At 71.1% G+C, this 57671-nt stretch carries 48 protein-coding genes (2 of these 48 cut by a window edge); 36 read left to right on the top strand and 12 right to left on the bottom strand.

All coding sequences use genetic code 11. From position 1 onward, the window contains the following. The 9 genes from ACFYWM_RS36095 to ACFYWM_RS36055 form a co-directional block, all read left to right on the top strand. Positions 1-976 carry the 3' portion of an alpha-hydroxy acid oxidase gene (locus ACFYWM_RS36095; RefSeq protein WP_389923465.1) on the top strand. It extends 191 nt beyond the left edge of the window, so 976 of the gene's 1167 nt are visible here — the last part of the coding sequence; its start codon lies off the left edge, out of view; its stop codon occupies positions 974-976. Next, positions 967-2442, top strand: coding sequence for a cytochrome P450 (locus tag ACFYWM_RS36090; RefSeq protein WP_389923462.1), 1476 nt, complete (start codon positions 967-969; stop codon positions 2440-2442). Before ACFYWM_RS36095 ends, ACFYWM_RS36090 begins: the two co-directional genes overlap by 10 nt. A 29-nt stretch (positions 2443-2471) precedes the next feature. Further along, entirely contained in the window at positions 2472-3812 is a 1341-nt protein-coding gene (locus ACFYWM_RS36085) for a cation:proton antiporter (protein ID WP_389923459.1), read from the top strand. A 141-nt stretch (positions 3813-3953) separates the two neighbouring features. Then, on the top strand, positions 3954-4643 hold the full coding sequence (locus tag ACFYWM_RS36080; RefSeq protein WP_389923456.1) for a response regulator transcription factor: 690 nt from the start codon (positions 3954-3956) through the stop codon (positions 4641-4643). Next, positions 4640-6052, top strand: a complete 1413-nt coding sequence (locus ACFYWM_RS36075) for a sensor histidine kinase (protein WP_389923455.1) — start codon at positions 4640-4642, stop codon at positions 6050-6052. Before ACFYWM_RS36080 ends, ACFYWM_RS36075 begins: the two co-directional genes overlap by 4 nt. Positions 6053-6156: 104 nt before the next feature. After that, positions 6157-6900 (top strand): sulfite exporter TauE/SafE family protein, encoded by a 744-nt coding sequence (locus ACFYWM_RS36070; protein ID WP_389923452.1) that lies wholly within the window; start codon positions 6157-6159, stop codon positions 6898-6900. A gap of 151 nt (positions 6901-7051) precedes the next feature. After that, positions 7052-7399, top strand: a complete 348-nt coding sequence (locus tag ACFYWM_RS36065) for a bifunctional 3-phenylpropionate/cinnamic acid dioxygenase ferredoxin subunit (RefSeq protein WP_389923449.1) — start codon at positions 7052-7054, stop codon at positions 7397-7399. Positions 7400-7560: 161 nt separating this feature from the next. Continuing rightward, positions 7561-8691 carry an aromatic ring-hydroxylating dioxygenase subunit alpha gene (locus tag ACFYWM_RS36060; RefSeq protein ID WP_389923447.1) on the top strand — a complete coding sequence of 377 codons (1131 nt, stop codon included), beginning with the start codon at positions 7561-7563 and terminating at the stop codon, positions 8689-8691. Positions 8692-8741: 50 nt separating this feature from the next. Further along, on the top strand, positions 8742-11051 hold the full coding sequence (locus ACFYWM_RS36055) for an FdhF/YdeP family oxidoreductase (protein WP_389923445.1): 2310 nt from the start codon (positions 8742-8744) through the stop codon (positions 11049-11051). A gap of 158 nt (positions 11052-11209) precedes the next feature. Here the strand turns inward: ACFYWM_RS36055 and ACFYWM_RS36050 are convergent, their stop codons facing one another. Then, complete coding sequence (locus ACFYWM_RS36050) at positions 11210-11722, bottom strand: RrF2 family transcriptional regulator (RefSeq protein ID WP_389923479.1); 513 nt, start codon at positions 11720-11722, stop codon at positions 11210-11212. Positions 11723-12570: 848 nt separating this feature from the next. Between ACFYWM_RS36050 and ACFYWM_RS36045 the strand changes: the two genes are divergently transcribed. Continuing rightward, entirely contained in the window at positions 12571-13254 is a 684-nt protein-coding gene (locus ACFYWM_RS36045) for a hemerythrin domain-containing protein (RefSeq protein ID WP_389923442.1), read from the top strand. A gap of 165 nt (positions 13255-13419) precedes the next feature. Here the strand turns inward: ACFYWM_RS36045 and sigJ (ACFYWM_RS36040) are convergent, their stop codons facing one another. Further along, positions 13420-14322, bottom strand: a complete 903-nt coding sequence (sigJ, locus tag ACFYWM_RS36040; RefSeq protein WP_389923439.1) for an RNA polymerase sigma factor SigJ — start codon at positions 14320-14322, stop codon at positions 13420-13422. An 86-nt stretch (positions 14323-14408) separates the two neighbouring features. Then, positions 14409-16862, bottom strand: coding sequence for a pyruvate dehydrogenase (acetyl-transferring), homodimeric type (aceE, locus tag ACFYWM_RS36035; protein ID WP_389923436.1), 2454 nt, complete (start codon positions 16860-16862; stop codon positions 14409-14411). A gap of 59 nt (positions 16863-16921) precedes the next feature. Between aceE and ACFYWM_RS36030 the strand changes: the two genes are divergently transcribed. Continuing rightward, entirely contained in the window at positions 16922-17533 is a 612-nt protein-coding gene (locus ACFYWM_RS36030) for a GntR family transcriptional regulator (protein ID WP_389923433.1), read from the top strand. Between the two features lie 94 nt (positions 17534-17627). Here the strand turns inward: ACFYWM_RS36030 and ACFYWM_RS36025 are convergent, their stop codons facing one another. Both ACFYWM_RS36025 and ACFYWM_RS36020 read right to left on the bottom strand, forming a co-directional pair. Continuing rightward, the gene (locus ACFYWM_RS36025) at positions 17628-18677 is read right to left on the bottom strand and encodes an NAD(P)/FAD-dependent oxidoreductase (protein ID WP_389923430.1); all 1050 of its coding nucleotides are present in this window, start codon (positions 18675-18677) and stop codon (positions 17628-17630) included. Positions 18678-18791: 114 nt separating this feature from the next. Beyond that, positions 18792-19520, bottom strand: coding sequence for a sigma factor (locus tag ACFYWM_RS36020; RefSeq protein WP_389923427.1), 729 nt, complete (start codon positions 19518-19520; stop codon positions 18792-18794). Between ACFYWM_RS36020 and ACFYWM_RS36015 the strand changes: the two genes are divergently transcribed. The 7 genes from ACFYWM_RS36015 to ACFYWM_RS35985 all read left to right on the top strand — a co-directional run bounded on the left by ACFYWM_RS36015 (position 19519) and on the right by ACFYWM_RS35985 (position 28912). Continuing rightward, positions 19519-19749 (top strand): hypothetical protein, encoded by a 231-nt coding sequence (locus tag ACFYWM_RS36015; protein ID WP_389923425.1) that lies wholly within the window; start codon positions 19519-19521, stop codon positions 19747-19749. The two genes, ACFYWM_RS36020 and ACFYWM_RS36015, sit on opposite strands and share 2 nt — an antisense overlap. 776 nt (positions 19750-20525) lie before the next feature. After that, the gene (locus tag ACFYWM_RS36010) at positions 20526-21740 is read left to right on the top strand and encodes an alpha/beta hydrolase family protein (protein ID WP_389923422.1); all 1215 of its coding nucleotides are present in this window, start codon (positions 20526-20528) and stop codon (positions 21738-21740) included. 37 nt (positions 21741-21777) lie between these two features. Continuing rightward, a complete protein-coding gene (locus ACFYWM_RS36005) occupies positions 21778-22983 on the top strand; it encodes a cytochrome P450 (RefSeq protein ID WP_389923420.1) in 1206 nt (401 codons plus the stop codon). Positions 22984-23574: 591 nt separating this feature from the next. Then, entirely contained in the window at positions 23575-24024 is a 450-nt protein-coding gene (locus tag ACFYWM_RS36000; RefSeq protein WP_389923418.1) for a hypothetical protein, read from the top strand. Continuing rightward, positions 24014-24964 carry an RNA polymerase sigma factor SigJ gene (gene sigJ, locus ACFYWM_RS35995; protein WP_389923415.1) on the top strand — a complete coding sequence of 317 codons (951 nt, stop codon included), beginning with the start codon at positions 24014-24016 and terminating at the stop codon, positions 24962-24964. Before ACFYWM_RS36000 ends, sigJ (ACFYWM_RS35995) begins: the two co-directional genes overlap by 11 nt. A gap of 585 nt (positions 24965-25549) precedes the next feature. Continuing rightward, the gene (locus tag ACFYWM_RS35990; protein WP_389923412.1) at positions 25550-27445 is read left to right on the top strand and encodes a ricin-type beta-trefoil lectin domain protein; all 1896 of its coding nucleotides are present in this window, start codon (positions 25550-25552) and stop codon (positions 27443-27445) included. Between the two features lie 228 nt (positions 27446-27673). After that, positions 27674-28912 carry a glycosyltransferase 87 family protein gene (locus tag ACFYWM_RS35985; RefSeq protein ID WP_389923410.1) on the top strand — a complete coding sequence of 413 codons (1239 nt, stop codon included), beginning with the start codon at positions 27674-27676 and terminating at the stop codon, positions 28910-28912. A gap of 29 nt (positions 28913-28941) precedes the next feature. Here ACFYWM_RS35985 and ACFYWM_RS35980 read toward each other — a convergent pair whose 3' ends face one another. Both ACFYWM_RS35980 and ACFYWM_RS35975 read right to left on the bottom strand, forming a co-directional pair. Beyond that, positions 28942-29157 carry a DUF397 domain-containing protein gene (locus ACFYWM_RS35980; RefSeq protein WP_389923408.1) on the bottom strand — a complete coding sequence of 72 codons (216 nt, stop codon included), beginning with the start codon at positions 29155-29157 and terminating at the stop codon, positions 28942-28944. Continuing rightward, on the bottom strand, positions 29148-29951 hold the full coding sequence (locus ACFYWM_RS35975; RefSeq protein WP_389923406.1) for a helix-turn-helix domain-containing protein: 804 nt from the start codon (positions 29949-29951) through the stop codon (positions 29148-29150). Before ACFYWM_RS35975 ends, ACFYWM_RS35980 begins: the two co-directional genes overlap by 10 nt. A 108-nt stretch (positions 29952-30059) precedes the next feature. Here ACFYWM_RS35975 and ACFYWM_RS35970 point away from each other — a divergent pair, with 108 nt between their 5' ends. Both ACFYWM_RS35970 and nadE read left to right on the top strand, forming a co-directional pair. Further along, complete coding sequence (locus tag ACFYWM_RS35970; RefSeq protein ID WP_389923403.1) at positions 30060-30521, top strand: ATP-binding protein; 462 nt, start codon at positions 30060-30062, stop codon at positions 30519-30521. Positions 30522-30560: 39 nt separating this feature from the next. Beyond that, positions 30561-31403: an ammonia-dependent NAD(+) synthetase gene (gene nadE / locus ACFYWM_RS35965; protein WP_389923400.1), complete on the top strand. Its 843-nt coding sequence runs from the start codon at positions 30561-30563 to the stop codon at positions 31401-31403. A gap of 110 nt (positions 31404-31513) precedes the next feature. Here the strand turns inward: nadE and ACFYWM_RS35960 are convergent, their stop codons facing one another. Then, a complete protein-coding gene (locus ACFYWM_RS35960) occupies positions 31514-32230 on the bottom strand; it encodes an SDR family NAD(P)-dependent oxidoreductase (protein WP_389923397.1) in 717 nt (238 codons plus the stop codon). Between the two features lie 287 nt (positions 32231-32517). Here ACFYWM_RS35960 and ACFYWM_RS35955 point away from each other — a divergent pair, with 287 nt between their 5' ends. The 5 genes from ACFYWM_RS35955 (at position 32518) to ACFYWM_RS35935 (ending at position 38427) form a co-directional block, all read left to right on the top strand. Then, on the top strand, positions 32518-32913 hold the full coding sequence (locus ACFYWM_RS35955) for a winged helix-turn-helix transcriptional regulator (RefSeq protein ID WP_389923394.1): 396 nt from the start codon (positions 32518-32520) through the stop codon (positions 32911-32913). A gap of 35 nt (positions 32914-32948) precedes the next feature. Beyond that, a complete protein-coding gene (locus tag ACFYWM_RS35950) occupies positions 32949-33350 on the top strand; it encodes a hypothetical protein (protein WP_389923392.1) in 402 nt (133 codons plus the stop codon). A 401-nt stretch (positions 33351-33751) separates the two neighbouring features. Then, complete coding sequence (locus ACFYWM_RS35945) at positions 33752-35314, top strand: polysaccharide lyase family 1 protein (protein ID WP_389923390.1); 1563 nt, start codon at positions 33752-33754, stop codon at positions 35312-35314. 186 nt (positions 35315-35500) lie between these two features. Then, the gene (locus ACFYWM_RS35940) at positions 35501-36004 is read left to right on the top strand and encodes a hypothetical protein (RefSeq protein ID WP_389923387.1); all 504 of its coding nucleotides are present in this window, start codon (positions 35501-35503) and stop codon (positions 36002-36004) included. A 26-nt stretch (positions 36005-36030) separates the two neighbouring features. Then, positions 36031-38427, top strand: a complete 2397-nt coding sequence (locus tag ACFYWM_RS35935) for a hypothetical protein (RefSeq protein ID WP_389923384.1) — start codon at positions 36031-36033, stop codon at positions 38425-38427. A 54-nt stretch (positions 38428-38481) separates the two neighbouring features. On the opposite strand, the gene ACFYWM_RS35930 is transcribed toward ACFYWM_RS35935, so the two are convergent. Beyond that, positions 38482-41352 carry a BTAD domain-containing putative transcriptional regulator gene (locus tag ACFYWM_RS35930; protein ID WP_389923382.1) on the bottom strand — a complete coding sequence of 957 codons (2871 nt, stop codon included), beginning with the start codon at positions 41350-41352 and terminating at the stop codon, positions 38482-38484. A 200-nt stretch (positions 41353-41552) separates the two neighbouring features. On the opposite strand from ACFYWM_RS35930, the gene ACFYWM_RS35925 reads away from it, so the two are divergent. The 5 genes from ACFYWM_RS35925 (at position 41553) to ACFYWM_RS35905 (ending at position 46044) form a co-directional block, all read left to right on the top strand. After that, positions 41553-41717, top strand: a complete 165-nt coding sequence (locus ACFYWM_RS35925; protein WP_389923379.1) for a hypothetical protein — start codon at positions 41553-41555, stop codon at positions 41715-41717. Between the two features lie 285 nt (positions 41718-42002). Then, on the top strand, positions 42003-42671 hold the full coding sequence (locus ACFYWM_RS35920; protein WP_389923377.1) for a hypothetical protein: 669 nt from the start codon (positions 42003-42005) through the stop codon (positions 42669-42671). Further along, positions 42668-44500 carry an ABC transporter ATP-binding protein gene (locus tag ACFYWM_RS35915; RefSeq protein ID WP_389923374.1) on the top strand — a complete coding sequence of 611 codons (1833 nt, stop codon included), beginning with the start codon at positions 42668-42670 and terminating at the stop codon, positions 44498-44500. The genes ACFYWM_RS35920 and ACFYWM_RS35915 overlap by 4 nt, the downstream gene beginning before the upstream one ends. Then, positions 44497-45003, top strand: a complete 507-nt coding sequence (locus ACFYWM_RS35910) for a S26 family signal peptidase (RefSeq protein WP_389923371.1) — start codon at positions 44497-44499, stop codon at positions 45001-45003. Before ACFYWM_RS35915 ends, ACFYWM_RS35910 begins: the two co-directional genes overlap by 4 nt. Before the next feature lie 294 nt (positions 45004-45297). Beyond that, entirely contained in the window at positions 45298-46044 is a 747-nt protein-coding gene (locus tag ACFYWM_RS35905; protein WP_389923369.1) for a glyoxalase, read from the top strand. Positions 46045-46082: 38 nt separating this feature from the next. Here the strand turns inward: ACFYWM_RS35905 and ACFYWM_RS35900 are convergent, their stop codons facing one another. Beyond that, entirely contained in the window at positions 46083-47561 is a 1479-nt protein-coding gene (locus ACFYWM_RS35900; RefSeq protein ID WP_389923366.1) for a sensor histidine kinase, read from the bottom strand. 287 nt (positions 47562-47848) lie between these two features. Further along, a complete protein-coding gene (locus tag ACFYWM_RS35895) occupies positions 47849-48649 on the bottom strand; it encodes an IclR family transcriptional regulator (RefSeq protein WP_389923364.1) in 801 nt (266 codons plus the stop codon). Positions 48650-48798: 149 nt separating this feature from the next. On the opposite strand from ACFYWM_RS35895, the gene betA reads away from it, so the two are divergent. The 6 genes from betA to ACFYWM_RS35865 all read left to right on the top strand — a co-directional run bounded on the left by betA (position 48799) and on the right by ACFYWM_RS35865 (position 57312). Next, a complete protein-coding gene (betA, locus tag ACFYWM_RS35890) occupies positions 48799-50439 on the top strand; it encodes a choline dehydrogenase (RefSeq protein WP_389923361.1) in 1641 nt (546 codons plus the stop codon). Positions 50440-50553: 114 nt separating this feature from the next. Next, entirely contained in the window at positions 50554-51357 is an 804-nt protein-coding gene (locus tag ACFYWM_RS35885; protein WP_389923358.1) for an IclR family transcriptional regulator, read from the top strand. Between the two features lie 85 nt (positions 51358-51442). After that, positions 51443-52900: an aldehyde dehydrogenase family protein gene (locus ACFYWM_RS35880; RefSeq protein ID WP_389923355.1), complete on the top strand. Its 1458-nt coding sequence runs from the start codon at positions 51443-51445 to the stop codon at positions 52898-52900. 40 nt (positions 52901-52940) lie between these two features. Continuing rightward, entirely contained in the window at positions 52941-54272 is a 1332-nt protein-coding gene (locus ACFYWM_RS35875) for a glycine betaine/L-proline ABC transporter ATP-binding protein (protein WP_389923352.1), read from the top strand. Then, entirely contained in the window at positions 54269-56266 is a 1998-nt protein-coding gene (locus tag ACFYWM_RS35870; protein ID WP_389923349.1) for an ABC transporter permease, read from the top strand. Before ACFYWM_RS35875 ends, ACFYWM_RS35870 begins: the two co-directional genes overlap by 4 nt. Positions 56267-56316: 50 nt before the next feature. Next, on the top strand, positions 56317-57312 hold the full coding sequence (locus ACFYWM_RS35865; RefSeq protein WP_389923346.1) for an ABC transporter substrate-binding protein: 996 nt from the start codon (positions 56317-56319) through the stop codon (positions 57310-57312). 301 nt (positions 57313-57613) lie between these two features. On the opposite strand, the gene ACFYWM_RS35860 is transcribed toward ACFYWM_RS35865, so the two are convergent. Continuing rightward, positions 57614-57671, bottom strand: partial view of a cellulose binding domain-containing protein gene (locus tag ACFYWM_RS35860; RefSeq protein ID WP_389923343.1) — the 3' portion only. It continues 743 nt past the right edge of the window; 58 of the gene's 801 nt are visible here — the last part of the coding sequence; the start codon falls outside the window, past its right edge; its stop codon occupies positions 57614-57616.

The following is a 57671-nucleotide window of genomic DNA, read 5'->3' as shown; positions in this document are numbered from 1 at the left end:
CTTCGCGGGCGGGGCCGGGGACGAGGTCACCGTACGGGCCAACGAGGCCGCGTTCGGGAGGCTCTCCCTGCTGCCGAGGGTGCTGCGCGGCGCGGGGAGACCCCGGACGGACGTCACCCTGTTCGGTGACCGGGCGGCCATGCCCGTGCTCGTGGCGCCGACCGCGTTCCACCGGCTCGCCGACCCCGAGGGGGAGCGGGCCACCGCGCGGGCGGCGGCCGCCACCGGGACGATCATGATCGTGAGCATGGCCTCCACCGTCGCCGTCGGGGACGTGGCCGCGGTGGCGCCCGGGGCCACCCTGTGGTTCCAGCTCTACGTCCAGCCGGACATGGCCTTCACCGAGACGCTCGTGCGGCGCGCCGAGGCGGCCGGGTGCCGGGCGCTGGTCGTCACGGTGGACTCACCGGCCCGCGGCCTGCGGGACCGGGAGCGCCACCACGGCTTCCACGACCTGCCCGAGGGGATGGCCTGCGAGAACCTGCGCGACGGCGGGCGGGTACGGCCGATCGTCATGTCGCCGGAGATCTCCTGGGAGCACATCGGCCTGCTCAGGGAGATGACGGCGCTCCCGATCGTCCTCAAGGGCGTCGCGCATCCCGGCGACGCGCGCCTGGCGCTCGACCACGGTGTCTCGGGGCTGCTGGTCTCCAACCACGGCGGTCGCCAGCTCGACACGGTCCCGGCCGCCGTCGACCTGCTGCCGGAGATCGTGGCCGCCGTCGGCGGGGCCGTCCCGGTGCTGATGGACGGAGGCGTCCGGTGCGGCACCGACGTCCTGAAGGCGGTGGCGCTGGGCGCCCGCGCGGTCGCGGTCGGCCGCCCGGTGATCTGGGGCCTGGCCGCGGACGGCGAGCGCGGCGTGACCCGCGTGCTCGACCTGCTCCGCTCGGAGGTCGAGCACGCGCTCACCCTGTGCGGCTGCGCGTCGGTCCACGACCTCGACCCGGGCATGGTGCGACGGTCATGCCGGTGACCGCGCCCGTCAGGGCGGTGGCGGTCGCGGTCGCCGCCGCCACCGTGCTGAGCCTGCCTCGATGGCTCCCCGCCAGGGTCGTGGCGTTGCGGTCGCGGGTCTTCGCCCGGGTCAACGGGGAGGAGGGGATCACCGTCCCCGGGGACCTGGTCGGCGTCGAGAGGTTCAGGGAGATCTACTCCCACCCGGCGGCCGGAGGGCGGAGCAGGGGGGCCGCGCTGTCGGACCTGTTCTGGTACTGGCTGTCGCCGGGTCCCGAGATGCACCAGGAACACATCGAGGCGGGGGAGCGGTACGACGCGGTCGCCCGCGCCACGCGCGGCTTCCTCTCCGTGCCGCGCGTGGAGGCCGAGGAGCTCGCCCGCCGCTGCGTCGCCCGCGCGCTGCGGGACGCGGGGGGACTGGTCCGGCTGCGCGACCTGATGATGCCGGTCTGGGCGGAGTTCTACTACGAGCTCGTCTTCGGCGAGCCGTGCCCGCCGACGGCGCGTGACCTGATCGTGGGCAACGCGGACGACGTCGTCACCGCGCTCAAGTGCTGCGGGCTGCGGCACATGGACCGGCGCGACCGGCTGACCCGGCACCTCGTCGGCCTGCTGCCCAAGGTACGGGACCGGCTCCCGGCGGGACTGTCCGACCGGGAGCAGGCCCTCTACCTGCAGGGAGCCTTCTTCAACACCGCGGTCGTCCAGATGTCGGAGGCCATGGCCCACCTGCTGATGGTCCTCGCCCAGCACCCGGACGCCCAGGCCGGGGTCCTCGCGGACGACGAACGGGGCGACGACCGCCACCTCGACCGCGTCATCTCCGAGACGTTGCGGCTCTACCCGCTCTTCGGGGTGGCCCACCGCGTCACCACCGGCGACATCCCCCTCGACGGGCGCACGACGATCCCGGCCGGCTCGGTGCTGTGCTTCGACTACCCCGCCTTCCACCGCGAGGGCTTCACCGACCCCGACCGCTTCGATCCCGGCCGTTTCGGCACGGACCGCTCGCACTCGAACTACGCGCACCTGGACCGTTCGGGCCAGGCCCGCCCGGAGCCGGACCGTTCGGGCCAGGCCTGCCCAGGGCCGGACCGTTCGCCCAAGGTCAGGGAGCTCAACCACATCCCGTTCGGCGTAGCCGCCAACCGTCCCTGCCCCGCCTGGCGGCTGGCGCCGATCACCATGCGGGTCGCGGCGCGGGAGGTCCTGCGCGCGTACACCCTCCACTCCTCCGCCTCCCACACCCGGTCGATGCCCAACCGGGGACCGTGCCTGCTCGTCCCGCGGGGCGTCCCCGAGGGGGCGGCCCATCGGGCGACGCTGCGGTTCGTGCGGTTCCGCGACCGCTGGGAGGACGTCTGGCGCAGCCTCGTACAGCTCGTCCTCGGCACCTACATGGTCTGGGACGCGCGCAGGCAGCGGCTGTGCGAGCACCACTTCGCGGAGGCCGACCGTCCGGCCGCCGCGGAGAGCAGATGATCGTCCGGACCACGAGCGGAGAAACGGTTATGCCCACCCTGGCACAGGTCACCGCCGGTGACCCGAACCTCGAACTGATCCTCAAGGTCTTTCCGGCCCTGGCCGTCATCCTGCTGGCCGCGGCGATATGCGGCCGGTTGGCGATCATGCTGATGCAACCGCGCGTCCTCGGCGAGATGGTCGCCGGCGTCCTCCTCGGCCCGACGCTGTTCGGGCAGCTGTTCCCCGAGGCCCAGGCGGCCGTGTTCCCCGCCGAGGTCAGGCCGGTCCTGTACGTGCTGAGCACCATCGGGCTGACGCTGTACATGTTCCTGGTCGGCGCCGGGCTGGACCACGGCACGTCGCCGCCCGGCGAGGGCCGCAGGGCGGCGACGCTGGCGATCTCCGGTATCGTCCCCGCCCTGGTCCTCGGCTCCTGCGCCGGCCTGCTCCTGTGGGACATGCTGTCGCGCCCCGACGTCAGCCGGTGGGAGTTCGCCCTGTTCGTCGGGGGAGCGCTGTCGCTGACCGCGTTCCCCATGCTGGCCAGGATCCTGTACGAGCGGGGCCTGGAGAACTCCCCCCTCGGGAAGCTGACCCTGGTGGCGGCCGGGGTCGACGACGCCATCGCCTGGTGCCTCCTCGCCGTGCTGTCGGCGATGCACCTCGACGCGGGCCCCGGCGACGCGGTGCGCACCATCGCCCTGACGGCGTTGTTCGCGGTGGTGATGCTGAAGGTGGGCGCGCCGCTGCTGCGGCCCCTGGGCGAGAGGGTCGCGCGGACCGGCCGGATCGGCGCCGACGCCATGTACGTCGTCGTCCTCGTCCCCCTCGTGGCGGGCTGGCTCACCGACTGGATCGGGGTCTACGCGGTCTTCGGCGGTTTCATCGCCGGACTGGCGATGCCCCGCGACCCGGTGTTCCGCAAGGCGCTGCACGGCCGCATGATGGACGTCGTCTCGACGCTCCTGCTGCCGGTCTTCTTCACCTTCTCGGGACTGAACACCCATCTCGACGGCATCGCCGGCGGTCCCATGCTCCTGGCGTTCGTCGCGATCCTGGCCGCGGGTTTCTGCGGGAAGTACTTCGGCTGCTCGCTGTCGATGAGGGCCCTGGGATTCGGCTGGCGCGAGTCCTACGCGGTGGGGGCGCTCATGAACGCGCGGGGGCTGATGATCCTCATCTTCATCAACATCGGCCTGGCGCAGGGCATGATAACGCAGGAGCTCTTCGGCATCCTCGTGCTCGTGGCCATCATCACCACCGCGGGAGCCCTGCCGCTGTACAAGCTGGCGCTGCCGGAGCGTCTCGAACGTGCCCACGAATCCGGCCCCGCCGACCCGGATCCGCGCTCCCTGGAGGAACAGGGCGAGAAGTCCCATTCCTCCTGATCGCCCGAATATGTGGAATGCTCCGAACGCAGCATGTATATCGCTTCGTGATTACCCGAATACGCTGCGAGCATTACCGTGTAATTTTCAATTATCATGAGAACTCTGGTAATTCGGCGGGAGGAATGCCACGGTTCTTTTGTGGCTGTGACATCGGGGACATCCGGCCCGTCCGCTCGACGGCTGCTCCTCGTCGAGGACGACCGCGAGCTCGGGCACATGCTGGTCGGGTTGTTCACCGAGCAGGGATACACGGTCGACCTGGCCCTGGAGGGGCAGCGCGGCCTGCACCTGGGCCTGAGCCGCCCGTACGACGCGATGATCGTCGACCGGGGCCTCCCGGCGGTCGACGGCATCGAGCTGCTGACGCGGTTGCGCCGCCGGGCCGTCACCGTGCCGGTGCTCGTGCTGACCGCGTTCGGCACGGTCGCCGACCGGGTCACCGGGCTCGACGCGGGCGCCGAGGACTACCTGGTCAAGCCGTTCGAGATCGACGAGCTGCTGGCCAGGGTACGGGCGCTGCTGCGCAGGAATCTCGACCACGCCGGCCTGCTGCCGCTCGGCGCGGGCTGGCTGGACTCCGACTCCCAGGTCGTGGGGCTGCCGACCGGGGAGCAGGTGACGCTCTCGGGCCAGGAGTGCCGGCTGCTGCGCGCGCTGGCGATCCGTCCGAGGCAGGTGCACACGCGCGCCTCGCTGCGCCAGCGCGTCTTCGACGGCGCCCGGACGGAGTCGATCGTGGACACCTACGTCTACTACCTGCGCAACAAGCTGGGGGCGGACGTCGTACGCACCGTGCGAGGCGTGGGATACCGCCTGGGCGGGCTGTGAGGAGGTCTCCTTCCCACGAGCCGGAGCGTCACCTGCTGGTCCGGGCCCGCCGCCGGATCACCGCGCAGGTGGCGGGCGCGATCTCCGTGATGCTCGCGCTCGTCGGGGTGATGGTCTACTGCGTCATCGCCGGCGACCAGGACGCCTCCGCGCGGCGCGACCTGGCCGTCGCGGCCCAGCGCGCGCTCCTGTCGCGGCCCCCGCCCTGCGTCTGGCTGTTCGAACTGCGGGGCGGCACCGTGACGGGCTCCCCCGGCGCACCGGCGGCGCTGCCGGTGCGCGCCGCGCTGCACGAGGCCGCGGCCGGACGCGAGCCCAGGGTCGGCCAGGTCGAGATCGCCGGGCAGTCCTATCTCGTACGCACCCAGTGGCGGGGCGGCGTGGTGGTCCAGGTGGCGATGGACCTGCGCCACCAGGCCGCGGAGCGGCACCGGCTGCTGCGCACGCTCGCCGCCGCGGAGATCACCGGCCTGATGGCCGCGCTGATGATCGGCCAGATCGTCGCCCGAGGGGCGATCGCGCCGCTGGGCGAGGCCCTGGTGCGTCAGCGCCGGTTCGCCGCGGACGTCAGCCACGAGCTGCGCACCCCGCTGACCCGCCTGCACGTCCGCGCCCAGATCGTCGCCCGCGGGGTGCGGCGGGGGACCGACCCGCTTCTCGTCGCCGCCGAGGTCGACCGGCTGGTGAACGGCACCCGGCAGCTGGGCGACGTGGTCGAGGATCTGCTGCTGTCGGCCCAGTTCGGCCAGCTGCGCAGGCCGTTCGGCCCGGTCGACCTCGCCGCGCTGGCCGAGGAGCTCGCCCTGGCCGAGGCGGACCGCGCCGAGGCGCACGGCGTGACGATCGAGGTACGGCGCCTGGGGCCGGGCGGCCACGTCGTGCGCGGGGCGCAGTCCGCGCTGCGCAGGGTGATCTCCGCGCTCCTCGACAACGCGCTCGCCCACACCGCCGCGGGCGGCCACATCCGGGTGGTTCTCTTCGGCGGCCCGGAGACGGTACGGCTCGACGTCCGCGACGACGGCGTGGGCTTCGACCCCCGCGACGCCGAACGTCTCTTCACCCGGTTCGTCGGCGGGTCCCACAACGGGGGTCCGGGCCTGGGCCTCGGTCTCGCCCTCGTCCGCGAGGTGGTGGACGCCCACGGCGGGACCGTCACCGCGGACGGGCGCCCGGGAGCCGGGGCGGTGTTCACCGTCCGGCTCCCCGCGGACCCCGCCGGGACGGCGCGGTCCCCCTACCACCCCCAGGAGGCCGCGGACTCCAGCGGCATGGCGCGGCCCCCGTGCCTCCCGAAGCCCGCGGGCCGCCCGGTCACGCCGCCGGGGGACCTGGACGGCGGACTCCGTCCGGAGGGGCGGGGGGTGCCCGGCCTGCCGGGGGCCCGCTCCGGTCCCGGGCCGGGGCCGTGACCCCGTAGCGGCGCGCCGACCGGCGTCCTGCAAGGTTTGCGGGCCTCGGTCGGAGGCGGGGGCCGGGGAACGTCGTCCGGGGGCGTGTGGTTGGCTATGACCCCGTGGACGTCGCTCAAGTGCTGGGACTGCTCGGGGCCGGGACGCTGGCCGGGGTGGTCGGCACGGTGGTGAGCCTGGCGTCGATCGTCTCCTACCCGGCACTGCTCGCCTTCGGCCTGCCGCCGCTGGCCGCGAACGTGACGAACACGGTGGCGCTGACCTTCCACGGCGTGGGCGCGGCGCTCGGGTCGCGGCCCGAGCTCACCGGGCAGGGCGGCAGGGTCCTGCGGCTGAGCGTGATGACCGTGATCGGCGGGGCGGTGGGGTCGGCGCTGCTGCTGATGACCCCCTCCGACACGTTCGAGGCGATAGCGCCGTGGCTGATCGTGATCGCCTCGCTGCTGCTGGTCCGCCCGCCCAGGGCCGAGGCGAGCTTCGGCGGCGAGGACGGGTGGGCGGCGCGCGCCGCGCTGTTCGGCGTCGCCGTCTACATCGGCTACTTCGGGGCCGCGGGCGGGATCCTCATGTTCGCGGTGCTCTCGGCCGTCCTCGACCAGGCGCCGGTCAGGGTCAACGCGATCAAGTCCGTCGTGTCCTCGATGGCGAACGGCGTGGCGATGATCGGCTTCGCGCTCTTCGGGCCGGTGCAGTGGTCGGCGGTGGTGCCGCTCTCGCTGGGGTTCTTCCTGGGCGGCCTGCTCGGGCCGCCGATCGCCCGCCGCCTGCCCGGCCGCGCGCTCCGGCTCGGCGCCGCCGCCTGCGGCCTGCTCGTCGCGATCAAACTCGGTTTCGACGCCTACGCGTGAGCCCCCCGCGGGAACGTCCCGTCGTGGAGACCACACCCCGCGTGACCATGGGATAGGCGCCGGTGCCGACCCTTGACATCGGGATTCCCCGGGGTCACGCTGTTGCGTATAGCGCGGCTCGTTCCGTCTTACGAAACCGGGGTTTGTTGCGATGATCCCTGTCTGTCCCCTCGTGGCCCTACCGCCGGGTGAGGCCCACCGGCTCGACGCCGACCCGCCCATCGCCGTCTTCCACACCGAGGACGGCGAGATCTACGCCGTCGACGACACCTGCACCCATCAGGACGCCTCCCTCTCCGACGGGTGGCTGGAGGGCTGCGAGATCGAGTGCCCGCTGCACTCGTCGAGTTTCGACCTGCGGACGGGACGGCCGAGCTCTCCTCCCGCCAAACTGCCGCTGCGCACCCACCGGGTGGTGGTCGAGGACGGCACCGTCTACGTCGTCCCCTCCGAGGAGCCCCCGAACCTGCCTCCCGGCGTCCGCGCGAGGACGGCCTGAGGATCACGAGCACCGCGTGAACGAGTACGGCGCGAACGAGTACGGCGCGAACAAGTACGGCGTGAACAAGTACGGCGCGAACGAGTACGGCGTGAACGAGTACGGCGCGAAGAACACGAGCACGGCACGCAAATGCGAGCACCGCGTGAAGAGGAGCGATCGTGACCGCGAGAAGCCTGCCCCCCAGCGTGATCGCCACCCTGCCCGGCGGCTACTACACCGACGAGAACGTCTTCGCCCTGGAGCAGGCCCGCGTCTTCGAGGCGATGTGGTTCTGCGTCGCCCGCGCGTCCGACCTCGGCAGACCGGGGGCCTTCAGGACCGTCCAGGTGGGCCGCGAGAGTGTCCTCGTCACCCGGGCCAGGGACGGCTCGATCCGGGCCTTCCTCAACGTGTGCCGCCACCGGGGCGCCCGGATACGCACCGAGGAGTCAGGCGAGGTCAAGCGGTCCTTCCAGTGCCCGTACCACGCGTGGACCTACGACCTTGAGGGCAGGCTGATCGCCGCCCCGAACCTCACCAGGATGCCCGACCTCGACCGGGTGGAGTACGGGCTGGTCAACGTGCACGTGCGCGAGTGGATCGGGTACGTGTGGGTGTGCCTGGCCGACGAGCCGCCGTCGTTCGAGGCGGACGTGATCGCCGAGGCGACGCACCGGCTGGGCGACGAGAGGTCCATCGAGAACTACGACATCGCCAACCTCCGGGTGGGCCGCAGGATCGTCTACGACGTGAAGGCCAACTGGAAGCTCATCGTCGAGAACTTCATGGAGTGCTACCACTGCGCCACGATCCACCCCGAGCTCACCGAGGTGCTGCCGGAGTTCGCCGACGGGTACGCCGCGCAGTCCTTCGTCGGGCACGGCGCCGAGTTCGGCGAGGAGATCCGGGGGTTCACCGTCGACGGCTCCGAGGGGGTGGACCGCATCCCGGGGGTCGGCGAGGACCAGGACCGCCGCTACTACGCGATCACCATCAAGCCGCAGGTCTTCGTCAACCTGGTGCCCGACCACGTGATCCTGCACCGGATGTTCCCGCTGGCGGCCGACCGGACGATCGTGGAGTGCGACTGGCTCTTCCTCGGCGACGTCGTCGACTCGGGCAGGGACCTCGGCCCGTCCGTCGAGCTCTTCCACCGCGTCAACGTCCAGGACTTCGAGGCCTGCGAGCGCTGCCAGCCCGCGATGAACTCGCGGGCGTACGCTCAAGGTGGGGTCCTGGTGCCCAGCGAGCACCACATCGGGGCCTTCCACGACTGGGTGCTCGGCAGGCTGGGGACCGGCCCCGGCTGAGCCGCCTGTAGTGTGCGCTCAAGGGTGATCGGCCGGAAGGAGGCGCGAGGATGGCCAGGAAGGCTCCGCGCGACGACGTCAACGAGGACGGCCTGGAGGTCGGCCCGCCCAAGGAGTGGGCCGCCGGGATCCCGGGGGTGACCCGGTCGCTGAGGGCCGCGAACGCCCAGATGGGCGTGGGCCGCACCCTGCGCACCCTGGCCGTGGTCAACCAGAAGGAGGGCTTCGACTGCCCCGGCTGCGCCTGGCCCGAGGGCGGGCACCGCAGCCCGGCCGAGTTCTGCGAGAACGGCGCCAAGGCGGTGGCCGAGGAGGCCACCGTCCGTAGGGTCACCCGCGACTTCTTCGCCGGGCACACCGTGGACGACCTGGCCCGGCACACCGACTACTGGCTCGGCCAGCAGGGACGGCTCACCGAGCCGATGCACCGGCCCGAGGGCTCCGACCACTACGTGCCGGTGACCTGGGACGACGCGTTCGCCATCATCGCCCGCGAGCTGCGCGCCCTCGACAGCCCCGACGAGGCGCTGTTCTACACCTCCGGCCGCACCTCCAACGAGGCCGCGTTCGCGTACCAGCTGCTGGTGCGCAGGTTCGGCACCAACAACCTGCCCGACTGCTCCAACATGTGCCACGAGTCCAGCGGCTCGGCGCTGAACGAGACGCTCGGCATCGGCAAGGGCACGGTCTCGCTGGAGGACCTCTACCAGGCCGACCTGGTCTTCGTGGTCGGCCAGAACCCCGGCACCAACCACCCGCGCATGCTGTCGGCGCTGGAGCGGGCCAAGCGCGGCGGTGCCCGGATCGTCGCGGTCAACCCGCTGCCCGAGGCCGGGCTGCTCCGCTTCAAGAACCCACAGAAGGCCTCCGGGCTGGTGGGGAAGGGCAGTACGCTCGCCGACCGGTTCCTGCAGATCCGTCTCAACGGCGACCTCGCGCTCTTCCAGGCCATGTCGCTGCTCCTGCTCGAGGCCGAGGACGCCGCCCCCGGCACCGTGGTCGACCGCGCCTTCGTCGAGACCCACACCCACGGCTTCGACAAGTGGGCCGAGGACCTGCGCTCCCTGGACTGGGCGGAGGTGGCGGAGGCGACCGGGCTGGACCGCCCGGCCGTCGAGGAGGCCGTACGGGAGGTGCTCGGCGCGAAGTCGGTCGTCGTCTGCTGGGCGATGGGGCTCACCCAGCACAAGAACTCCGTCGCCACCATCAGGGAGGTCGTCAACTTCCTGCTGCTGCGCGGCAACGTGGGCCGCCCGGGGGCGGGGGTGTGCCCGGTGCGCGGCCACTCCAACGTCCAGGGCGACCGCACCATGGGCATCAACGAGAGACCGCCCGCCTGGTTCCTCGACGCGCTGCGCGACGAGTTCGGCTTCGAGCCGCCCCGCGAGCACGGCTTCGACACCGTGGAGGCGATCCGCGCGCTGCGCTCGGAGCGGGCGAAGGTCTTCGTCGCGATGGGCGGCAACTTCGTGGCCGCGACCCCCGACACGGCGGTGACCGAGGAGGCGATGCGCCGGGCCCGGCTCACGGTGCAGGTGTCGACCAAGCTCAACCGCTCCCACGCCGTGTGCGGGCGGGAGGCGCTCATCCTCCCCACGCTGGGACGCACCGAACGCGACGTCGCGCCCGGCGGCCGCGCGGGCCGCTTCGTCACGGTCGAGGACTCCATGGGCATGGTCCACGCCTCGCGGGGCAACCTGCCGCCCGCCTCCGGCGACCTGCTCTCCGAGGTCGACATCGTCTGCCGCCTGGCGACGGAGCTGTTCGGCGCCGACCCGCACGTGCCCTGGGAGCAGTTCGCCGACTACGACGTGATCCGCCACCGCATCTCCAGGGTGGTCCCCGGGTTCGAGGACTTCAACCTGCGCGCCCGCCTCTCGGGCGGCTTCACGCTGCCCAACGCCCCACGCGACGAGCGCCGCTTCCCGACAGCGACGGGGAAGGCCAACTTCACCGTCAACCACCTGGAGGTGCTGCGGGTCCCGCCGGGGCGGCTGCTGCTGCAGACGGTCCGCAGCCACGACCAGTACAACACCACGATCTACGGCATGGACGACCGCTACCGGGGCATCCGCAACGGCCGCCGGGTGGTCTTCGCGCACGCCGACGACCTGGCCGAGCGGGGCCTGGCCGACGGCGACATGGTGGACCTGGTCAGCGAGTGGCCCGACGGCGAGCGCAGGGCGGAGTCCTTCCGCGCGGTCGCCTACCCGACCGCCCGGGGCTGCTGCGCCGCGTACTTCCCCGAGACCAACGTGCTGGTGCCGCTCGACTCGGTCGCGGAGACCTCCAACACGCCCACCTCCAAGAGCGTCGTGGTCAGGCTCGTTCGCCGTTCTTCGTCCCCCGGCGGTTCCTAGGGCCTGCACGGACTGCGGATCCTCAGGTGGGCTGAAGGCTTCGGATCCACAGGATGGCTCCGCGTAGATGAAGGCCGGCGAGGCAGCTTTCGGGGGCCTTGTCAAAGCTCGATCCTTCCAGCTCGAAGGCATTTTTCCGGGTGAGGGGCCGGGTCGGCTCACATTGCCTGGAAGCCCGGGGCCAGGGCTCCCGGTTCGGCCTCGCCCGCGTCCAGCCAGGTCCTGATCCCGGCCAGTGCGCCGGGGCCGAGGTCCGAGCCGACGTCGTGGGCCAGGTCGGTCACGGAGACGGAGCGAAGGGCCTCTCGCCAGGCCGTCTCGGCACCGGCCATGGCGCGGGAGATGGGACAGGGTGTGGTGCAGGCCTGTGGCGCGGCTGCCAGCGGGCCGCGCCGGCGGATCTCGGTGCAGACGAAGGGCGAGCCCGGCCCGTCGACGGCCTCGACGATGTCGAGCATCGTGATCAGCTCGGGCGAGCGGGTGAGGACGTAGCCGCCCGCCCTGCCCTGGACCGAGTGGACGAGTCCGGCGCGCGAGAGGGCTTGAAGGTGCTTGGCGAGGTAACTGGGCGAGACGTCGTGCAACCGCGCCAGCCGCGCGGCCGGCACCGGTTCTCGCACCGTGGTCAGGACGACACAGCAGTGCAGTGCCCACTCGACCCCGCTGGACATCTTCACGCGTTCACCGCGTTCACCGTGTTCCGGTGATACGGCGGAACACCTGGCCGGGGCAGGCCGAGGATCTCCCGTTCCCGGCCCGCGTCAGGAGACCCCGGTTCGGCGCGCAGCCCCCGATGACCTCGGCGCCCCGCGCGCCCGACGCCGGGGCCGTGGGCGGGCCGGTCAGGGTGTCGCACGGGCGGGTGGGCGAAGGGCCGGCTGTTCCCGGCCGCCGGTACGGACGCGAAAGCCGGCTCGACAGTGCCCGCCGCGATCGCCGAAAGCATCACATCGGCCGCGGCGACGCTCGGGTCGACCCTCTTCGTATTCTGCGGGGACATCGAACCGCTCCTCCCGTTGCCGTTCCCGTTGACGTGACGAGGCGGATCGATGCCCGGTGGTGGACGATTCTCCCCACGCTCCTACCCGACACGACGAGACAGGACGTCTTTGTGTGATGGTGCCGGCTGGACACCCGTGATCCGGTGCCGAGGCGCTCGCCATGGGGCGGCGATCCTGACGGGATCATCACGAATCCCTGCCCTGTGTCGTCGTACCGGGTGAAGAGCGCGGAAGAGGGAGATGGAGCGCGGAGCCGAGCTCTCCGGCGGGGTGGAGGTCAGAGGCCGCCCACTCACCTCGATCGGCCGTGAGGCCGTACGCGATCCGCGACGATCCAGGGCCGCTGCTCAACCCTCGTGCGCGACGAACAACATTTATCGAGAACGGTGCACTTTGTCGGGATTATTTATTGTCATTGATGGTCAATCGCCTCGCCGATTACCGGCGATCGAGGGGGAGCGTCTTTCGCCCCGCACAACCTGAAACGACATCCGATCAAACAATCTGTTGAGGTTTCAATGCTTCCCATCGCCGACGGGCCCATGGCCGATGTTCGCGACATGTACATGGCACACACCGCGATGCGTCGCGAGTTCACGCTGCTCCCGGGGCTCGTCTCCGACGTCACGCCGGGCGACGTCCGGCGTGCCGAGGTCGTCGGAGCCCACGCCGAGCTGATGTGCCGCGTCCTGCACCTGCACCACGAGGGCGAGGACCACGTGTTGTGGCCGAAGCTCCTCGATCGCGGCGGTGAGGAGACCGCGGCCATCGTGCCCGCGATGGAGGAGCAGCACCACGCCATCGAGAAGGCCCACGCGCGGGTGACGGCGCTGCTTCCCGGCTGGCGCGCCACCGGGCGGGGCGGCGCCGAACTCGCGGAGGTTCTCGACCGGCTGCTGGCCGTGCTCCTGGAGCACATGAGGATGGAGGAGAAGGAGATCCTGCCGCTGGCCGAGAAGTACGTCACCGCCGCGGAGTGGGGACAGCTCGGCGAGCACGGCCTGGCCAAGACCCCGAAGAAGGAACTGCCGCTCGTCTTCGGCGTGATGATGTACGAGGGCGATCCCGAGGTGATCGAAACGGTGCTCGCGGAGGCCCCGGGGCCGGTCCGCCTGCTCGTACCGGTCCTCGGACGCCGCCTCTACGCCCGCCATGCCAGGCGCGTCCACGGAACCGCCACCCCACCCCGCGTCGGCACCTGACGCGGTCCGCCGGGGCGCCGCCCGCGATCACCGTTCCACGGCGTTCGCGTCCCACCGGCAGGAGGCCGGCGGCAGCCCGGCGGGATCGCGAACGCGGCCGAAGCGGTCTTCTCGTTCCGCGGGCCGCCTGGGCCGGCCGTTCGCGCACCGGAGGCGTTCCGTGGGTCAGCGCACGCCGCCGCCGGACCGCTCAAGCTTGTCCGGGTCGGCCATCCACTGCACGCCCGTGATGACACCGCCGGCGACCTCGAACGAGCAGACCTGCCAGTGCGAACCCAGACGAATCAGCAGTCCGGCCTGGCCGTTGAACTCCGCGATCCGGAAGTCGACAGAGGAACGGTGCTTGGCGATCGTCCCGATCAACAACCGGGCGACTCGCTCGGCACCGGACACCGGCCGCAGCGCGGTGCTCACCTTGCCGCCACCGTCGCTCCACAACGTCACGTCTCGGGCCAGAAGCCCTTCCAAAACGCTCCTCTCGCCGGTACGGGCCGCGACCAGGAACCGTTCCACCAGGTCACGGTGCATACCTGGGTCAACGGTGAAACGCTCGCGGCCGTCGGCCAGGCGATGGGAACCACGCCGGTACAGTTGCCGGGCATGGGCGTCGCTCAGCCCGAGGGTCTCGCCGATCTCCTCGTAGGGCAGATCGAAGGCCTCGCGCAGGACGAACACCGCGCGTTCGGGCACGGAAAGACGCTCCAGAAGCCGCAGCATGGCCAACGACAGCGTTTCGCGTTGCGCGGCGGTCTCGGCGGGACCCAGCGGCTGTCCCTCCTGGGTGAGCACCGGTTCGGGCAGCCATGGACCGACGTGAGCCTCCCGATGGCGGTAGGCCATGCGCATCCGGTCGAGCGACAGCCGGGAGACCACCGTGCGCAGAAACCGGTCGGGAGCCTCGATCGCCGACCGGTCCACACCCGACCACCGCAACCACGCTTCCTGAACCACGTCCTCGGCGTCAGCGAAGCCGCCGAGCAACCGATAGGCGACGCCCACGAGCATGCCGCGGTGTTGCTCGAACACCGTGGCGCCGTCGTCGCCGGGCCGATCTGGGTCCTCTGGCACCGCAGAAGTATAGACAGGCACCGCGGAGCAGCCGAAACGCGCTTCGCGACCACCGCGCCTCAAGCCGGTCGCCGGGCCGGTCATCTTCAGCCGGCCCCCTCGACGGACTTGAGCACGGCGTCGGCGATCGAACGCGGGTTGACGCCGAAGTGCTCGCGCACGGACTCCCGGGTGCCGGAGAGGCCGAACCCGTCGGTGCCGATGGAGGTCCACGGCCGGTCGATCCACGGGCTGATCTGATCCGGCACGGCGCGCATCCAGTCGCTGACCGCGATCACCGGGCCCTCGGTCCCGGCCAGGGCCCGCTGGAGGTAGGGAACCGCGGTGGAGGTCATCGCGTCGCGGCGCAGCTCGCTCCATGAGGTGACCGACCAGACGTCGACGCCCACGCCGTACTCCTCCTGGAGCAGCCGTTGCGCGGCCAGCGCCCAGTGGATCGCGGTGCCGCTGGCGAGCAGATGGGCCTGGCCGCCGCCGCGGGAGTACCGGTAGATGCCCTTGAGGATGCCCTCGCGCACGCCCTCGGGCATCGCGGGCTGGGGAAGCGGCTCGTTGTAGAGGGTGAGGTAGTAGAAGACGTCCTCGCCGTCGGGCCCGTACATGCGCCGGAGCCCTTCGCGCACGATCTCCGCGACCTCGTAGCCGAAGGCGGGGTCGTAGGCGAGACACGCGGGGTTGGTGGAGGCGATCAGCTGGGAGTGCCCGTCGCCGTGCTGCAGTCCCTCGCCGGTCATCGTGGTCCGCCCCGCGGTGGCGCCGATCAGGAATCCGCGGCCGAGCTGGTCGGCCAGCGCCCACATCTGGTCGCCGGTCCGCTGCCAGCCGAACATCGAGTAGAAGATGTAGAACGGGATCATGGCCTCGCCGTGGGTGGCGTAACTGGAGGCGGCGGCCGTGAACGACGCCATCGATCCCGCCTCGGTGATGCCCTCGATCAGGAGCTGGCCGTCGACCGCCTCCTGATAGGACAGCAGCAGGTCCCGGTCGACCGATTCGTAACGCTGACCCAGCGGCGAGTAGATCCTGGCGGTGGGGAACAGCGACTCCATGCCGAAGGTCCTGGCCTCGTCGGGCACGATGGGCACCCAGCGGCGCCCGGTCTCCGGCTCCTTCATGAGGTTCTTGACCAGGCGGACGAAGGCCATCGTGGTGGCCATCGGCTGCTTGGACCCCTTGTGCAGGGACTGGAACGGTCCCTCGGCAGGCGCCGGCAGCGGCCGGTGGGAGACGGTCCGGCTGGGGGTGGGCCCGCCCAGCGCGCGGCGGCGCTCGGCCACGTAGCGGACCTCGGGCGAGTCGGCCCCGGGATGCAGGTACGGCGGCAGGTCCGCGTCGAGCGCCTCGTCCGGCACCGGCAGCCCGAGCCGGTCGCGCAGCGTCCGGAACTCGTCCTGGGTGAGTTTCTTCATCTGGTGGTTGGCGTTGCGCGCTTCCACGCCTGCCCCGAGCGTCCACCCCTTGACGGTCTGCACGAGGATCACCGTGGGCGCGCCCTGGTGGTCGAGGGCGCGGCGGTAGGCGGCGTGCACCTTGCGCGGCTCGTGGCCGGCCCGGGAGCCGCCGACGATGCGCCGCAGGTCCTCGTCGGAGTACGGCACGTCCAGCCCGTGGAACAGATGCTGCCTGATGTAGGCCCCGGTCGAGGCGGCGAAGGTCTGGAACTGCCCGTCCGGTATCTCGCCCAGCCGGGACACCAGCTCGTCCGAACCGAGCAGCCCGTCCCATTCGGCGCCCCACAATGCCTTGACGACGTGCCAGCCCGCGCCCCTGAAGACACCTTCGAGCTCCTGCACGACGCTGGTGTTGCCGCGTACCGGCCCGTCGAGCCGCTGCAGGTTGCAGTTGATCACGAAGGTCAGGTTGTCCAGTCCTTCGCGGGCGGCCAGGGTGAGGGCCGCCGTGGACTCCGGCTCGTCCATCTCGCCGTCGCCGAGGAAGGCCCATACGCGGCTGAGCGAGGTGTCCTTGATACCGCGGTTGTGAAGGTAGCGGTTGAACCTTGCCTGGTAGATCGCGTTGAGCGGTCCGAGGCCCATGGACACCGTGGGGAACTGCCAGAACCCGCGCATGCTTCGCGGATGCGGATAGGACGGCAGCCCGCCCTCGGGCTCGCGCCGGAACAGGTCGAGCTGCCCCTCGGTCAGCCGCCCCTCCAGGAACGCGCGGGCGTAGACGCCCGGGGACGCGTGACCTTGGAAGTACACCTGGTCATGACCGCCGTGAAAGAAGTGGTTGAATCCGACCTCGTACAGCCAGGCGGCCGAGGCGTAGGTGGCCAGATGGCCGCCGAGCCCGAACCGGCTGCCCCTGGTGATCATCGCCGCCGCGTTCCACCGGTCGTAGGCCGCGATCCGCTCCTCCAGTTCGAGGTCACCGGGGTAGCCGGGCTCCTGCGACGTCGGCACGGTGTTGATGTACCGGCTGCTCGTGGCCAGCCGCTTCAGCAGGTACTCGGCCCGTTCCGGACCTGCCGCCCGGCGGACCGCCTCCAGCGATTCCAGCCATTCCGCGGTCTCCTGCGGGTCGTTGTCCTTCTCCATGCTTCCAGTAAACACCCGATGATCGATCATCGGGTGTTTATGTCTGCCATTATTGACCTGTGAAAACTGTCACACGAATTCCGCTTCGTGATCAGATCCGGAAGGCTGTGCTCGACGGCCTCATCAGCGGCCGGTTGGGGCCCGGTGACCGCGTGGTGGAACGGCGCATGGCGGCGGAGCTCGGCGTCAGCCAGGCTCCGGTACGCGAGGCGCTGCGCGAGCTGGAGGCGCTCCGGCTCGTCGAGTCCTCGCCGCACAAGGGCGCGCGGATCCGCCGGCTCACCGTGACCGACCTGCGCGAGATCTACGAAGTGCGGGCGGGCCTGGAGGAGACAGCCGTGCGGCTGCGTCCCCCGCCCGTCGAGGCGCTGCGGGCCCACCTCGCCGGCCTGCACCACGCCGCGGCCGCCTCCTCCCTGGTCGACCAGGTACGCCACGGCGTCGCGTTTCACCGCGAGATCGTCGCGGCCTCGGGCAACGACGTGCTCCTGGAGGTGTGGGAGTCGCTCGGCATCGAGGTGTGGACACATCTGTCGGTACGGCTGTTCCGGATGCGGCCTTGCGAGAACGCCGCCGACCACGAACCGCTCGTGGCGGCTTTCGAACGCGGGGACCCCGGGGTGGGGGTCCTGCTTCGCGACCACATCCTCGGCTACGCCGCGCCTGGCTGATCGCGACCGCCCGTTTCCGGACGAGGCCGCCTGCCCGCCGTGGTGGCGTCGTCCACCTGCCTGGCGCGCGCTGGAGTGCCGGGCTCGACCGGCTTCACCGGCGCCAAGCGGTGTGGCGGTACGGCTTGAGCCGCCTGCCCCGCACGTGCGCGACCAGGTTGCGCCCCAGCAGCCGAGCCTGCCGTACCGCGTACCGGGCGCTGGGCTCGATGAACTCACCCGGCCGGTCCGGGTCCGGCACGGCGGCGCCCTCACCGGCCGCGAACGCGTCGGCGACGCCCGCCACCGTCAGGTACTCGGTGGTGATGATCCGGCCGCCGCGGTCCACCGGCAGCACGCTCTCGGCCACGTACGAGCTCGGCGGCTCACCCGCGGCCCACACCAGGGTGCCCGCGTCGAGCTTCGTCCCGTCCGAGAGCACCGCCACCCCGCCGGCCGCCGATGTCAGCCGGGTGCCGAGCCGCACGTCCGCGGTGCGGTGGGCGAGAATCTTCCGCGGTTCGGGCGGGATGTCGTCACCGGCCTCGACCAGGATCCAGCTCAGGTCGGTGAGATTGATCGATCTGTGGCAGGTCAGGGCCTCCTCGGCCAGTACCTGCATCTCGGCCAGCGCCTTGACGCCGGAGAATCCGCCTCCGACCACCACGAACGTCAGCGCCCTGCGCCTTGCCCGCTCATCGTCGGTGCAGGCGGCCGAGAGCTGGGCCAGCACGTGGTTGCGCAGGTGTACGGTCTCGAAGCCGTCCTTGCAGCCGATCGTGTGTTCCGCCAAGCCCAGGATGGGCGGCTCTCCAGTGATCAGGTCGGCCGTCATGACAAGGGTGTCGTACAAGATCACACCGGGTGGGCCCTGGGCCGGCTGGAACTCGGCGGTGCGGGCCTCGTGGGCCGTCGGCGTGACATGCCCGTTCAGCACCCGCACCTCCTCGGGCACCTCTGCGGGCACCTTTGCGGGCAGGGCGGTCGCGAAGCACGGCTCGACCGTGCCGCCGGCCACGTCGGCGAGGACCGGCCGGTCGTTCATGGAGCTGTGCGGATCCACCAGCGTGACGCTCACTTCGCCGGAACGGACGAGCTTACGCAGCCTCATGGCACTGTGCATGCCGACATATCCGCCCCCTACGATCAAAATGTGCTTTGACATTGCCTGTCTCCTTTCAGGCTCTGCATCTACGACGGAATGGCATGGCCATACATAAGGACAGATGTGGCCGGCGCGAACGTGAGCCCTGGACGCCGTCGTCCAGGGCTCACGTCATCATGTCCGCGTTGTGTCCGTCGGAGGGTCGTCATGCCCTCGAAACGCGCCGAGTTTGTCGGGGTTCATCACGATCCACACGTCCGTGATGAGGTCGTCGCAGAGGTGCAGGACGACGACCGCGGCCGTGGTGCCGGCCACGCGGACGACGAGCCCCGGCCCGCCGTTGATCGACGCTTCCGCGAAGGTCACCTCGGCCTGCCCGCCGAACAGGCCGAGGAGGTAGCGCGCGGCCTGCTCGGTGCCGCTGACCGGCTGCAGCGGGACACGTACCCGGCCGCCGCCGTCGGTGATCACGACGACGCCGGGAGCGAGCAGGGCGGCCAGACCGGCGACCTCGCCCGTCCCCTCGCACGCATCTTTGAACACCTGGACGACGCGGTCACGCCGGCGCCCGGGCGTCCGGGCGCCCGCCGGTCGGCCACCGGTCGCGCCTTCCCCGGGACGCGGGCGCCCGGCCGCACGCGGCGGAATCGGACGTGCCCTGTTCAGCCGGTCACAGCACAGGCGGCTGGCGACGCTGACGAGCCAGGCGGTCGGCCAGCCGACCTCTTCCTGCACGTCCTGCGGCATCGCGTACCAGCGGGCGTAGGTCTCGCGCACCACGTCCTCGGCGTCGCGTGCCGAACCGAGCAGGCGCTCGGCGACCTCACCCAGCAGCCGCCGCTCACCCACGATCGTGCTGATCCCCGCGCCGGCGCAGCGCACAGGCCGGTGCGGCTCAGACATGACGCACACGACGACGGCGAACGGGCCCGGCCCAGGCGCCGGCGCGGCGGCGCTCCCGGACCGGCGTCCGGCGAACGTGCCGGTCGCCGATCTCGTTGCGCCGGTCACCGAGTCGGTCACCGAGTCGGTCACCGAGTCGGTCACCGAGCCGGTCACCGAGCCGGTCACCGAGTACGGTGCCGCAGGGCACGCCGCCGGCCGCCCGGATCGTTTTGGAGAGGCGGTCTGACACTACGGCCGCGTAGCCGCCGCACAGGAGGCGGACTTTCCACAGTTGCGTGAGGCTCATGTCCTAACGACGACGCAGGGGTCCTCCGAGTGAGGTGAACACGCGGGAATCGGCCGGCGATGTCGCGTGTGGCGTGGATGAGGGCCCTTGGTTCGGTGCCGGACCACCACGCTGAGACGCCACCACCCCGATCGGGACCGGGCACACACTCGCGGAACGCTCCATGAGGTGCGGGCCGTGGCGCGGCTCACCAGCGATCGGCTCGATCACCGTTTCAAGCACACCGTGCGGGACGGACGCCAACGGCTCAAGCGGAGGAGCCGGCGAGATCTTCCGGCAGCACCCCGGAAATCATCACACAACGTCGCGCTGTCCCGTCGTACTGAGCGATGAGCCGACAGGACGCGGGAAGAAGGGGGCGTGCGGATCATGGTCGCACCGCTCGTAGCACTCCGCCTGCCAGACAGGGCCCGATGCTCGCACTGAGAACGAGTCCGTCCGCAGGCTTGCGTCGGCGGAGGCGGAGGTGTGGTCGAGCTCACATTTCGTGAAACCCGTCACGCCGGCCCCGTTCCGATCCGTCGACACACCGACGGCGACGACTCAGCCCGGTCACAACGACCGGTGATCGCGGTACCGGCCGGCAACGAGGCGGGCGTGTGGTCGAGCTCACATCTTGTGGGACCTGTCACGCCGGCCCCGTTCTGATCCGTCCCGACGGTGACAACGACTCCGGACTCGCGAACAGCGACCGGACGAACGCAGGAGATGATCCAATGCAAGCCAGGATGTTCCGAGCCACCGCGCTCAGCGTGGCCGTGGCCGCGACCCTGTCCGGGGTGATCACGCTTCCGGCCCATGCCGGCGGTGAAGACGCCACGACCACGGTGCGGACGGTGGGCGGCTCCGAAGGCGAAGGCCCGGGGAGCCTGGTGTCGGCCAAGGCCATCGCCGACCTCGACCCGGTGCTCGGCTCGGTGACCGCGCGGGCGGATCGGATCGTCTATCGGTCCAGGTCGCTGAGCGGTGAGGACATCGTGGTCGGCGGAGTGCTCCTCAAGCCGAAAGGCAGGGCCCCCAAGGGGGGCTGGCCGGTGGTGTCATGGGCCCACGGGTCCAGCGGCATCAGCGATCGGTGCGCCCCGTCCACCACCCCGAACAAGGACGGCAAGGTCGACCTGTACGGCTACAGCGCCCTGGTCGCGGAGCTGCTGAAGGCCGGTTACGCGGTGGCCGCGACCGACTACGAGGGTCTGGGCACCGCCGGTGAGCATCCCTACATCGTGGCCGACAGCGAGGGCCGTGGCGTGATCGACGCCGTTCGCGCGGCGGTCCAGGCCGATTCGACGTTGTCGACCTCGTGGTTCGCCGTCGGGCATTCCCAGGGCGGGCAGGCCGCCATCGCCGCCGGGGAACTCTCCAAGAGCTGGGGGAAGGGCCTCGATTTCCGGGGCACGGTCGGGCTGGCACCGGTGACCGATGTCGGGCAGGCCTACAACTACGGTTCGCCCTCTCCGGTGGACCGTGGCTTCTACCTGCTGGCCCTGCACGGTCTGAAGACCGTGCACACCGGACTGCGGTACGAGCGGTTCCTCGGCGATCAGGCGATGGCCATGCTGCCCAAGGTGAAGACGGACTGCACCGCGAAGATCTGGGAGGACTTCTCGGCCGACTTCGGCGACAAGCTGAACGACTACCAGTTCACCCCGCAGACCCCCGAGGCGGCGCTGCGGCTGCAAGGTTGGCTGGACGCGCAGAGCGTGCCGCGCGGGAGGACTCCTGGCCCGATGCTGCTGCTCCAGGGTGACCGGGACCCGTCCATCAAGATGGCGGTGACCAGGCAGGCGGTTCGCAACGCTCGCGCGGCCGGCACCGCGGCCGAGTTCCGCCTCTACCCGGGCATGGACCACTACTCCGTGCTGACCCCCCGCAGCCAGGGCGGCGCGGCCACCGACGTCGTCAATTGGCTCAACAGCCACAAGACCCGATAGCAGCAGGCCACACACAACACAGGTTGGAGGGGAAGGCATGTTGACGGTACGCGCCGCGTGCGCCAGCCCGTTCACCGCCGTCCGCGACGGTGAGCGTGACACGATCTACGCCGAGCTCCTGAGCACAGGACCCGCCCATCCGGTGGCGACGCGCTTGGGACCGATCGGGTGGCTGATCACCGGACACGAGGAGGCGCGGTCGCTGCTGTCCGACCCACGGCTGGTCAAGGGCGGCTGGCAGTACGGGACGTACGCGGCCAGGTTGCCGCAGGAACTGGCCCGCGGGGCCTACTCGCACATGCTGTTGGCCGATGGGGCGGATCACGCCCGGCTGCGCAAGCTGGTGACCTCGGTATTCACCCGGCGCAGGATCGAAAAACTGGCCCCGAGGATCCAGAAGCTGACCGACGACCTGCTGTCGGCATGTGACGGCTCCGACTCGGTCGACCTCGTGTCCGCGCTGGCTCTTCCGCTGCCGATGGGGGTCATCGGCGAAGTGCTGGGCATCCCCCAGAAGTTGCGGGAACACTTCCGGCGATGGACGGCTCCGATCGTCTCGCCCGGAATCTACGGCTACCAGGAGTGCGAGGCCGCCACCGCCGCGATGCTCGCCTTCGCCCGCGACCTGATCGCGAGCAAGCGCCGCATCCCGCGGGACGACCTGCTCTCCGACCTGATCGCCGCCAGGGACGGCGCCGAGCGCCTCAGCGAGGACGAGCTGACCTCGATGGTCTTCCTGTTGGTGATCGCCGGGCACGAGACGACGGTCAACCTGATCGCCAACGGCGTGTACGCGCTGCTCGCCAACCCCGGCCAGCTCGCCCTGCTCCGCGACGATCCCGGACTGCTCGATGCGGCGATCGAGGAACTGCTGCGCTACGACGGTCCGGTGCAGACCACGACGCCGTACGTGGCGGCCGAGCCGATCGAGGTGGGCGGCGTGAGGATCGAGGCAGGCGAGACGGTGATCATCGCGTTGCAGGCGGCCAACCGCGACCCGGCCCACTTCCCCGAAGGCGATCGGCTCGACCTCACCCGTAAAGGCACCCCGCACACGGCCTTCGGCCACGGCATGCACTACTGCCTCGGCGCGTCCCTGGCCCGGGTCGAGGCCCGCATCGCCCTTGGCGCGCTGCTGGCCCGCTACCCCCACCTGCGGCTCGACACCGGCCCCGGCACCGTGACCCGCTACGCGTCCATGGTCATGAACGGGCTGACCGCCCTGCCCGTACACCTGCGCTGAGTCTGGGCGACGTCAAAAGCTCTTTGCCCGCAATAGGGGATGAATATGGCGCACAGCGGCATAAATCGGGCAAAAGGTGACCTGGAGATTTTTGTGGTACGCCCAGCTGGATCGCGAAGGAGTGCCGTGGTGCCACCTGACCGGGGGCGGACCGCCTCCTCCCTGCGCCCGATCTTCGACGGGCGCGGCACGGTCGTGCCCGATGAGCGCGTCACCCTGGTCAACGTCGCGTTCAGACGGCCTGCACGGCAAAGATTTTCCAGCCGTACCGCGAACGTCATCACAACGGACGGTCCTGTTCCGTCGAAGGAGAAGGAGGAGACCGAAGGAGACGGGGTGATGAGGAAAGCGCACGGTGCTCATGAGCGACCGTGGGTCGGCACGTGAGCGTGGAGGCGCGTTCGTGAGGGAGCACGACAGGGCGACGCGGCGGCGCGTGCGGTGACCCGGTTCGGTCCGGCCGCACTCTCGGCCCGACAGCCGTGACGCCAGGGGCGGAAGAGGGCCCTGACGATACCGGCGCCGCGGCGCCCCCTTGATCGCTTCCCTCCTTGGACTACTTCCTGGTACAGGAGAAAGCGGGGATGGCATATGACGAATCGTGAGATCGAGCGGCAGCTCAGGGCGGGTTTCGCAGATCCAGGGGACATCGGTGAGCCGGTGGCGCGGCGCGTCGTCGACACGGGTTTTCCGACGACGCCGCGGGCCCGGCGCGAGGCGAGCCCCAAGCCGTTCCGGGGGACCGCTCCGTGGGCAGGCACTCCGGCCGGTGTAGGGCGCGACAGCGACGTGGCGAAAATCCGCGTCTTCGACGAACGCGACGTCGGCGAGGTCGGCGAGGTTGTCCTGGGCGAGGACGGTATTCCGCGCGGGATGGCTCCCGATGGTGTCGTCCTGGTGCACTCGACCGTGCCGGTCGACCACGTCGCCGACCTGCGCCGGCGGTGCGCGCCCCGGGACGTCACCGTGCCGGACGGGGCGATCAAGGGCACCTTCACCCGGCCGCGGAACGAAACGCGGGAGAGTCGTCGTGCCGGCTGACCGGGGGCAGGACGCCTCCTCCCTGCGCCTGATCTTCGACAAGCACACCGCCGTGATGATGGATGAGCGCGTCACCTTGGTCAACATCGCGTTCAGGATGCTGGGCTGCGCGCATGAGGCCGAGGATGTCGTGCACGAGGCCTTCGCGCGATGGTTCGCCCTGTCCGACGAGGCGCGGCGCGAGATCCGGTCGCCGGTCGCCTGGCTGGTGCGGGTGACCTGCAGGATCTGCCTGGACCAGCTCGGCTCGGCCCGGGCCCGCCGGGAGCGGTACGTGGGGGACTGGCTGCCCGAACCGTTGCCCGATGACTCCCGGTGGGGCGGCACCGGCAGGAACAGCTCCGGCGATCCCGCCGAGCGGGTGGCTCTCGACGACTCCGTCAGCATGGGCATGCTCGTCATGCTCGAATCCGTCACCCCCGCCGAGCGGGTCGCCTTCATCCTGCACGACGTCTTCGACCTGCCGCACACCGAGATCGCCGGCATCGTGGGGCGTAGCGCGGAGTCCAGCCGCCAGCTGGCCGCCTCGGCCCGGCGCCACCTGCGCTCCGACCGGCGCCGCGCCGTGAGCACCCACCAGCACCGCAGCATCGTCTCCGCCTTCAGGAACGCCTGCGAACACGGCGACCTCGACACCTTGATCGGCCTGCTCGACCCCCAGGTCACCGTGCGCGCCGACGGCGGGGGAAAGGTCCGCGCGGCCCTACGGCCGATCCTCGGCCCCGAGAAGACGGCGCGTTACTTCCTCGGCCTGCTCCGCAACAGGTTCGCCCGGGAACTCACCGAGGAGAACGTCAACGGCTGCCCCGGCCTGGTCAGCCATGCCGACGGCGAGGTCAACGGCATCATGGCCTTCGCCGTCCGCGGTGGCCGCATCACCCAGATCTGGGTGATCGTAAATCCGGACAAACTCCATGCCTGGAAGGGGTCCGGCCTCTGAGAGGTCGGACCTTCCGCGTCGACCGGTACGGCAACAGGACCAGCATGGCCATTCTCGGTCGTCTTCCGGACGGTCCGCGCATGATGCGGCGGGGCGAGGTCGAGGACGCCGCTTTCGAGGCGCTGCCCGGCGACTGACAAGACCCCGAAAGCCGCCTCGCCGGCCTTCATCTACGCGGAGCCATCTTGTGGATCCGAAGCCTTCAGCCCACCTGAAGATCCGAAGTCCATGTAGGCCCTGGGACGCGACCTCGGCCGACGCCGAACCCGTCGGCCCGCCCGGCCGGGGGCTCCCGGCGGGGAAGGCGTCCGCGAGGCGTTCACCGAGTACGGAGACCCGGCTGAAGGGCGCGGCCCGCTTTTTTCCGGGAGCGCGGGCAGGCCCCGTCGAGATCGCCGCCTTGTCGCGCGCGGAAGGCATTGACGTTTCGTCCCGCGGAGTTCACCATCCATTTGGCAGCGGGTGTCAACGTTGACATATGTCAACGTTGACTTCCCCGCTATCCCGTAAGGACAGATCGCCACCACCCGAGCTTCGACAGGCCCCGACACCCCCGCCCGTCCTCGACAGAAGGTGCGCAGCTCGATGTCCACATTCGCGTTACCAGGCCGTCGCGTCGTCTCCGCGATCCTCTGCGCCGTGATGACCGCGGTCGCCCTCGTCGCCGTCCCCGCCGGTACGGCGCGGGCGGGAGTGCCCGCCGACTATCCCGAGTATCCCTACGCCCCCACCGCCTACGACGAACCGTTCCGCGGCCAGTTCCACTTCAGCTCGCAGAGCGGCTGGATGAACGACGTCAACGCGCCGCTGTACTACCGGGGCACGTACCACCTGTTCTACCAGCACAACCCGCACGGCCTGAACTGGGACACCATGCACTGGGGGCACGCGACCAGCCCCGACCTCGTGCACTGGACGCAGAAGCCGATCGCCCTGGAGCCGGGGGTGCACGACGCCACGCTCTTCTCGGGCGGCGGCTGGGTCGACACGCGCAACGCGACCGGCCTGAAGAACGGGGACCACGACCCGATCCTGCTGTTCACCAACACCAACGGAGTCTCCATCGCCTACAGCACGGACGGCGGCAACCGCTTCCAGATGTACGACGGCGGGGCGAAGGTCATCTCGACGCCGTACGAGAGCCGCGACCCCAAGGTCTTCTGGGACGCCGCCCGCAACCGCTGGGGCATGGTGTTCTGGGGCAACGAGGGCGGCAACACCCTGAAGTTCTTCAGCTCGACGAACCTGCTCGCGTGGACCTACCGCGGTGAGTACCGCGCCGACTGGGCGTTCGAGTGCCCGGACATCTACCAGCTGCCCGTCGACGGCGACACGGGTGACCAGAGGTGGGTCCTGAACGACGCCCAGGGCGAGTACGCGGTCGGCACTCTCAACGGCGACGGGGTGTTCGTCCCGGACCCCGGCTTCCCGGCGCCGCAGCGGATGGACCAGGGACGCGCCGGATTCGACGGTTCGGTGTACGCGGGCCTCACCTTCACGAACCTCCCGACGAACCGGGTCGTCCAGATGTTCTGGCAACCCGGCAACCGCGGCTCGACCTGGACCGGCAACGCGTCCTTCCCCGCCCAGCTCTCCCTGCGCCGCTTCCCGGAAGGCCTGCGGGTGACCCGGCTTCCCGTCGGCGAGATCTCGGCGATCCGTCAGCCCGCCCAGACGTGGGGCACGCGGACGATCACGACGAACGACGGCACGGACCCCTTGAACGGCGTCAACGCGGACACCTACGAACTGATCTCCGAGTGGGACCTCACCGGCGCCACGGCCGCCGAGTTCGGGTTCCGGCTGCACCAGCGCGCGAACGGGTCCAGCGACCGGACCATCGCCTACAACCGCGCCCTGCGGCAGATGGAGGGAAAGCCGCTCGCCCCGGTCGGCAACCGGATCAGGATGCGCGTACTGGTGGACCGCGGCCAGGTCGAGGCGTTCGGCAACGACGGGCGGCTCTCGTACACGGAGAACACGAACTTCGACTCCGGAGCCGGCAGCCTGGGCATCTCCGCCTACGCGGCCGGCGGCGACGTCACGCTGGTGTCGCTGACCTTCCACCGCCTCGACAAGATATGGGCTCCGGCGGCCGGTGGAACGGGCGAGATGCGCTGGAACGGGACGAACAAATGCGTCGACATGGACCCGGCCGCCACCAACGGCGCCGCCGTCCGCATCTGGGACTGCTGGAACGGGCCGAACCAGCAGTGGAGACACAACGAGAACGGGTCACTCGGCATCGGGGGGATGTGCGTCGACCAGCCCGCCGAAGTCATCGGCAACGGCGCCCCGCTGCAGGTGTGGGCGTGCAACGGGGCACCCCAGCAACGCTGGACCCGGGTCGGGAACGCGTACCGCAACGCGTGGTCCGGCCGCTGCCTGGACCTGTCGTACGGCGACAGCGTCAACGGCCGCCGCCTCCAGGTGTGGGACTGCGTCGGCGGCGGGAACCAGTCGTGGGGCTATCCGGTGTAGGCGAATCTCCCGCCACCCCGGCACGGGCGCTCCTCCTGCGCCGGGGTGGCGGCACGGGCAAGGCGACGCAGGCACGGTGAGGCAGGCACGGCAGGGCAGGCACGACAAGCTTTCGACAAGCCCGCGTGGCTAGCGTGCACCGCAGCTAAGTCGGGAGTCGCCATGCCTGCTTCGGTGTCAGCCGGTCCGCGAATTCGTCCGGGCAGGGGAGACGGCGGCTCTTTCCCGATGGCATGCGGAGTCCTGATCGCGTTGGGTGGCGCGCTGGCGGCCTTCGCCTTCAACGCGACCTACGCGAGGGGCTGGATCGACCTGGAGGTCTATCGGGAAGGCGGGGCGGCGGTACTGCGGGGCACCCCTGTCTACGACTTGATCGTGGGTGGGAGAGATCTGAGGTTCACCTACTCACCGTTCGCGGCGATGCTGTTCACGCCCCTCGCCCTGGTCGGGACGGAGGTCGCCGTCGCCCTCTGGGTGCTGATCTCCATACTCGCCCTGGAGGTGGTGGTATGGATTCTCGTCGGCCGTAACACGGTGAAGGACCGTGGCCGCCGGGCGACCCGCACCCTGCTGGTCGTCGCCGTGACGCTTCCCCTGTATCCGGTCGCGCTGACGTTGTGGAACGGTCAAATAGGCATCCTCCTGCTGCTGGTGACAGTCGTGGACCTGACGCACGGCAAGGAGAAGTGGCACGGCATAGGAACGGGCATCGCCGCCGGCATCAAACTCACCCCGCTGATATTCATCCCCTATCTTCTCGTCAGGCGCCGTTTCCGGGCCGCCCTGATGGCCGGTCTCGGTTTTCTCGGCACGGTCGTCCTCGGACTCCTGCTGCTGCCCGCCGATTCGCGTGACTACTGGGGTGGCGCGTTCTTCGACACGCAACGGGTGGCCGCCGAGCAGGGCGTGGATGTCTTCAACCAATCGCTCCGCGGCGTGCTCATGCTCGTGCCCGGCTCCTGGCCCGTCGTGCCTCTCTGGCTCGCCCTGTGCGCGGTGGTCGGCGCGGGCGGACTCCTGGTCGCCGCCCGGACCGCGAGGAAGGCGGGCGAGCTCGCCGGAATCACCGCCTGCGCCGTCGTGGGGCTGCTCGTCTCACCCGTCTCCTGGCCGCACCACTGGGTCTGGTGCGTACCGCTCCTGGTGCTCTGGGCACAGCGCGCGGACTCCACACTGGAGAAGGCGGGCGTGGGGCTCCTGTGGTTCGTCTTCCTGCTGCCCGGATACGTCACCCTGACGACACTTCTCGTGTATCCGTCCCATGCTGGAACGTGGTTGATGTCGCTGATGGGCAGCTACGTGCTCAGCGGGCTGTCGACATTGCTGGCACTCGCGGCTTGTTCCGGCCGGAGCGACCGGCGGCAGAGGAAGGCACGTGCCGGAGGACGGCCGGAGATCTTCAACGGCCAGGATCACATGGCCCGACCCCGGCGTGACCCGGCAGCCGACCGCCGCGAAACCACTTGAAGCACATCAAGGCATCCTGACGGCGTTGCTCAGGCCCATTTTCTCTCGGCTTTCACGCTGTTGAGAAAGGTGTTCCATTGGGTGGGGGTGAAGAGGAGTTTGGGGCCGTCGGGGTCTTTGGAGTCGCGTACGGCGACCAGGCCGGGGTGGCCGGTGGTGTCTGTGAGCCTCGCGACCTCGACGCAGTCGCCGCCGTTGTCGCCGGAGAAACTTGACTTGATCCACTTGACGTTACTCAGGTCCACTTTTCCTCTACCGCCCTTTGGATGAGCTCGATGGACATTTTCAGCGGCAACGCTTCGGTCCGAATGGCCTCGAAACGCTCCACGGCCGCCGTGACGTCTTCCTGATCGCTTGTTGTGAGACCTCGCACGGCCGTCTCCGCATACAGTACGTCGCCTCCTCCGTCCAGCGTCGCGATTACGAACCCGCCCATCAGGCCAGAATGCATCCCGTGAGGTATCACCTGAACGCTCAGCCGTGGATTGACCACCGAAATCAGGCGCTCTAACTGCTCTTTCATTGTCTTGTGGCCACCGATCGGGCGATGGAGAACCCCCTCGTCGACCACACATCGATAGATCGGGGGTGGAGGGTCCTCGCGGATGAGGATGGCCTGGCGGTGCAGGCGGGCCTCCACCGCAGCCTCGTCTCCACGTAGCACTACGCGGGCGTATGCCTCGGTCTGAAGCAGCCCGGGAATCACCAGAGGCTGATAGGTCCGGAGAGTGACCGCGACCTGCTCCTTGTCGTGCCACTTCCCGAACCAGGGAGGAAAGGACCGCCCCTTCCTCCAGTCGAGGAGTCGACGGAGGGCGCCGCCGGTCTCAAGGGTTTCGTCGCAGATCTCGGCGAACTCCGGGCTGGCCGGGAGTTGCCCCGTCTCCACCCCGCTGATCAGGGACTCGCTGAAGTGGATCCGCTCGGCGAGCTGACCCTGGGTGAGACCCGCCGCCTTTCGGTAGTGACGCAGCTCTCTGCCCCAGATCGCCTGAGGCGTATAGAGATCAGGGATGATGCCCTCCTTGTCGGAGTTCAACAAAAGACCGGTGAACTCCAGCTCGCAGGTTTCGTAACCATTCGACTACCAAGGGTAGTGGTTTCTCGGCACGCTGAACATAAGAAATCCGAGGCGGAGAGAGAAAACATGGAAGAGGCACTCAAGGCGAGCGCGGCGCTGACCGAATATCGCTACACGATGAATCCCGGCCTTTCCCCGCTGGGGGAGAAGTGGATACCGCGCGAACCGGGAAGTGTCGCGTCCGCCCGCCGGTTCGTGCGTGACGTCGCCACCGACTGGAAGGCGACGGGGGACATCCCGGAAATCGCCGAACTCCTGACCTCGGAACTCGTCACCAACGCCCTCGCGTACGGCTCCTCGGACGTTTCCCCCATGAGTCCCGTCCGTGTCACGGTCGGCAGGGAGAGGGAACTGCTGACTGTGGACGTCCATGACGCCTGCATCGCGATCCCGCGTCTGAGGCGGGCAGGAGATCTGGAGATCTCCGGCCGTGGTCTCGCCATCGTCCAGGACCTCTCCCGCAACTGGGGCTGGACCCTCAACCCCTACGGCAAGTCCGTCTGGTTCCAGCTGGCGGCCTGGCCGTAGGTTTTCCGGTGGCTCGAATCCGGCCAGTACAGTACGTGGGTGACGAACCTACGGGAACAGATTCTCGCCGAACTCGGCGTCAAGGCGACCATCGTCCCCAAGGTCGAGATCCGGCGACGGGTCGACTTCCTCAAGGACTACCTGCGGGCGACCCCGGCAAAGGGCTACGTGCTCGGGATCAGCGGCGGCCAGGACAGCACGCTGACCGGCAGGCTGTGCCGCCTCGCCGCCGAGGAGCTGCGTGCCGAGGGGCACGAGGCCACCTTCGTCGCGGTGCGGCTGCCCTACGGCGTGCAGGCCGACGAGCACGACGCGCAGATCGCGTTGGAGTTCGTCCGGCCCGACCGGTCGATCGCGGTGAACGTCAAGCCGGGCGCGGACGCCGTCGCCGCCGAGACGGCGTCCGCCCTGCGGGAACTGTCAGGGGACGAGCTGCGGGACTTCGTACGCGGCAACCTCAAGGCCCGCGAGCGCATGGTGATCCAGTTCGCGATCGCCGGGCAGCTGGGCATGCTCGTCGTGGGCACCGACCACGCGGCCGAGGCGGTGACCGGCTTCTTCACCAAGTACGGCGACGGCGGTGTCGACGTCACCCCGCTGACCGGGCTGACCAAGCGCCAGGGCGCCGCCCTGCTGCAGGAGCTGGGCGCGCCGCCGAGTACCTGGGAGAAGGTGCCGACCGCCGATCTTGAAGACGACCGGCCCGCGCTGCCCGACGAGGTGGCCCTCGGCCTGACGTACACCGAGATCGACGACTACCTGGAGGGTGCCGAGGTCACGCCGGAGGTGGCGGCGAAGGTGGAGTCGCTCTACCTCGCGACCCGGCACAAGCGGGCCGTCCCGGTCAGCCCGCTCGACGACTGGTGGCGGGCCACGAACTAGCCCCCACAGCCGCGAGCCCGTCTCCCGCCACCGGGCGCGGGCCGGGCGCGCAACCGCCGTCGCCGAAGAGCTCGTGGGTCACGCACTCCGCGGCGTCCCGGCGGAGGGTGTCAGGGCAGGTGGACGGGCGGGAAGATCTGCTCGGCCCGGTCGCGCCTGGTCAGCAGGTCCCAGTACTGCTCGGCCAGCTCGGCGGGGTCGACGGTGGGGTTGCCGCCCAGCGACGGGTCGGCCTGCGAGGCGAGCCGGTGCCCGAGGCTGCCCTCCACCCAGGCGGCCACCGTGACGGTGCCCGCGTAGACGCCCTTGCCGGCGAGTTCGGCGTTGAGCGAGTGGATCCAGTTGCGGGCCGCTGCCATGACCGGGCCGACCCCGCTCATGCCGGGGGCGGCGAGCACGGCGGACAGCCCCTGGCCGAGCAGGATGCCGCCGTCCCCGCGCTCGATCATCTGCGGCAGGACCGCGCGGGTGATCTCGACGGGCGTGTACAGGTAGAGGTCGACGATGGCGCGCAGGGCGTCGGCGGTCAGCTCGGCGGCGGGGACGAACGGCGCGCTCGCCCCGATGGGCGCGTACTCGACCACGTCGATCCGCCCGAACCGTCCCGTGATCCCGTCGATCAGCGCGGGGACGGCGGCCGGGTCGGACAGGTCGGCCGTGAACGGCGCGGCGTCGATGCCCTCCTCGGCGAGCGCGGAGGCCAGCGCGTCGAGAGGCTCCCTGCGGCGGGCCACGAGCGCCACGGTGTAGCCCTCGCGGCCGAAGCGACGGGCGACGGCCGTCCCGAGGCCGCTTCCCGCGCCGAAGATCGCGATTGTCCTGGACATGAGGCACTCCTCGAAGTGAATGAAGTGAATGAAGTGAGTGAAGTGAATGCTGAGACGGCCGGCCGGGTGATCCGGCGGGCCTCGTGGTGGGTCGCCCGTTCGACCGGGTTTTCCCGTACGGCCGGATGGGGCGTGGGTGGGTCCGGGGTCCGCGGTCCGGGGCCGTAAGAGCTCCCCGGGGCTGTGACCTCTGATTCCTCTCATCAGTGCGGTAGCGACATGATGCGTTAGAATCGGCACCCTTACAAAAGGCACACGGGTGTTCGTGCCGAACGTGAAGGTGTGAGATGAGCGATGCCCGCCCTGCCCGCCCGACCGCGGGCCCCTGTGCGCTGTGGCCCGACGACACCGACTTCATCCGGGAGGTCCTCGAGCGCGCCGGCGACAAGTGGAGCACGCTCGTCATCGCGACCCTCCAGGACGGTCCGCGGCGTTACACCGACCTCTACCGCTCCATCCCCGGCATCTCCCAGCGGATGCTCACGCTCACGCTCCGCCACCTGCGGCGTGACGGCCTTGTCGAGCGCACGTCCTATCCGGAGGTCCCGCCGAGGGTCGAATACGCTCTCACCCCTCTGGGCGCCACCCTGCTGAGCACCGTGCTCGCCCTGGCCGCGTGGGCCGTGGACCACCACCTGGAGATCCGCGAGAACCGGACCCGCTTCGACGCCCTCACCCGATAGGCGGAGGGTCCGCCCGGCGTCCAGGGTGCCGGCTCGTGCGACCGCCAGGGCGGACGACCCGCCCCCCCTCGGTGGATCTCTCCCTCGACCAGCACGACGCCCCCTGGCTCGAAGGACGCCTGTGGGGTCTCGCCGAGGAGATCTCCGAGACCTTCCAGGAAACCGCCCGCTGCGCGCGCCACGTCAACGCCATCGCCCGGGGGAGGAGGCACTTCACCCCCCAGGGCGTCGACGAGTTGCGACGCCTCGTCGAGGAGGACCTGAGGCTGCACCGGGCGGAGCTGCCCGGCGGCTACCGGGAGGCGTACAACGAGATCAGCCGTGGCCTCGACACCCCCTCGAAGGTCACCGCCACCCCCACCACCACCGCGCCGGCCTCCGTGCGCCGCGCCCTCGCCTGCCGGATCCAGCGCGACCGGCTCAGGGGTGACGCCTGAGACCTCGTGTTTTGGCGTACGGATGCCGCTGCCGCCCGCCGTACCGGGTCGGAACGTGTGATCCTGGCGGCGGGCGCCGGGGCGCCCCGGGCGGGATGCCGCCGCATCCGGCCGGATGAAAGTGGAACACCGTCCGGTTTCATGCCCGTGTGCAGCTTTGTTGCAGCTTCCGTCCCCGCCATTGACGGCTTTTGACGGCCGACGTTATGGTCCAAGTGGTCGGAAAGCGCTTTCCGTGCCATCTTTTGTGGACTCGTGTGCCTTCGCTCGGTCCGAAAAAGGCCGACATCGACAGACCTGAACCTTCGCGTGCTCGCCACATCCGCGTCCGGTCCAGGTGAGCGCACGTCCACGCCGACCACTTTCCTGACCAGGTGTTCGTACACGAAGGTGAGACGAGGATGAGACGAGCAGTCGCGCTGCGACTCAAGGCGGCGCTGGCCGTGGCGGTCACCGCGGCCGCGGCCGGTGTGGCCGTGCCGGCGATGCAGGCGTCGGCGGCGGTCGGCAGCGCCACCGGTTACGCGACCGGCAACGGCGGGACCACCGGCGGCGCCGGCGGGCAGACGGTGCGGGCCACCACGGGGACCGCGATCCACGCGGCCCTGTGCGGCCGGGCGAGCAGCAGCACCCCGATCACCATCGAGGTCGAGGGGACCATCAACCACGGCAACACCAGCAAGGTGTCGGGTTCGAGCTGCAACACCGCCGCCGGCGTGATCGAACTCAAGCAGATCAGCAACGTCACGATCATCGGGGTCGGCAACGGGGCCGTATTCGACCAGCTGGGCATCCACATCCGCGACTCCAGCAACATCATCATCCAGAACGTGACCGTACGGAACGTCAAGAAGTCGGGCTCGCCCACCTCCAACGGCGGTGACGCCATCGGCATGGAGAGCACCGTCCGCAACGTCTGGGTCGACCACGTCACCCTGGAGGCCTCGGGCGGGGAGTCGGAGGGGTTCGACGGCCTCTTCGACATGAAGGACAACGTCCAGTACGTGACCCTGTCCTACAGCACCCTGCGCAACTCCGGCCGCGGCGGGCTCATCGGCTCCAGTGAGAGCGACCGCTCGAACGGCTTCATCACCTTCCACCACAACCTGTACGAGAACATCGACTCCCGCACACCCCTGCTGCGGGGCGGCATAGCCCACATCTACAACAACTCCTACGTGAACCTCTACGAGTCCGGCATCAACTCCCGGGCCGGGGCCCGCGCCAAGGTGGAGAACAACCACTTCAAGAACTCCAAGGACGTCCTGGGCACCTTCTACACCGACCAGGCCGGCTACTGGCAGGTCGCCGGCAACATCTTCGACAACGTGACCTGGTCGGCCCCCGGCGACGACAACGCCCCCGCCGGCCCCAACCCGCAGTCCAACACCACCGTCAGCGTCCCGTACGCCTACAGCCTCGACGGGGCGAGCTGCGTGCCGGACATCGTCCGCCAGACGGCGGGCGCCAACAAGGGGCTGCGGGTGTCGAACGGCAGCTGCTCGCCGCAGACACCGACGCCCACTCCCACGGTGACGCCGACGGTGACGCCGACGGTGACGCCGACCCCCACGCCGACGGTCACCCCTCCGCCCGGCGGGACCAACCTCAGCATCGGGGCAGGCTCCGACGGGTCCAGCAAGGCCGACGGGACGAGCTACGGCAACGTGCGCGACGGCAGCCTGAGCACCCACTGGTCGCCGTCCGGCTCGACCGGTGACATCTCGATCAAGTGGAGCTCCGCCAAGACGGTCTCCAGCGTCGTCATCCGCGAGGCGTCGGGCTCCGCGGGCGCCATCGGATCCTGGCAGCTCCTCAACGGCGGCACCGGCGCCGTCCTGAAGTCCGGCAGCGGAGCGGGCACCGTCACCTTCGCCGCGACCTCGCTGAGCAAGATCACCTTCCGGATCACCGGCTCGACCGCCACGCCGAAGGTCGCCGAGTTCGAGACCTACGCCGGATAGCGGACCGGCCCGGAACCCTGGGCGGGGCCGTCGGTGCCGCCCGGGGTTCCGGGCCGGCCCTCCAGGTTCACCAAGCGCGTTCGGCCGGTAACGCAGGGGGGTTCGCGATCGATGAGCGAGTGACGCGTTCGTTCGAGGCGACCGGATCTCCGGTGCCGGTCGCCGGATCGTGGTGATTGGAGGCCCATGCCCGGGCGGGTGGTGGCGGATATCGGCCACGGAGTGGTCGCCGACGTGTTTCCCGAGGAACTGCCGGTGTTCGCGGCGGTCAGCTCGGCCTATTTCGACGACCCGGACCGGACGCTGTCCGGCAAGGACCGCAACGGCGGGCCGCTCGGGTTCGGTCTCGTAGAGGTGACCGCCCTGATGACGCCCGCGGTGTTGTGGGTGGTCCAGGTCGTGCTCCAGCACTACACCCAGCCGTACATCGAGAAGGGGGCGGACGGGCTGCGGTCGAGGGCGGCGCGCCTTCTCCGGCGACGCGGGAAGGGTGTGCCCGGGCCGGACGACGTGGACGCCGAGTCGTTGCGGGCGCTCACCCCGGAACAGCGCGCCGAGCTCCGTGACGTCGCCGTCGACGCCGCGCGGCGGCGCGGGCTCTCACCGGAGCAGGCCGAACTGATCGCCGAGGCGATCGTTCACCGGATTCCCGGGGCCGGTGACGAGCAGGGCCCGCCGAACCGGCCGTGACGCCTGTGCGGCCGGCCGGTGACCCGGTGGCCATGCCCCCCGCCGGCACCACCACCCGGTTCATCATGCTGATCACGCTCGTGATGGCAGGCGGGCTCTTCACGTTCTACGAGCTCTACTTCCTGGTCCCGGGAAACTGGGACCACTTCATCTCGGTCTTCTCCCGCTGTTTCGCCGATCCGCGGATAAGCGTGCCGGATCCCGACGACTTCGAACGGGCCCGCAGGCTGCTGGCCGTCTGCCAGGCACCCGCGTTCTACGACAAGGTGGCGTGGATCGGCTGGGGATTCCTGCTGCTGACGGCCGTCGCCGCGCTGCTCTACGGGATGCATCCGGTGTGGATCAGGCGCCGAGGCGGGCTGCGGCCCTACGTCCGGGACGAGGACAACGCGGAGGTGCTCGGCTACCTGGACGCACTGCGGTCCAGGATGGGGCTGGCCAGGGCGCCCGCGTGGTTCGTCGCGCCGCGCTCGATCCGCACCGGCGGCGGGCAGGCGTTCGGCCTGCCGTGGCGCCGCTGCGTCCGGCTCGACGCCGGGCTGATCATGCTCTACACCCGTGACCGCGCGCTGTTCAGGACCGTGGTGCTGCACGAGCTGGCGCACCTGCGCAACCGGGACGTCGACAAGACCTATCTGACGATCGCGATCTGGTGGTCGTTCGTCGCCGTCGTCGCGGTCCCGCTGCTGGGGCTGGTCGGCTACGCCGCGCTACCGGGGCCGACGGTCACCCGGGACGCGATGTGGTCCGAGCTGGTGCCCTACATGGTGGACCGGCCGCACAACGTGGGGCAGGCCCTGGTGGTGGCCGTTCTGGTGTATCTGGTGCGCAACGCCATCCTGCGGGTCAGGGAACTGCACGCCGACGCGGTGGGCACGGCGTACGACGAGCCGGTCCCGGCCGCGGACCCCGGCCCGCCGGACCCCGGCCCGCCGGGTCGCGGGGCCGCCGTCCGGTGGTCGTGGCCGAGGTTCGGGCTGGGCACCCACCCGGCGCCGGAGTGGCGGGCGGCGGTACGACGGCGCCCCGAACTGCTGTGGCGGCCGACCCTGTGGGAGCTCGCCGGCGTCGGTGTGGTGGCCGGGCTGCTGGGAAACAGCCTGGATCTGCTGGTCAGGGGTCTGTTCCTGGACGCGTTCGGCAAGCTGAACACCTTCGGCGGCGAGGCGGCGGTCGGAGCGGTGCTCGGCCCGCCGCTCACCGCTTTCCTGGTGGTGTCGCTGTGGCGGGCGGCGGCCGGTGACACCGGCCACCGGATCCGGTGGTGGCACTGCCTGGTCCAGCCGCCGGTGCTGGCGCTGGGGGTCCTCGCCGGGCTCGCGCTGCCGCTGCTGATCCACTCGTTCAACACGACCCCGTACGCGCTGGCGTCGTCGCGGGTGTGGTGGGGCGATCTCGGCATCCTGGTCACGGCCGGGGTGCCGCTGGTGCTGGGAGGCGTGCTGGTGGCCTGGTGGTTCCGGTCGGCCACGCGGGGGACGCCGTCGGCCGTTCACGCCCGGTGGTCGATGGTCGCCGCCGCGACCGCCGTGTTCCCGTGGTTCCTCGCCTGGTACGTGTCGCTGGCCGCGGACGGGCCCTCCTCGGGCGCGAACCCCGCGATCGGGTGCTGGCTGGGCGGGCCGGTGTCCGGTGATCCGGCCGGTTTCTTCTGGACCCTGGGCTGCGCGCAGGCCTTCCCGGTGCTGAACCTCGTCGAGCTCAACCCCGTCACGCTGCCCGGCCTGGCCCTGCTGTGGCTCGTCCCGTCGATCGCGGCGCTGCGCGGGCGTGCCCCTGGGCGGGGGCGCGCCTCGTGGCGGCGGGCACCGTTGGTGGGGGCGGCCGGTGGCGTGATCGTGATCGCCGCCGGTGTCGCGCTGCCCCACTGGGCGCGGGCCGCGGTGCCGGAGGCGGTGCGGCACGACCTCGGCGCGGAGGGAGCGAACTTCGACCTCGCGTACTGGCGCGCCTACCTCATGATCGCGGTGCTCGCCCAGGCGGCCGTGGCGCTCGTCACCGCCGGTGCCGCCCGCCGTGACCGCCCCGGCCTCGCGCTGCTGGCCGCCTCGGTGACCGCCGTCGTCGCGACCGCCGGGCAGATCGGCTCCTACACCGTCGCCCGGTGCGTCGACCTGATGGAGACGCGCCCGTCCCGCTGCCTGCCGGAGGTGGTGGCCTCGCGACTCGCCGCCGACCTGCACACCGTCACGCTGTACGGGCTGCTCGCGGTCATCCCCGCCGTACCGATCGGAGTGCTGGCCGGCACGCTGTGGCGGCGACGGAGCCGCCCGCCGGGTCCGAGCGCCGAAGGCCAGGCCGATCCCCGGCCGCCCGTGCCGGCGGGTGCCGTGATCGGCTGCCTGGTCGTGGTCACGGTCACGGCGGCCGTGCTGGTCATACCGATCGCCTGGCTCAACTGGGCCCGGTGGGGGGCCGGGTGACCGTACCGGCCGGATGCCACCGGGGCCGGCGGCGTGGCCCGCCCGGTGCCCCGGCTACCCGGCGGTGTCGCTGCCGAGATGCCGGATCCGTTCCTTGAGCGCCGCCGCGTCCGGGCCGTCGAGCTGGTCGAGGATCGTCAGCGCGGACCGCCAGCGGTCGCGGGCGCTGTCGAGGTCGCCCGCCGCGGCGTGCGTCTCGCCGAGGTGGGTCAGGATGGTGGCCTCGAACGAGCGCTCGCCCAGTTCCCGGAACAGGTCGAGCGCCTGCCGGTAGTGGTCGGCCGCCTTGTCGAAGTGGCCGAGGTGGTGGTGGGCGTAGCCGATGCTGTCCAGCGTGCACGCCTGGCCGAACCGCGCGCCGGCCCGCCGCTGCAGGACGAGGCCCTCCTCGCCGCAGGTGACGGCCTCGTCGTAATCGCCGAGGCGGGCGTGGCACCAGCCCATCATGTTGAGGGCGTTGGCCTGCCCGGTGACGTGGCCGGCCGAGCGGAAGAGGCGCAGGGCCTGCGACGCGTGCTCCAGCGCCGTACGGTATTCGCTCTGTCCCTCCAGCGCCAGCGCGAGGGTGATGTGCACGTGGGCGAGGACGGTGTCGTCACCGTGCTCGGCGGCCAGCGCCAGCGCCTCCGCGAGGTGGGCGCGCGCCTCGTCGAGGCGGCCCATCTGGGCGCAGGCGTTGGCCAGGCCACGGAGCACCCTGATCTGGCTCGGCCGGTCACCGAGACGTCTGGTCGCCTCCAGCGCCGTGCGCTGCGCGGCTATCCGGTCGGTCCAGTGTCCCCGGCGCTCCAGGAACTCGGTCACCGTCCAGGCCAGTCGCCAGGCGTAGGCGTCGGATCCCGTACGGTCCGCCTGCCGTACGGCCGAGAGCAGGTTGCGGTGCTCCGCGGTGAACCAGTGCGCGGCCCGCTCGGTGTCGGGCACGTCGCCGAGCGTCACGTCCGGTCCGGGCTCCGCCGCCGTCACCGGGTCGCGGTGCGGGTTGAGCAGTACGGCCGCCGCCTGGGCGGTGTGCAGGTAGTGGTCGAACAGCCGGCGCGCCGCCGCGTGCCGGTCGGCGGCGGCGTCGTGCCGGGCGAGTTCGGCGCTGTAGGCGCGGAGCAGGTCGTGCGCGGCGAACCGGCCCGGCCGGTGCTCGGTGACGAGGCCGGCCGCGGTCAGCTCGGCGAGCAGGTTCCGCGCCGCCCGCGGGGTGACGCCCGCCAGGCTCGCCGCGGCGGCCGTGGCGATGTCGGCGCCCTCGGACAACCCGAGCAGGCGGAACAGGCGCGCCGCGCCGGCACCCAGCGTGCGGTACGACCAGGAGAGGACCGCGCGGACCTCGCCGGTCTCGTCGCCCGCGCTGAGGGCGTCGAGCCGGTCGCGCTCGTCGCGCAGCTCGTCGGCGAACGCGGCCAGCGGGGAGGCCGGGTGCCCGGCGGCGCGGGCGGCCACGATCGCCAGGGCCAGGGGCAGCCGCGCGCACCGGGTGATGATCTCGTCCACCGCGCCGGGTTCGGCGGCGGCGCGCTCGGGGGCCAGGCGGCGGGCCAGCAGCCGCCGCGCCTCGGCGACGGTCGGCGGGTCCAGGAGCAGGGGGCGGGCACCCTCGACGGCGACGAGGCTGGTGAGCCGGTTACGGCTGGTCACCAGCACCAGGCAGCCGGGCGCCCCGGGCAGCAGCGGCCGTACCTGCTCGGCGTCGCGGGCGTTGTCCAGGACCACCAGCATCCGCCGCCGGGCGAGCAGGCTGCGGTACAGCGCCGTCTGCGCGCCCACGTCGGACGGCAGCTGCGAGGCCGGTACGGCCAGGGCGTGCAGGAACCCGCCGAGCGCCTCGCCCGGCGTCGTGACCGGCCCGTCCGGGGCGAATCCTCGCAGGTTGACGTAGAGCTGCCCGTCGGGGAAGCGGCCGGCGACCCGGTGGGCCCAGTGCACCGCCAGCGCCGTCTTGCCCACCCCCGCCGTACCCGACAGCACCGTGACGGGAAGCGCGGTGGGCTGGTCGGCGCCGAGGGCGAGGAACGCGTCGAGGTGCGCGAGCTCGGCGCGGCGCCCGGTGAACCCGCGCACGTCCGGCGGCAGCTGCGCCGGCGGGACGGTCGTGGCCCCCGTGCCCTCCGTGACCGTGGGCGAGGCGGCGCCGGTCTCCTCCGCCGTCTCCTCCACCTCCTCCTCCGCCGGTACGGGGGAGGGCGCCGGCCCGTTCCCGGACAGGATCGCCCGGTGCAGCTCGCGCAGCTCGTTCCCGGGGTCCAGGCCCAGCTGGTCGGCGAGCCGCCGCCGGAACGCGGCGTAGCAGTCGAGGGCCTCCGGGACGCGCCCGTCGGCGTGCAGGGCGTGCATCAGCGCCGTGACCAGCGGCTCCGACAGGGGGTTCTCCAGCAGCAGGTCGGTGAGCGGGCCGACGACCGCGGAGGCGTCCCCGAGACGGAGCTCGGCCCGCGCCCAGTGCGCCGCCGCGTCGAGACGCTGCTGGTGCCACGCCTGCCGTACCCGGGCCGCCCAGTCACCCTCGACGCCGCCCAGGGGAGTGCCCCGCCACAGCTCCAGAGCCTGCCGCAGCAGCCGGGCCTCCTCCGCCTCCGCGCACCGCCCGCTCCGCGCCCGCCCGACCAGCCGCCGGAAGCGGTGTACGTCGATGCTGTCGGGGTCGACGTCCAGCGCGTACCCCCCGCTGCGGCGCGAGAGCCGGGCCGATTCCCCCTCGTCGGGGCTCGCCCGCTCCAGCACCCGCCGGATCCGGGCCAGGTAGACATGGAGCGCGTGCCGTGCCCGTTCCGGCGGAGCCTCGCCCCAGACCCGGTCGACCATCGTCTCCACGGGAACCGGCCGTGGCGTGTCCACCGCCATGGCCGCCCACACGGCCCGCTGCCGCGGTGGCCCGAGATCCACCGGCCCGCCGGCCGTCCACAGCTCCAGCGGGCCCAGCATGCGCAACTCCATGATGAGCCTCCCCGTAGCGCCGGCTTCCTTCTGCCCTGTCGACCAGGTGATTGAGAATTCTGCAGGGTTTTGATCACTTTCCTGGCTGATGCTGAACCCGCGATCAACCTGTGTCAACCGGTTCGCGGGAGGAGCGGGGATCGACCCGTCCGAGACGCGTGACCGGTGACTCCAGCCCAGAAGACGCGAAGGAGAAACGCATGAACCGTCTCATCGACCGAATGATCGACCGGATCGTCCCGAAGGCCAGGGTGTCCGCCTGCAGCGGCCGGTACTTCTGCAACTCCGCGGGCCGCCCGGGCAAGTGGTGGCGCTTCTGCTGCCCGCAGACCGGCTGCGAATGGAACTACGTGGGTCCCTGCTGATCCGACCGCGGGGACGGTACCGGGCGGCGCCGCACCGCCGCCCGGGCCTCCCACGAGGAATGTCGCAGGCATGCGACATGTGGCGGCGGTCCACGCTGTCCTGCTCGTCCTGTTCGTCCCTGTCTTTGCGGCCTCGGCGGTGTCGAGGCCACGGGACGCGCACCCGGCGGGCCGGCGCTCGTGACCTTCCGTCGTCGGCCGCTCTGGCAGTCGCGGGGGCCCCGCCGGAGCGGCCCCGGTCATTTCCCTCGACGACTTCGTCGACCTGTTCGCGAGGAGTTCCCGATGCCCTACCTTGCCGCCGCCGTGGTGCTGCTCGGCGTACTGTGCCTGCTGAACCTGCTGCTCACGATCGGAATCCTGCGCCGGATGAGGGAGCAGGCCGTTTCCGCGGAGCGGTCCGCCGGGTCGTTGTTCGTCCTGGGACCGGGTTCCTCCATCGGGGAGTTCAGCGCCGTGACGACCAGCGGCGAGCCGGTGTCCCACGACACCCTGGCCGGGGTGGTCGGGTTCTTCTCCGCCGACTGCGAGGCCTGCCACGAACTGCTGCCGCGCTTCGTCGAGCACGCGCGGAAGCTGGGGCGCGAGAACGTGCTGGCGGTGCTCGGCGGCGGCGACGAGGCGGCGGTGGAGGCCCTCGGCCAGGTGGCCCGGGTCGTCGTCGCCGACCTCGACGGCGGGCCGGTGGCGCGCGCGTTCCGGAACACCTGGACACCCGCGCTGTACCTGATCGGCGACGATCACCGGGTCGTCGCCACGGGCGCCCGGATGGAGGAACTGCCCCTCCCGGACCGGCGCGACCGTACCCGTGACCGTGCTAGCGATCATGACGGCGACCGTACCCCTGATCGTGCCCGTGCCCGTACCCCTGACCGTGCCCGTGCCCGTGACAGCGACGGCGACCGCGACGGACACCGCGACCGTGAGCGCGTCGCGGGCAAGGGGCAGCGGTGAGCGGTGATCCGGAGGGGAAGCCGCGCGTCGGCGCGCGGGAACTGCGCGCCTCCCTCTCGGAGGCCGTCTCGCTGATCTGGCGGTCGGGGCCGGGGAACGTGACGGGGTTCCTGGCGATGACCCTGGTCTCGGCCGCCGCGCCTGTCGCGACCGCGTGGCTGACCAAGCTGGTGCTCGACCGGCTGACGGCCCAGCACGGCGAGGTCGGCGGGCTGGCCCTCGGGCTGATCGTCACCGGGCTGGCCGCCGCCGCCCTCCCGGTGACGCTCCGCTACCTGAGGGCCCAGATCGGCCGGTCCGCCGGCCTGGTCGCGACCGAACGGATGTTCGTGGCGACCGAACGCCAGGTCGGCCTGCGCGCCTTCGAGGATCCGGCCTTCCAGGACCGGGTCCGGCTGGCACAGGACGGGACCGGCCGCGTCACCGAACTGGTGGACAGCATCGGCAACGTTCTCGGCGGCGTGCTGTCCCTCGTCGGCTTCGTGGCGTCCATGCTGATCCTCAGCCCCGCGATGACCGTCATGGTCCTCCTGGCCGCCCTTCCCGCGATCGCCGCCGAGCTCCACCTCGTCCGGCGCCGGTCGAGCATGGAGTGGAGCGTCGAACAGTTCCACCGGCGGGAGTTCTTCTACAGCCAGCTGCTCACGGGGGTCGCGGCCGCCACGGAGATCCGCCTCTTCGGCATCGGGGCGTTCCTGCGCGCCCGGATGATGGACGAGCGGCGGTCGGCGAACGCGGCCGTCCGGCGGATGGATCTCCGGGAACTCCGCGCCCAGGGCGGGCTGACGGTGCTGAGCGCGGTGGTGGCCGGGGCCGGCCTGTGGTGGGCGATCACGGCGGCGCGGCGCGGCGAGCTGAGCGTCGGGGACGTCTCCATGTTCCTCGCGGCGGTCATCGGCGTGCAGTCCGCCCTGGGGGTGCTGACGTCGGCCGTCGCCGGGGGACAGGCGCGGCTGCTGGCCTTCGCCCACTACGTCGCCGTCACCGCGGCCGGGCCGGATCTCCCGCGAGCCGAGCGGGGGCACGCGTCACGGCTGCGCCAGGGCGTCGAGCTGCGGGACGTGTGGTTCCGCTACAGCGACGACCACCCCTGGGTCCTTCGCGGGGTGAACCTGACGATCCCCCACGGGTGCGCCGTCGCGCTCGTCGGGCTGAACGGCGCGGGGAAGAGCACGCTCGTCAAGCTGCTGTGCCGGATGTACGACCCGACCCGGGGGCGGATCCTCTGGGACGGCACGGATCTGCGGGACATCCCCCCGGCCCTGTTGCGCGAACGGATCAGCGCCGTCTTCCAGGACCACATGAACTACGACATGACGGCGGGCGACAACATCGGTCTCGGCGACCTGACCGCGATGGGAGATCGGGGACGCCTTGAGGAGGCGGCCACGCGCGCGGGGCTGCACGACAAGCTCGCCGGGCTCCCTCGCGGCTACGACACGCCGCTCACCCGCATCTTCGTGATCGGGAACGACGGGGACGACCCGGTGACCGGGGTCGTCCTCTCCGGCGGGCAGTGGCAGCGTCTCGCGCTGGCCCGCGCCTTCGTACGGAACGGCAGCGATCTGATGATTCTCGACGAGCCCAGCTCGGGCCTGGATCCCGAGGCCGAGCACGAGATCCACACCCGCATGCGGGAGCACCGGCTGGGCCGTACCAGCCTGCTGATCTCCCATCGGCTCAGCGCCGTCCGCGACGCCGACTACATCGCGGTCCTGGACGGCGGGCGGATCACCGAACACGGGTCGCACGACGTCCTGCTCGCGGCCGGGGGCAGCTACGCCAGGCTGTTTCGCCTCCAGGCCGCCGGATACCAGGAGGCCCTGTGACACCCGTCCTCCCGGCCGCCGGGGTGCTGCTGGCCGCCGGCCTGCTGGCGCTCTGGGCCCGTCGCGGCCTCCTGGCCACCACCGTCGACGGCACGAGCATGGAGCCGGCGCTGCGGTCCGGTGACCGCCTGCTGGTCCGCAGGACGAAGCGGGCGCGCGCGGGACAGCTCGTCGTCTTCGTGTGCCCCGACCCGCCGCACGCCGCGGAACCGATGCCCGAGCGGGACCGCCCGCTCCTGATCAAGCGGGTCGTGGCCGTGCCGGGCGACCGGGTGCCCGTCGGGTGGGAGGACCCGGACATGCAGGAGATAGCCGGAACGGTCGTGCCGCGCGGGTCCCTCGTGGTACTGGGCGACAACCGTGAGACGAGCTGGGACTCCCGGTACTACGGTTTCGTGCGCCGCGAGCGGTTCGTCGGCGTCGTGGTCCGGCGCCTGTCCGGCCCGGAGACCGCCCGCGTCGAGCGCGCGCGCCGGGATCCCTCGCACGCCTCGGGCGGGTGAGGGGGCCGCGATACGAGACTCCCGGCCGTCCGGCTCACCGCCACGCCGGCCGGGGAACGCGCCGGCCACCCGGGGCCGCACCCCCGGGTGGCCGGTATGGGCACGCCGGACCCGAGGTCACCCGAGCGGGTGGCCGGCGCGGGCATGCCGGACCCGAGGTCACCCGAGCGGGTGGCCGGTACCCGCTGGGCACGTCGACCCGTCCCAGCGCCGATCATCTTCCCCTGGAACGATCCATATGCGAGCCCCGTCGAAGGGTGCGAGTCTCGTCGGACGAGCCGGAAGGGGGAAGACATGAGCGAGGCCGCGATTCGGCCGAACGAGACGATGGTGCCGCTGATGCCGTGCGCGTCGGTGGAGCGGACCCTGGAGTTCTACGAGACGCTGGGGTTCAAGGCCACGTACAAACAGAGCAGGCCCTACGTCTACCTGGCGCTGGAGTGGAGCGGGGTCCATCTGCACTTCGGCCCGCCGCCCAAGGGGCTCGATCCGGCCCGGGAGGAGTCCGGGGGGTGCCTGGTCATGGTCGACGCCGTGGCGCCGTACCACGCGGCGTTCGTCGCGGCGATGCGCCAGGCGCACGGGAAGGTGCTGGGTTCCGGCCTCCCGAGGATCACCCGCTACCGGCCGGGCGCGTCCCGGTTCACGCTGGTCGATCCGTCCGGGAACTCGATCATATTCATCCAGCGCGACGAGCCGGTCGAGCTGGAGTACGGCGGATCGAAGAAGCTGACGGGCCTGGCCAAGGTGCTCGACAACGCCCGGATCCTGCGCGAGTTCAAGAACGACGACCTGCAGGCCTTCCGGGCGCTCAAGTCCGGGGTGCGCAGGCACGGCGCGGACGCCCCGGTGGCGGAGCGGGGCATCGCCCTGTGCCACCTCGTCGACCTGGCCACGGTTCTCGGCGAGCCCGTCGATCCGTGGGCCGCCGACCTGCGCGCCCTGGAGCTCACCGCCGAGGACAGGCAGCGCGTCGAGTCGGAACTCGGGCATCTTCCCCGGCTGCGGGAGTGGCTTCCCCCAAGCGACCGAAGCGGCTGATCGGGCGGCCGGGGTGCCACGGATAAAGGCGGTGACGCTCAGATCCGTTCGGCGTGGCCCAGGCGGCGGCCGGCGTCGCGGGGGGCGCCGGAGTCCCTCGGGTCCCCCGTGTCCCCGGGATCCGGCGGCGGGTCAGCCCGTACGGCCGCCTCCCGGTGCAGCGGCAGGCGCAGGGCGAACCGCGCGCCTCGCGGGGTGTCCTCGATGAGCAGGGTTCCCTGATGGGCGTGGGCGATGTCGCGGGAGATGGCCAGGCCGAGCCCGCTGCCCCCGGGTTCACGGCGCCGCCCGTCGTCCAGGCGGACGAAGCGTTCGAAGACCCGTTCGCGGTCCTGCGGCGCGATGCCGTCCCCGTCGTCGGTCACCGTGACCACGGCCTGGCCGTCCACGTGCTCGGCGGTGACCTCGATCACGGTGCGGGCGTGTCGCCGGGCGTTGGCCAGGAGGTTGTTCAGGACCCGGATCAGCTGAATCCGGTTGCCCCTGACGTGCACGTCGCGGCCGGCGTGGACGTGCACCGGCACGCCGCCCGTCCGGGCCGCCGCCTCCTGGGCGACCAGCGCGCCGAGGTCGATCGGCTCGTGCGCCACCGGGGTGCCGGAGCGGAGACGGGCCAGCACCAGCAGGTCGTCGACGATCGCCTCCAGCCGTCCGGTGGCCGACAACGCCTCCCGGATGGTCTCGCGGGGGTCGACGTCGTGGGGGTAGAGCATCGCCTCCTCCAGCTGGGTGCGCAGGCCGGTGAGCGGGGTCTTGAGCTCGTGGGAGGTGGTGGCGGCGAACCGGCGTTGCAGTTTCACCGCCTCCTCCAGCCTGGCCAGGGTCTGGTTGATGGTGTGGACGAGCAGCGCGTGCTCGCCGCAGCCGGACGGCTGGGGCACGCGAAGGCTCAGGTCGCTCACCGTGATGTCGGACAGGTGCTCGCGGATCACCCCCACCGGGCGCAGGTGCTTGCCCGCCAGCCGCCAGTTCACCCAGGCGGTGAGGGCCACGCCCAGCAGGACTCCGGCGGCGGTGAGGAGCTGCAGGCGGTAGCCGGTCAGGATGGGCGGCTGTGTCACCCCGGCGTAGACGAAGAGGGGCTCATCGGGCCGGGTCCCGGAGGTCTCCGGCTGGAAGACCCTGAAGGCGGCCAGCATGACGCACTCGTCCCGGCCGGAGCACTCCGTGAAGTCCTGGATCCGGTCGTCGGCGGGGGGCCTCACCGTGCTCAGGGCCGGCCTGCCCGCCGCCGCGGGACTGGCCGCCACCACCCTGCCGCGGGAGTCGACGAGCTGGAGGAGGTCGATGTCCCCCTTCGGGGCCGGCTGTGGCGTGCCGCCGGGCCGGAGGGACCCGCCCCAGTTGACGGCGACCCTCTCCGCCTCGTCGAAGATCTGGGCCTGGACCCGGTTGAACACCAGGAAGTTGATGCCGGCGCCGATCGCGGTGAGGAAGACCAGGGCCAGGGCGGCGATTCCCAGCGTGGTGCGTGCGCGAAGCGAGTACGGACGGAACGCTCCGCATCTACTTGCCACGGCGGCTCTTCTTCCTCTGAACGTGCGAAAGTCGAGGTCGGGTCACCATCGAAGGTAGCCGCCGGGCAAGCAGCCTCGGCACGAACAGCCCATATCAATACCAAAAGCAGACCATTGTATTACCGCAGCTCAAAGGTGCTTTTTGCCGCGCGCCCTCGTGTGGGGGGCCACGGTCCCGTCGTGTCGCGGTTCGGGCCCGTGGTGTTCCCGGGGCGGCGGTCGTCTCCCCGGGGCGGCAGCCGGTCTGACGGAACGAGTCCGTGGGAGACGGGGGCCGGCCCGGTGGGTCAGGATCGTTCGGTGTGGCCCAGGCGGTGGCTGATGTCCAGGGCTCCGGCGATCATGACCGGCGCCAGCTCGTGCAGCCGCTCCTCGCTGAACCGGTAGGCCGGGCCGGACGCGCTGACCGCCGCGACGATCTCGCCGTCGTGGGAGCGGATGGGGGCGGCGACGGCGTTCAGGCCGATCTCGTACTCCTCGACGGTGACGGCGTACCCCCGCTCGCGGGCCTGGCGAAGCTGGCCGTCCAGCGCGTCGGCGGAGGTGATCGTGTTCGGGGTGTACGCCTTCAGGCCCCCGGCCGTGAGCAGCCGGGTGCGGTGCAGGTCGTCGAGGTGGGCGAGCAGGACCTTGCCGCTGGAGGTGGCGTGCAGCGGGGTGAGCTCCCCGACCCAGTTGTGCGTGGTGACCGCCGCCGGGCCGCGTACCTGGTCCAGGTTGACCGCGTAGTGGGAGCGCAGCACGGCGATGTTGACCGTCTCGCCGACCTCCTCGGCGAGGCGGCGGCAGACGGGGCGGCTCTGCTGGGTGAGGTCGAGCCGGGAGGCCACCCCGCCCGCCAGGCGGATGATCCCGAAGCTGAGGCGGTACTTCCCCCGCTCCTCGGCCTGCTCGACCAGCCCGCGCGACTCCAGCGCGCCCAGCAGCCGGAACGCCGTCGACTTGTGGACCGATATCTCCTGGGCGATCTCGCTCACCCCGGCCTCGCGGCGCTCGGAGAGGATCTCCAGGATCGTGATGGCCCGGTCGACGGACTGGACTCCGCCACTGCTGTCGGCGGTACGGCCGCCGAGGGGATCGTTGCCCATGTCGGGACTGTAGGTGCTGGAAGCAACGAATGCCATTTCGGCCGACAATCATCGTTGCGAATGGTGCAGCTTATTGCGCCATTCGCTACAATTTTGATCATTACCTCCTGGTTGAACGAGCCGAACGAGCTGAACTAGGCGAGGCAGACATGTACGACTTTGTCATCGTCGGGGGCGGCTCGGCGGGAAGCGCCCTCGCGAACCGGCTGTCCGCCGACCCCGCCAACCGGGTGCTGGTGCTGGAGGCGGGCCGCCCGGACTACCCGTGGGACGTCTTCATCCACATGCCGGCCGCGCTGCCCTTCCCCATCGGGAGCCGTTTCTACGACTGGAAGTACGAGTCCGAGCCCGAGCCGCACATGAACGGCCGCCGGATCTACCACGCCAGGGGCAAGGTGCTCGGCGGCTCCAGCAGCATCAACGGGATGATCTTCCAGCGCGGCAACCCGATGGACTACGAGCGCTGGGGCGCCGACGAGGGCATGGGGACCTGGGACTTCGCCCACTGCCTGCCGTACTTCAAGCGCATGGAGAACTGCGTGGCCGCCGACCCCGCCGACCCCTGGCGCGGGCGGGGCGGTCCCCTGGTGCTGGAGCGCGGGCCGGTGCGCAACCCGCTGTTCGGCGCCTTCTTCGAGGCGGTGCGGCAGGCCGGGTACCCGCTGACCGACGACGTCAACGGCTACCGCCAGGAGGGCTTCGCCCGCTTCGACCGCAACATCAGCAGGGGCCGCAGGCTGTCGGCCGCCCGCGCCTACCTGCATCCGGTCATGAACCGCCCCAACCTGGAGGTCAGGACGCGGGCGCACGTCACCGGCATCCTCTTCGAGGGCAGGCGTGCCGTCGGCGTCGAGTACGACGGCCGGACGGTCCACGCGGGCGAGGTGATCCTGTGCGGCGGCGCGATCAACACCCCGCAGCTGCTCCAGCTCTCCGGGGTGGGAAACGCCGCCGAGCTGGACGCCCTCGGCGTCGACGTCGTGCACGACCTGCCGGGCGTCGGCGAGAACCTCCAGGACCACCTGGAGGTCTACATCCAGTACGGCTGCAAGGAGCCGGTGTCGGTGCAGCCCGCGATGAGGTGGCGCAACCGGCCGCTGATCGGCGCGCGGTGGCTGTTCCTGCGCAGCGGCCCCGGCGCGACCAACCACTTCGAGGCGGGCGGCTTCGCCCGGAGCAACGACGACGTCGACTACCCCAACCTGATGTTCCACTTCCTGCCCATCGCGGTCCGCTACGACGGCTCGGCGCCCGTGGGCGGGCACGGCTACCAGGTGCACATCGGGCCGATGTACTCCGACTCGCGCGGCTCGGTGAAGATCACGAGCACCGACCCCCGGGTCCACCCGGCGCTGCGCTTCAACTACCTGTCCACCGCCCAGGACCGGCGCGAGTGGGTGGAGGCCGTCAGGATCGCCCGCGACATCCTGAACCAGCCCGCGATGGACGCGTTCAACGCGGGGGAGCTGTCACCGGGCCCCGGGGTCGAGACCGACGAGGAGATCCTCGACTGGGTGGCCAGGGACGGCGAGACCGCGCTGCACCCCTCGTGCACCGCGCGGATGGGCGTCGATCCCATGTCCGTGGTCGACCCGCTGTCCATGCGGGTCCACGGCCTCGACGGGCTGCGCGTGGTGGACGCCTCGGTGATGCCGTACGTGACCAACGGCAACATCTACGCGCCGGTCATGATGGTGGCGGAGAAGGCGGCCGACCTCATCCTGGGCAACACCCCGCTCGCCGCCGAGCACACCGGCTTCTACCGCCACCGCGACGGCTCTCCCCGCTGACCCGCTTCTGCCGCCACCGCGGCGGCCACGGCGCCCTCGTCGGTGGGCATGCCCGGCCCAGGGGGCGACGGCTCCGGCGACCGGGGTCGTGCGTCACCCGCCTAAAGTTGTGTCATGAGCAACGAGCTGGAGAGAGATGGCGCTGCGGTGCAGTCCGTCGACCGCGCGCTGTCCGTCCTGCGGCTGCTCGCCCGCCACGGCGACCTGGGCGTCAGCGAGATCGCCGCGGAGCTGGGGGTCCACCGCTCCACGGCGTTCCGCCTCGTCATGACGCTGGAGCTGCACGAGCTCGTCGAGCAGACCGCCGACCGGGGGAAGTACCGCCTGGGGGTGGGGATCGTCCGGCTCGCGGGCGCCGCGACCGTGAGGCTCGACGTCGTCCGCGAGAGCCGCGCCACCGGCGAGCGGCTCGCGGCGGCGGTCGGCGAGACCGTCAACGTGGCCATCCTCGATCGCGACGAGGCCCTGTACGTCGACCAGATGGCGGGCCCCTCGGCCCTGCAGGCCCACAACTGGGCGGGGCGGCGGGTGGCGCTGCACGCGACGTCCAACGGCAAGGTGCTGCTGGCCCACGCCCCGAGGGAGCGGTTCGAGCACCTGGCCGCCGGGCCGCTGCGCCCGTTCACCGACCTGACCGTCACCGACGCCGGGCTGCTGCGCGAGGAGCTCGACACCGTCAGGAGGCGCGGGTACGCCACCGCCGCCGACGAGCTGGAGATCGGCCTGACCGCGGTGGCGGCGCCGATCTTCAACGTCGAGGGCGCTGTCGTCGCCTCGATGAGCGTGTCCGGGCCGACCTTCCGGCTCCCTCCCGAGCGGCTCCCCGCGGTGGCCGAGCAGGTGATGGCCGCGGCGGGCGAGGTCTCCTCACGACTGGGCTGGCACGCCAATGAGGGTGGCAAAGCCTTGACTGCGTGAGCGATCAGGTCGATTCTGTTCCTCGTTAAGCATTTCGATGCGTCATACGCAACGAGTCGTGCGTTAACCGGAAGGGCGGCCGTTCGTGGCAGATCTCTACCTCGGTGGCACCTGGAGGGATCCCGTCGCGGGCGGCCACCGGGAGATCCGGTCACCGGCCGACGGCGGCCTCGTGGCGACCGTGTCGGAGGCCACCCGGGCCGACACCGAGATCGCGATCGCCGAGGCCCGCGCGGCGTTCGACGAGGGCACCTGGGCCGCCACCCCCGAGCGCGAGCGCGGCGCGCTGCTGCTGAGGGTGGCCGACCTGCTCGAACGGGACGTCAAGGACGTGGCCAGGGCCGAGTCGCTCGACACCGGCAAGCGGCTCGTCGAGAGCGAGTACGACGTCGCCGACGTGGTGGCCTGCCTGCGCTACTTCGGCGGCGTCGCCGGGACCGACGCGGGCCGGGTGGTCGACACCGGCCGCGACGACGCGATCAGCCGCGTCGTCCACGAACCGGTCGGGGTCTGCGGCCTCATCACCCCGTGGAACTACCCGCTGCTGCAGGCCTCCTGGAAGGTCGCCCCCGCGCTGGTCGCGGGGAACACCTTCGTCCTCAAGCCAAGCGAGCTCACCCCGTCCACCGCGATCCTGTTCATGCGCCTGCTGGAGGAGGCCGGGCTGCCCCCGGGCGTCGGCAACCTCGTCCTCGGGGCGGGCGCCGAGGCCGGAGCCCCGCTGGCCGAGCACCCCGACGTGGACATGGTGTCCTTCACCGGCGGCCTGGCGACCGGCCGTACGATCATGGCGTCGGCCGCGGCCACGGTGAAGAGGGTGGCGCTGGAGCTCGGCGGCAAGAACCCCAACATCGTCTTCGCCGACGCCGACGTGGAGACCGCCCTCGACTTCGCCCTCACCGCCGTCTTCCTGCACTCCGGGCAGGTCTGCTCGGCCGGTGCCCGCCTGCTGGTCGAGGACTCCCTGCACGACACCTTCGTCGACGAGCTCGTACGCCGCGCCGCCCGCATCCGCCTCGGCGGCCCCTTCGACCCCGAGGCCGAGACCGGCCCGCTCATCTCCGCCGCGCACCTGGCCAGGGTCGAGGCGTACGTCGCGTCCGGCGTCGCGGAGGGCGCGGTGCTGCGCTGCGGCGGGGAGAGACTCCCCGGCGAGGGCCACTTCTACCCGCCGACCGTCCTGGACGAGTGCCACCGGGGCATGCGGGTGGTCCGTGAGGAGTCCTTCGGCCCCGTCCTCACCGTCGAGCGCTTCGGCGACGAGGACGAGGCGGTCCGCCTCGGCAACGACACCGACTACGGCCTGGCCGGGGCGGTGTGGACGCGGGACGCGGGCAAGGCCCAGCGGGTCGCCGGGCGGCTCCGGCACGGCACGGTCTGGATCAACGACTACCACCCCTACGTCCCCCAGGCGGAGTGGGGCGGGTTCAAGCGGTCGGGCATCGGCCGCGAGCTGGGCCCGGCGGGCCTGGCCGAGTACCGGGAGACCAAGCACGTGTGGCAGAACGTCCGCCCCCGCCCGCAGCGGTGGTTCCGCAGCTGACGGACGACCCCCCCGTCCCCAGACGACCCGTGAGGTGGTCATGACCATGACGTCACCGACCCAGCAGGCGCGGCCCGGAGCCGCCGCGCGGAACGAGGACCGGGCCGTCCTCGACGTGCGAGGTCTCTGGAAGGTCTTCGGCCCGCGTCCGGACCGGGTCGTCGGGACCCCGCTCGCGGAACTCTCGCGGAGCGAGCTGAGGGCGAGGACGGGCTGCGTCACCGCCGTCCGCGACGTCTCCTTCACCGTGCGGCCCCAGGAGGTCTTCGTCGTCATGGGCCTGTCGGGCTCGGGCAAGTCCACCCTCGTACGCTGCCTGACGCGGCTCGTCGAACCGACGGCCGGAGAGGTCCTGTTCGACGGCGAGGACATCCGCAAGGCGGGCGACAGGCGGCTGCGCGAGCTGCGCCGCCACCGCTTCGCCATGGTCTTCCAGAACTTCGGGCTGCTGCCGCACCGGCGGGTCCTGGACAACGTGGCCTACGGGCTGGAGATCCGCGGCATGCGGAAGGAGGCCCGCTACGAGCGGGCCAGGGAGATGGTCGAGCTCGTCGGCCTCTCCGGTTCGGAGGACTCCTACCCCGACCAGCTGTCCGGCGGCATGCAGCAGCGCGTCGGGCTGGCCAGGGCCCTCGCGGTCGACCCCGACGTGCTCTTCTTCGACGAGCCGTTCTCCGCGCTCGACCCGCTGATCAGGCGGGACATGCAGAACGAGGTCATCCGCCTGCACCGCGAGGTCGGCAAGACGATGATCTTCATCACGCACGACCTGAGCGAGGCGCTCAAGCTCGGCGACCGCATCCTCATCATGCGCGACGGCGAGCTCGTCCAGACGGGCACGCCGGACGAGGTCGTCGGGGCGCCGGTGGACGACTACGTGCGCGAGTTCGTCAGCGACGTGCCCCGCTCGAACGTGCTCACCACCCGCTGGATCATGCGCCCGCCCCGGCCCGACGAGCCGCTGGACGGCCCCGAGGTCGGCCCGGACGTCGTCGTACGCGACGTCGTGCACACGGTCCTGCGCGCGGCGCGCCCGGTGAAGGTCGTCGAGGGCGGCGAGCTGCTGGGGGTCGTGACGGCCGAGGAGGTCCTCGGCGTGCTCGCCGAACCCTCCCCGGCCGGAGCTTCCGGCAAGGCCGCCGAGCGATCCTCTCCGGACGAGGTCTCCGGTGAGCCGTCTTCGGACGAGGTCTCCGGCGAGCCCGCCGAACCGTCCGCGGAGAGGACCCCCGGTGGGGCCGCCGAGCCGTCTCCGGACGCGCCCCCCGGCGACCGGGGCGAGCCCGGCGGGCCCGGTGAGCCCGGCGATTCCGGCAAGCCCGCCGGGTTCGATGGGTCCGCCGGGTCCGGTAGGTCCGGGGGGCAGGGGTGACGGCCACCCAGGCCACGCCGGCCGGTGGCCTGCGGCGCCTGCCCGCCTGGCCCCGCCGTTACCTGCTCGCCGCCGTCGTCGCGGCCTGGGTGCTGATCTGGGTGTTCGTCCAGGGCCGCGACACCCTCCAGCTCGGCGGCGCGGAACTGACCCCGCTGCACGTGAGCGTCAACGAGGCCAGTGAGGTCATCGACAACAGCAGGAACGAGAACCCGTTCTTCCTGTACTTCGTCAACTACATCCGGCTCTTCCTCGACGAGTCCGTCACGTTCGTCCAGGCGCTGATCAGCCAGCCGTCCTTCGGGCGGCCGCTGCCGGTCGTCGGCTGGCTGGGCGTGGTCGCCGTCGCCACGGCGGTCGCGCTGCTGTGGGGCAACGTGCGGGTCGCCCTGCTGACCGCGGCCGGCTTCGCCTCCTTCGGCCTGCTGGGCCTGTGGCAGGAGAGCATGGACACCCTCGCCCTCACCCTGGCCGCCGTCGTGCTCTCGCTGCTGATCGGCATCCCGCTCGGTATCTGGGCCGGGGTGAACGACCGGTTCAACCGCCTGGTCACCCCGCTGCTCGACTTCATGCAGACGATGCCGACGTTCGTCTACCTCGCGCCGCTCACCCTGTTCTTCCTCATCGGCCCCGCGAGCGCCACCGTGGCGACCGTCATCTACGCCGTCCCGCCCGCGATCCGCATCACCGCGCACGGCATCCGCGAGGTGCGGCCCGCGACCCTGGAGGCGAGCACCTCCCTGGGCTCGACCGCCTGGCAGTCGCTGAGGAAGGTACGGCTCCCGCTGGCCAAGCGGACCATCGTCGTCGGCGTCAACCAGACCATCATGGCCGCGTTGTGCATGGTCACCATCGCCGCGCTGATCGACGCCCCCGGCCTGGGCAAGACCGTCGTCAAGGCGCTGGAGACCCTCGACGTCGGCAGCGCCTTCAACGCGGGACTGGCCATCGTCGTGATGGCCATCGTGCTCGACCGGGTCACCTCCGCCGCCGGGCGCCGCGTCGAGGCCCGGCACCGGGCCGGACGCCCGCGCGGACCCGGCCGCCGCCGCGCGGAGATCGGCGCGGTCCTCGCGGTCACCGGCGCGCTGGTCTACCTCTCCCACGTCTACGTGTGGGCCGCGGAGTTCCCGAGCGAGGCGAACGTGGGGCGCTACGTCCGCCAGGGGGTCGACGCGGCAACACTGTGGGCGCAGGACAACCTCGCCGTCTACACCGGCGCGTTCAGGAACGCCGTCTCCTACGGCCTGCTCAACCCGTTCGAGGCGCTGCTCACCGGCTCGCCATGGTGGCTGGTGGGCGCCGTGCTCGTCGCGTTCGCCGCGATCCTGGCGAACGTCAGGGTCGTGCTCGTCACGGCGGCGTGCGTCGCCCTGCTCGTCGCGCTCGGCCTGTGGCAGGACAGCATGGTCACGCTCGCCTCGACACTGGTGGCCACCGTACTGGTGATGATCCTCGGGGTGGTGCTCGGCGTCTGGATGGGACGCAGCGACCGCGTCGACCAGCTGGTGCGGCCCGTCCTCGACGCCGGGCAGACCATGCCGCCGTTCGTCTACCTGGTGCCGATCCTCGGCCTGTTCGGCGCGACCCGGATCACCGCCATCATCGCCGCGGTCGTCTACGCCGCCCCGGTGGCGGTGAAGCTCACCGCGGACGGCATCCGCGGCGTGGCGCCGAGCGCGGTGGAGGCCGCCACGGCCGCGGGTTCCAGCACCTGGCAGCTCATCACGAAGGTGCAGCTGCCGATGGCGCGCAGCGCGCTCACCCTCGCCGCGAGCCAGGGGCTCGTCTACGTACTCGCCATGGTCGTCGTCGGCGGCCTGGTCGGCGCGGGCGCGCTCGGCTACGACGTGGTGGCGGGCTTCTCCCAGCTGCAGCTGCGCGGCAAGGGGCTCGCCGCGGGCGTGGCGATCGTCGTACTCGGGATCATGCTGGAGCGCATCACCAGAACGGCGGCGCGGCGGGCCGACGCCGAGGCGCACGGCGCCCGCTGAGCGGCACAGAGAAGCGGAACCGAACACGGCACCCAATACAGGAGGACCTGGTGACAGTTTCGAGGATCGGGCGACCGCGGGCGGTGGCGCTGCTGGTCGCGACCGGCCTCCTCGTCTCCGCGTGCGGCGGGGCGAAGGTCGGCGAGAGCGACGGCGGGGCCGCCCCGGCCGCCTCGGGCGCGGACGGGAAGAAGGCCTGCGGCGCGGTCAACATCGCCATCAACCCGTGGGTCGGGTACGAGGCGACCGCGGCGGTCATCGCCCACGTGGCCGAGAAGGATCTGGGCTGCTCGGTCACGAAGAAGGACCTCAAGGAGGAGGTCGCCTGGCAGGGCTTCGCCACCGGCGAGGTCGACGCCATCGTGGAGAACTGGGCCCACGACGACCTGAAGAAGAAGTACATCGACGACCAGAAGGTCGCCGTCTCGGCGGGCCCGACGGGCAACAAGGGCGTCATCGGCTGGTACGTGCCGCCGTGGATGGCCGAGAAGTACCCCGACATCACCGACTGGAAGAACCTCAACAAGTACGCCGACCTGTTCAAGACCTCCGAGTCGGGCGGCAAGGGGCAGCTGCTCGACGGCGACCCCTCCTTCGTGACCAACGACGCGGCCCTGGTGAAGAACCTGAAGCTCGACTACAAGGTCGTCTACGCGGGCAGCGAGGCGGCGCTCATCACCGGCTTCCGGCAGGCCGAGAAGCAGAAGACCCCGATGCTCGGCTACTTCTACGAGCCGCAGTGGTTCCTGTCGGAGGTCAAGCTCGTCAAAATCAAGCTGCCCGAGTACACCGAGGGCTGCGACGCCGACGCCGAGAAGGTGGCCTGCGACTACCCGCTCTACGACCTCGACAAGATCGTGAGCAAGAAGTTCGCCGACTCCGGCAGCCCGGCGTACGACCTGGTCAAGAACTTCACCTGGACGAACGAGGACCAGAATCTCGTGGCCAAGTACATCTCCGAGGACAAGATGACGGCCGAGGAGGCCGCGGAGAAGTGGGTCGCCGACAACCCCGACAAGGTGAAGGCCTGGCTTCCCACCTCCTGAGCGAGCTCGCCTCACAAGCGAGATGTCACCGGTTCGAATCCAGTGGTTCTCACCAGCCAACCGCCCCGTTCCTGATCTTCGGAACGGGGCGTGAGTGACCAACCGGGTGACCAGGGCCTGTTCCGAGTTCGGATCTTTGGGCGGGGTCGAGGCTTCGGATCCACAGGATGGCGCCGCGTATGTGGAGCCCGGCGATGTGGGCTGTCGGCGGCTTGGCCGGGAGTAAGCGGAAACGACAGCGGACGGCAGTGCCGGACGGTACCGCGCGGCACAACCTCACGATCTGAACCCAGGACAGCCCTTAGTCGTTGTCCTGCTCGACGGCGTTCCACAGGAAGGCGCTGCTGCCGGTGATCTGG

The organism is Streptosporangium sp. NPDC002721, from assembly GCF_042888905.1.
Lineage (GTDB): Bacteria > Actinomycetota > Actinomycetes > Streptosporangiales > Streptosporangiaceae > Streptosporangium.
This window is presented reverse-complemented; position numbering and strand designations above follow the sequence as displayed.

Bases quoted from the DNA above. Each gene is read 5' to 3' on its own strand.
- aceE (WP_389923436.1), bottom strand. From the start codon at position 16,862: ATGGAGAAGGACAACGACCCGCAGGAGACCGCGGAATGGCTGGAATCG.
- ACFYWM_RS36010 (WP_389923422.1), top strand. From the start codon at position 20,526: ATGCAAGCCAGGATGTTCCGAGCCACCGCGCTCAGCGTGGCCGTGGCC.
- ACFYWM_RS35990 (WP_389923412.1), top strand. From the start codon at position 25,550: ATGTCCACATTCGCGTTACCAGGCCGTCGCGTCGTCTCCGCGATCCTC.
- ACFYWM_RS36090 (WP_389923462.1), top strand. From the start codon at position 967: ATGCCGGTGACCGCGCCCGTCAGGGCGGTGGCGGTCGCGGTCGCCGCC.
- ACFYWM_RS36005 (WP_389923420.1), top strand. From the start codon at position 21,778: ATGTTGACGGTACGCGCCGCGTGCGCCAGCCCGTTCACCGCCGTCCGC.
- ACFYWM_RS35875 (WP_389923352.1), top strand. From the start codon at position 52,941: ATGACCATGACGTCACCGACCCAGCAGGCGCGGCCCGGAGCCGCCGCG.
- ACFYWM_RS36055 (WP_389923445.1), top strand. From the start codon at position 8,742: ATGGCCAGGAAGGCTCCGCGCGACGACGTCAACGAGGACGGCCTGGAG.
- ACFYWM_RS36020 (WP_389923427.1), bottom strand. From the start codon at position 19,520: ATGTCTGAGCCGCACCGGCCTGTGCGCTGCGCCGGCGCGGGGATCAGC.
- ACFYWM_RS35905 (WP_389923369.1), top strand. From the start codon at position 45,298: ATGAGCGAGGCCGCGATTCGGCCGAACGAGACGATGGTGCCGCTGATG.
- ACFYWM_RS36015 (WP_389923425.1), top strand. From the start codon at position 19,519: ATGACGCACACGACGACGGCGAACGGGCCCGGCCCAGGCGCCGGCGCG.
- ACFYWM_RS36000 (WP_389923418.1), top strand. From the start codon at position 23,575: ATGACGAATCGTGAGATCGAGCGGCAGCTCAGGGCGGGTTTCGCAGAT.
- ACFYWM_RS35895 (WP_389923364.1), bottom strand. From the start codon at position 48,649: ATGGGCAACGATCCCCTCGGCGGCCGTACCGCCGACAGCAGTGGCGGA.
- ACFYWM_RS36025 (WP_389923430.1), bottom strand. From the start codon at position 18,677: ATGTCAAAGCACATTTTGATCGTAGGGGGCGGATATGTCGGCATGCAC.
- betA (WP_389923361.1), top strand. From the start codon at position 48,799: ATGTACGACTTTGTCATCGTCGGGGGCGGCTCGGCGGGAAGCGCCCTC.
- ACFYWM_RS35925 (WP_389923379.1), top strand. From the start codon at position 41,553: ATGAACCGTCTCATCGACCGAATGATCGACCGGATCGTCCCGAAGGCC.
- ACFYWM_RS35960 (WP_389923397.1), bottom strand. From the start codon at position 32,230: ATGTCCAGGACAATCGCGATCTTCGGCGCGGGAAGCGGCCTCGGGACG.
- ACFYWM_RS35985 (WP_389923410.1), top strand. From the start codon at position 27,674: ATGGCATGCGGAGTCCTGATCGCGTTGGGTGGCGCGCTGGCGGCCTTC.
- ACFYWM_RS35920 (WP_389923377.1), top strand. From the start codon at position 42,003: ATGCCCTACCTTGCCGCCGCCGTGGTGCTGCTCGGCGTACTGTGCCTG.
- ACFYWM_RS35945 (WP_389923390.1), top strand. From the start codon at position 33,752: ATGAGACGAGCAGTCGCGCTGCGACTCAAGGCGGCGCTGGCCGTGGCG.
- ACFYWM_RS35885 (WP_389923358.1), top strand. From the start codon at position 50,554: ATGAGCAACGAGCTGGAGAGAGATGGCGCTGCGGTGCAGTCCGTCGAC.
- ACFYWM_RS35970 (WP_389923403.1), top strand. From the start codon at position 30,060: ATGGAAGAGGCACTCAAGGCGAGCGCGGCGCTGACCGAATATCGCTAC.
- ACFYWM_RS35940 (WP_389923387.1), top strand. From the start codon at position 35,501: ATGCCCGGGCGGGTGGTGGCGGATATCGGCCACGGAGTGGTCGCCGAC.
- ACFYWM_RS35955 (WP_389923394.1), top strand. From the start codon at position 32,518: ATGAGCGATGCCCGCCCTGCCCGCCCGACCGCGGGCCCCTGTGCGCTG.
- ACFYWM_RS36065 (WP_389923449.1), top strand. From the start codon at position 7,052: ATGATCCCTGTCTGTCCCCTCGTGGCCCTACCGCCGGGTGAGGCCCAC.
- ACFYWM_RS35930 (WP_389923382.1), bottom strand. From the start codon at position 41,352: ATGGAGTTGCGCATGCTGGGCCCGCTGGAGCTGTGGACGGCCGGCGGG.
- ACFYWM_RS36085 (WP_389923459.1), top strand. From the start codon at position 2,472: ATGCCCACCCTGGCACAGGTCACCGCCGGTGACCCGAACCTCGAACTG.
- ACFYWM_RS36045 (WP_389923442.1), top strand. From the start codon at position 12,571: ATGCTTCCCATCGCCGACGGGCCCATGGCCGATGTTCGCGACATGTAC.
- ACFYWM_RS36050 (WP_389923479.1), bottom strand. From the start codon at position 11,722: ATGTCCAGCGGGGTCGAGTGGGCACTGCACTGCTGTGTCGTCCTGACC.